Here is a 57287-nt window from a genome sequence, read left to right as displayed (position 1 = left end):
GCGCCTGCAGCACGTCCTGCTGCGAATCGAGAACGTCGAGGGTCGTGCGCTGGCCGACTTTGCGCTCTTCAATGACGCCATCCAGTGCCAGCTTGGCGGCAGAGATCTGCGCCTTGTTGGCGGAAATACGCGCGATCGCTGCTTCGAGCTGTGCGTAGGCCGAAACAATCGTTTCCTGAATCGATGCTCGCGCCGAATCAACCAGAATGCGCTGCTGCCCCAGGCGTTCCTTCGCCTGCCGGATCTGGCCGTATTCGAGGCCGCCCTGATAGATCGGGACTTCGAGGCGAGCAGTGATGCTCGATGTGTTGCTGTCGATGCCATCACCGACATTGCCAGTGGTGCGGCCGACCTGTCCCTGAAGCGTCACGCCGGGCAGCATCGTGCCCTCAGCCGACTTCACCTGGTAACCGGCCGAATCAACCGAGTACTGCGCTGCCAGAATGGTCGGGTGGTCGCGCAGGCCGCTTGCGACCGCCTGGTCGAGCGAGCGCGGCAGGCTCTTCGATGCGGGAGACGCCTGCTTGATGTTCTTCGGCAAGTCGCCGACGATCCGCACATAGGTCGCTTCGCTCTGCTTCAGCTGCGCAACAGCGACGATAAGCTGCGACTGCGCGTTGGCGAGCGAGGCCTCTGCCAGGCTCACGTCCGTACGGGTGCCCTCACCCACATCAAGCCGCGCCTTCGCGGCGTTCACCTGTTCCTGAAGGAACGCGATGTTCTGCTTGCGGATCGACACGAGCTGCTGATCGCGGGCGATATTGGAATAGATGGTCGCCGCCGAAAGCAGGATCTGCATCTCGTTGGCGAGCAGCGATTCGCGGGTGGCAAACACATTCGATTCGGCCGCGCGAACATTGTTCAGCGTCTGAAAGCCATCAAAGACCATCTGCGTTATGGAGATGCCGACCTGCCCCTGGTGAACGTCCTGAGTTCCGGAACTCTCCCTGTCGATGGTCGAAAGCGTCCCGCTGGCGAAACCAGCCACCTGGGGGCGAAAGCCGGACTTGGCGATCGGTACGCTCTCGTCGGTGGCGCGCAGCCCCGCCCGCGCAGCGTTCAGATCCGGATTGTTTGCGTAGGCTTTGGCCATTGCGCCGAAGATCGTCTCGGCCAGTACTGCGTGCGGGGCAAGCAGCACACTCGTCGAGACGGCGGCCCACAGGGCCGCTTTGCGGACAATCGACACCATTACTTCTCTCTCCGATCGGGGGCGGCAAAGCCTGCCCTCATTTCCCGCAGCGCTGTCCTCGTTACAAAACGGCGCTGCCTAGACACGGCGATGAGCGCTCACACCGCCCACTGGTGAGCAAATCACTACCACTGCACTCTTTGAAACCCGGATTCCAAATTCCGACAACTGCGCAGCCCTACTCTGCGCAGGCATTTCAAAAAGAAACAAGTACCGCGTTGCGAATTGGCAACATTGTTATTTTAGCAGTACATTCAAATGTTGATATCCCTCAATAAGCGGGACCTCAAAAAACAAATTCCTGCTCGCGGCGGAAGCCGGGAAGCGGCTTCACCGCAGTGTTGAAGTCGGCACGCTCGGAGGTTTTTCCGTGCTCGTGCACATAGAGTTTAGCGCGCGAAGCGTTGCCAAATCCTTCGACCACCACGAGTCGGCCGCCATCACGCAACTGCTCGAACAGAGCCGCAGGCAACACTTCCACCGCACCGTGAACGAAGATGACATCGTAAGGCGCTTCGGCAGCGTAGCCCTTCTCGAGTTCGCCGGTGACGACGGCGATATTGTCATAGCCGAGACGTGCCAGCGTTTCGGTCGCGGTGGCGGCAAGACCCTGATCGCTTTCGAGCGCGACGACGGAACCAGCAATCAGGGAAAGCAGTGCCGAGGCATAGCCGGTACCGCAACCGATCTCGAGCACGACGTCGGACTTGGCGATCTCGGCGAGCTGCAGAAGCTTGGCAAGCGGCGACGGCTCCATCAGGAAGCGCGGCCCTCCGCCGTTGGCGGCGTCAAGCGCGATGTCGGTGTCGATATACGCGAGCTCCTTCATCTTCGCGGGCACGAACTCCTCGCGCGGCACGGTGAGGAAGGCGGACAAGACCGAGTGAGACGTCACATCCGTGGTCCGGATCTGGTTGTCCACCATCTTGGTGCGCGCTGCTTCGAAATTCATGCTGGTGCCCTCGTATCCGGATAGGCGCGGCGCCGCTTTTCGGAGAAGCCCGCGCGATCGTCTTGTGGCTCTCAACGGAAAGCCTTTGACGTAAGCTCTTAAATCGCCGCCCCGCGGGATTCAAGCGACAGCGGCAAATTGCGCCGGAAAAACGGGGAAGAAGAGCCCTGATCGATCATGGCGGCGACGCGCGGACATGGGCGCGACGCATTGCTGGCACGTGGACCGCGGGCAAACTCAGCGCCCGGGTGCGCCTTCCAGGCCCACGAGGGCGATCTTGGTGTAGCCGGCGTTCTGGATGAGGTTCATGACCGTCATCAGCTCGCCGTAGTCCACGGCCTTGTCGGCCCGGAGCAGGACACGCGTCTCGGTGTTGCCCTCCGTCAGGCGCTTCAGCTCGTCGGCGAAGGTCTCACGCGCCGTTTCCTCGTTGCCGATGGCCAGCGCCAGATCGGCCTTCAAGGTCACGAAGACCGGCTTGTCGTCGCGCGGCGCTGGCTTTGCCGCCGATTGAGGCAGATCCACCTTCATATCCACCGTGGCAAGCGGCGCCGCCACCATGAAGATGATCAGCAGCACGAGCATGACGTCGATGAAGGGCGTGACGTTGATTTCGCTGTTCTCGTCCAGATCGCCGCCGTCCTGGCTTACTTTTCCGGCCATGGGTCACCCGATCCGTGCGATGGTCGTTTCGGCATGGACGAAGCCTTCCTGCCGGCGGGGCTGCGCCTTGCGGACCATGCGGTGGTCGAGGTCGCGGCTGACGAGCCGTTCAACGGCGGCCGCAGCATCGGCAAGGATCACCTTGTAGCCACCCACTGCACGTGCGAAATAGTTGTAGATCACCACCGCTGGAATTGCCGCAACAAGGCCGATAGCAGTGGCGAGCAGCGCTTCGGCAATGCCGGGTGCGACGATCGCGAGATTGGTCGTCTGCGCCTTGCTGATGCCGATGAAGGAATTCATGATCCCCCAAACCGTGCCGAAGAGGCCGACGAACGGTCCGACCGAGCCGATCGAGGCCAGAATACCGGTGCCGCTCGTCATGCGCTTGCCGGCGCGAACCTCGATGCGGGTCAGCAGCGAAGAGACGCGTTCCTTGATACCGCTCGCAGGCGCATGGTCGACAACCGCTTCCGAACGCACCATCTCGTCGATCGCCGCAGCCACCATCTCAGGTGCTGGGCCCGACTTCCCGTCGAATGCAGTATTGACATCAGCCAGACCGTTAGCGGCTGACAGGAGACGCACCGCCCGCTTGAGGCGCGCCTTGGCGCTGAAAAGCTCGAGTGCCTTGACCAGGAAGATCGCCCAGGTGGCAATGGACGCCACTGCCAGGCCGACCATAACGCTTTTGACGACAAGGTCCGCCGCCATGAACATACCGATCGGCGACAGATCGTGCGGCAGCACCGGGTTCGCCGCACCTTCGGTCGCAACGGCAGTGCCCTCGACAGCAAGGGGGGCAGTCTCCGGCGACGCGGCTTGTGGTGCGGGCTGCACCTGAGTGATCGGCGTCGCCTGGTTTACCGGTGCGCTGCCGGTTGCCGTCTGGCCCTCTACGACCGGCGTCGGCGTGGGAGATTGTGCGACAGTGCCCTGAGTGCCGTTCGTAGCCGGGGCTGACGATGCCCCTTCACTCGCTGACTGAGCGAACGCAACCACGGGCATAGCAGCCGATGACAGACCCAGCATTGCGGCTGCCAGCAGATTGATCGTCGATCGGGCTCGGTTCGGCATCTTGTTCCTCACGTACTGGTCCGTTTCGTCATTTCAGAGCGAAGGGATTGCCGCCACCCGTCACATCCCTTGCGTGCTTTCGGGCTCTTTACGCAAAGGGGAGCGGAATGACAAGGATTTGTGGAGTTTATCAATCAAGAATAATTTCGCAACCCGCCCGCTCAGGGCGCGACCGGTGACTGCGGTCAGAAATCTGGCGAAACGTCCATGAAAGAACCGGTCCGCCAGTCATACGCGCGGTGCCGTTCCCATGGGCGGGCAAGGGCCGTGAATGCCGTTCGAAACTGCATTGCGGGCGGCGCGTGCTCCGTATCCGACTGCGCTCGAATTTCGATTGCGCCCGTGCGACGCAGCGTCTGCGCATTCACAATACGGGCGCGGTTGGTCGGGCACGCCGCGCCATCGACCCGCGCCGCAGTCACTACAAGATCCGCCTGGTCGCACAAGGCCGGAAAGAGCCGCGGGTTCTCGATGGCAAGGATCGTCCAGCCGTAGCCGTTGCGCGCCGCACACCATTGCTTTTCCCGGCAGATGAAGACACCCGCAGCATTCGCCTCGATCGCCGACGACAGATCCGCGCGGATCGCGGCCTGTTTTTCCTGGTCGAGCGGCGGAGCGCCCTTCCCGGCCGGCTCCGTAGCCGGGTAAGGATCGGCAGCTGCCGGCGGCGGAAGCATCGCTGGCTTGAGGTGGTTTTCCACCGCGAGGGCCCGTTGCCATTGCGAAAACACGAAATCCGACGGGCGCATCCTGTTGGTTGCTATCGCGCCGTTCGCAACGAGGCCGACGAGGCGACCATCCTCGGCAATCACGACATCGGGCAGACGATCGTGCTCGACTGCGAGGCTGACGAGACCGACGCTGATCAATACCGCTCCCGACAGGGCCAGCCAGCTCCGCAACACACAGACGAGAACACCGCCTGCGGCAATCAGCGCAAAGCCGAAATGCCCGATGCGACCCGTGACGATCTCACCGTCGAGAGAGGTTACGAAGCGGGCGATGTCGAGCATCCGGTCGAGGCCCCATGCCATCGCCATCAATGGATAGTGTTCAAGTCCCAGTGGCATCAGAAGCATGGCGAACAGGCCGAACGGCATGATCACAATGCTGATCACCGGCATCGTGAGAACATTGGCAAGCAGGCCATAGGCCGGCAACCGGTGAAAATAGGCGATCGAATAGACCGATGTCGCCAAACCGCCGATGAGAGAGGTGATGACAACACCGGCGATCACGCCGGTGACCGGGCCCCTTCCCTTGCCCTGCCTCGCCGCCGTCGGTACCTCCGTCTCCCGTCGCTCGCGCCAGCGCGCATAGCCGGCAACGAGCGCAAGGGTCGCAGCGAACGACATCTGGAAACCCGGCCCAGCAACCGCAGACGGCGTTGTGGCGACGATGACGATCGCCGCGAGGGCAACGTTGCGCAGGCTGATCGACATACGATCGAAAAACACCGCCACGAGCATGATGGAAATCATGATCCAGGCGCGCAATGCCGACACCGCTCCCCCGGAGATGAGAATGTAGAGGCAAACCATCAGCAGTGCGCCGGTAGCCGCAACCTTCTTGATCGGCACACGATGCGCTAGGCCAGGGATCATGCTGAGAACGGTGCGGGCGCCAATCAGAAAGGTCCCGGCGGCAAGCGCCATGTTGAGGCCGGAGATCGCCAGCACATGCGCAAGCCCGGCTTGCCGCAACACCTCGACCGTCTCACGGCTGATTGCCCGCTCTTCCGCGGTCACCAGCGCTGCCGCAAGCGCTCCCGTGTCGCCGCCGATCGATGCACGGATGCGCTCTCCGACGGCCTCCCGCATCGCGGCGATGCTGGTCGCCAGGGATGAACCAAAGGAAGAGGCCGCTTCCGATTCTCCGGTCGCAGGCGCTTTTCCGCCCGTGGGCGAACCGTAGAAAAACCCGACTGCACCGATACCCCGGAAGTAGCTGTCAAACGCGAAGTCGTTCAAACCCCGCAATGCCGGACCGGAGGGCGGAGACAGCCGCGCCCTGCCCTCGATGGTCGCACCTATCGGCAGCGGATCTTCCCGGCCCCGCGCCACCAGCGTGACTTTCGTCGGTTGACGGCGCAGGCGCGGCCTGGTCGTCTCGTGGATCTCGACCCCGTAGCGCCACTGGCCCCGGTCGTCCTGCTCACGCGAAAACACCACACCCCGCACGTTCGTCGTCACCGGTGCGTCGAGGACGATCGTATCGATCCGCGCCGTCTCGGCCGCGACCAGCACCATTCCCGCCACAAACAGTGTCGCCCCAATCAGCGGCACCCGCAGCCGTGCAAATTTTCCGACGCATGCCACCGCCGCCATGCCGAAAACGCAAAGCAGCAGTGCAAGTTTGACAATTCCGACGTCAAAAGGGAGCGACAGCCAGGTGAGGACGCCTGAGACCAGCAGCACCGGTATCAACACAAAACCGTGACCGAATGCGCGTTCTTCCTCGATTGCGGAGGCGACCGACGCCTTGACCGCGCGCGGACCGAGACGCGCCGAGAGCGTCGACATGCCGCGGCGCACCTGTGTCGAAAGCAAGCCGCGCGGCGATTGGGAGCAAAGACTGTAACGGCAGTGGCGGCATCGGAACCGGACAACATGAAGCTGCCGCGCTCAGCGTCCTGCGACGCCTGCCGCCTTTCAGTATCGCTCATTGCGCCAGCGCTCTTTCCCCGGAATACCCGGCCGATCATGCAACCAAAGGCACATAACCGCAACCGACGCGCTATCTGCTGAAAAAAGCGGCAAACCTATATAGAATGGTACCGCACCATCATCCGACGAGATTATTGATCTCCTTGGACTTATTGCCGTAACATGCCATTGTTGCGTCGCCATATGCACATTTTCGCATCGCACAATTTGCCTTTCGTACAGCTTGGCAGTCGAAAATAAATCATATAGCAAATTCGCAACGTTCATTGTCGTGGCATGTCTCTATGTCACGTTGCCATAAGACGGAGGGTCCGATGACTGAAAAAACCGCGGTTGTAACACTCGATGGAAAGTCTGCGGATCTTCCGGTGCGATCGGGGTCCATCGGCCCTGACGTCGTGGACATCGGCTCGCTCTACAAGCAGACGAAAATGTTCACCTACGACCCGGGCTTCACGTCAACGGCGTCGTGCGAATCCAAGATCACCTATATCGACGGCGACGAAGGCGTGCTCCTGCACCGCGGCTACCCGATCGAGCAGCTTGCAGAACATGGCGACTTCCTCGAGGTCTGCTACCTGCTGCTCTACGGCGAACTGCCGACGAAGGCACAGAAGGCCGACTTCGATTATCGGGTCACGCACCACACCATGGTGCATGAGCAGATGTCGCGCTTCTTTACCGGCTTCCGCCGCGACGCGCATCCGATGGCCGTCATGTGCGGCTGCGTCGGCGCACTTTCGGCCTTCTACCACGACTCGACCGACATCACCGATCCGCATCAGCGCATGGTTGCCTCGCTGCGCATGATCGCCAAGATGCCGACGATCGCGGCAATGGCCTACAAGTACCACATCGGCCAGCCCTTCGTTTACCCGAAGAACGACCTGGACTACGCCTCGAACTTCCTGCGCATGTGCTTCGCCGTTCCGTGCGAGGAATATGTCGTCAACCCGGTTCTGTCGCGCGCCATGGACCGTATCTTCATCCTGCACGCCGACCACGAGCAGAACGCGTCGACCTCGACGGTCCGTCTGGCCGGCTCGTCGGGCGCAAACCCGTTCGCCTGCATTGCTGCCGGTATCGCCTGCCTCTGGGGCCCGGCCCACGGGGGCGCCAACGAAGCGGCGCTCAACATGCTCGCTGAAATCGGCACGGCCGACCGCATTCCGGAGTTCATTGCGCGCGCCAAGGACAAGAACGATCCGTTCCGCCTCATGGGCTTCGGCCACCGCGTCTACAAGAACTACGATCCGCGCGCCAAGATCATGCAGAAGACCACGCATGAAGTGCTGGCGGAACTCGGCCACAAGGACGATCCGCTGCTCGAAGTCGCGATGGAACTCGAGCGCATCGCGCTGACCGACGAGTACTTCATCGAGAAGAAGCTCTACCCGAACATCGACTTCTACTCCGGCATCACGCTGAAGGCGCTGGGCTTCCCCACCACCATGTTCACCGTGCTCTTCGCGCTCGCCCGCACCGTCGGCTGGATCGCGCAGTGGAACGAGATGATCGAAGATCCGGAACAGCGCATCGGTCGTCCGCGCCAGCTCTATGTCGGCGCCCCGCAGCGCGACTACGTGCCGGTCTCCAAGCGCTGATCGGTATCAGCCAAGAAAAACGAAGCCCGGTCATCGCTGACCGGGCTTTTATTTTGTAGGTCCGGGAACATCGGTTCGAACCCCGTCCACCATCGGGCTGGCCGCAAGCAATGCCGGTCCCAAACCGGCTCCGCCGGCGGGATCCTTGCGCACATTTTCGACGACGTCGACGCATCGAGAGAGCATCGCGCTCGCTCAATGAACTTGAAGCTCACCTGTTATTCCTCTTGAGATAGCCAAGAACAATCTCGGCTGCCTTCTCACCAGGCGGATGAGTTGTCGCCATGCGCTGTTGCACCAGTGCATAGCCATCCAGCATCGAGGCGCGTTGCGCCGTTGCACCGGAAAGCCGCTCCATCCAACGCGTCAAGGCACCAGGGCGGATGGACTCGCTGAAGTATTCCGGCACGATGGGGAAGTCTGCGATCAAATTCGGCAGCGCGCCGCTCCAGATGCGGATGCGCTTGTGCAAGAGCTTCACCAGGAAATCGGGATCGTAGGTTGAAACGACGGGAACGCCGGCAAGCGCCAGTTCCAGGAGAACCGTTCCCGAGGCAGCGATCGCCGCATCGGCCCGATCGAAAGCGGCCCACTTTTCCGCCGTCCCTACGGTGATCTCCGGCTGGATGGGCCAGGATGCCGTGATTTCGCGCACCAGCTTTTCCTGCCGCGAAACGGTCGGCAACAGGAAGCGAATGCCGGGATGTCGGCCGGCAAGCTCCTCAACCACCCGGCCGAAGGTCGGCAACAGACGGCCGACCTCACTCGAACGGGAGCCCGGCAGAAGGAGGCACGTCGCGACCCGCCCATCGATGGCGCCGACAAGGCGCTGCTGGCGGTTTGCCCGAACCGCGAGCACATTCGCATCGCTTGCGAGGCGGTGGCCGACATAGGTCGTCGGCGGGCCCTGCAGCTTCTCCATCGCCTGCGGTTCGAACGGCAACACGGCCAAGACGTGATCAACATAGCCACGCATGCGCGGCGCGCGTTCCGGCTTCCAGGCCCAGACGCTCGGGCAGACATAGTTGATGACAGGCACATCCGGCAGCGCCGCTCGGACCTTCCGTGCCACGCGGTGGGTAAAGTCCGGGCTGTCGATGATCAGCAACGCGTCGGGACGCGCGGCGATGATCGCCTTTGCCGTCTGGCGAATGCGCATAATGAGCTTCGGCAATCGTGCCAGGACCTGGGTGAAGCCCATGATCGATAGTTCGGAATAGTCGAAGAGCGATCGAAGGCCCTCCGCCTCCAGCGCCTCGCCGCCGACACCGACGAGCTCTATCGTGCTGGTGCTTTGCGTTCGAAGCGCCCGGACGAGATCGGCGCCCAGGAGATCGCCGGAAACCTCGCCTGCAATGACTGCAAGCTTGTAGCTGGATGCGCTCATCGCTCGGCTCCCTTGGCCGATCGTTCGACACCGGCGACAAACAGACCAGCGCGATTGGCGACATCAATCACGTTGCCGCGCTCCAGGACCAGAGCCCTGCCTGCTTCGACCGCAATGCCGGCGAGACCGGCCTTTTCTGCAAGTGCAACGGTCGACGGTCCGATCGACGGGAGGTCGGCGCGCAAATCTTGCCCGGGCTTGCAAAGCTTGACGAGGACCCCTCGCCGGCGCGAAGAGACACGGCCCTCGGCCTTCAAGGCGACGACACGCTCCAGCATAGAATCGGTACCCTCAGCGCCCTCCAGCGCCACGACGCGCCCACCGACGGCCACAGCACCCTGCCCCACATCGAGCGCGCCGAGCGCGTTGGCGGCAGCGATGCCCGCCTCGATGTCGCGGCGATCGTCGGCATCAGGTGTAACCGCCCCGATCGGCCCCGGTTCTGCCAGGAGATTGGGCACCACTTCATGAACGCCGATGACATGGGCGCCGCTTGCTTCGATCAGTGCCATCGCCATGCGCAGGACGGCGTCGTCTCCACCGGACACCAGCGTCTTCAAGACGGCCGGGATCTTTGCCAGCGTTCTCAGCGTCGGGCGAATGTCACGCCATTCCGGCCGGCGGCGAACCCAACCCGACAGGACGACCCGATCGATCCCCTCTTCCTTGAAGGTTCGGCTGATATTGGCGAAGTCGCCGATCCCCAGCACGGAATGATCGAAGCCGACCCAATCGGCTTCTTCCGCCTCTCGCGACAATGCGATGATGAATGGATCTTCGCCGCGCGCGCGCACAGCTTCGGCTACGTGGTGCGGTAGCGCGCCACCGCCGGCGATGATTGCGAGCCGACCGCCGGTCGCTGCGTGGCTCGCAGCAGCCGACATCACGCTCACGCCTTGCCGCGAGACGGCGACGATAGTGCCCGGTCGCTCTCGGCCGCGATGAAATCGAGGATTTCGACGACCGGTGCGCAGTCGGCATATTCTTCGCGAATGGCCGCAGCATTGGCGCGGATCGACTCCGGGCCTTCAAAGATCTGCTTGTAGGCGCGGCGAACGACGTGGATCGTCGCGCGGTCGATCCCGGCCCTCGTCATACCTACGACGTTCAGCCCGCTCAGTATGCCCGGATTGCCGTTGAGCATACCGTAGGGAATGACGTCGTAGCTGACGGCGGAGAGGCCCCCGACAAACGCCTGACGGCCGACACGGGTAAACTGATGCACGGCGCAGCCGCCGCCAAGAATGGCGCGGTCTTCGACCGTGACATGGCCCGCCAACATCACGTTGTTCGACAGGATGATATGGTTGCCGAGCCGGCAATCATGCGCCACGTGCGAATAGGCCAGGAAGAGATTGTTGTCGCCAATGACCGTCTGTCCGCCATGTTCGACGGTGCCCGTATTCATCGTCACGCCTTCGCGGATCGTGCAATTCGCACCGATCAACAGTTCCGTATCGACGGCGCTATGATGAACGCTCTGCGAATCGGCGCCGATCACCGCCTGCGGGAAAATTTTGGTTCCCGTGCCGATCGTCGTACGGCCGGTGACCACGACATGACTGTGAAGCTCGACATCGTCGCCAAGAACGACTTTCGGCCCCACGTGGCAAAAAGGGCCGATCTTGACGTTCTCGCCGATCGCAGCGCCGTCTTCGATAATCGAGGACGGGTGGATCTTCGCTGTTGCTGCAATCATGTTCAGGCGTCTTCCTTGCTGACGATCATCGCGCCGATATCAGCTTCTGCGACCAGTTGCCCGTCAACTTTTGCGTCACAGTGAAATTTCCAGATATTGCCGCGTTGCTTCTGCTTCACGACATGGAATTCGACGCGATCGCCGGGAACGACCGGCTTGCGGAAGCGCGCATTGTCGATGGTCATGAAATAGACGAGGTTCGTTCCGCTACCCACCTTGCGGGCACAGATCGCACCGGCCGTCTGGGCCATGCCCTCGACAAGCAAAACGCCAGGCATGATCGGCTGTTCGGGGAAGTGACCGGTGAAATGCGGTTCGTTCGCCGAGACGTTCTTGATGCCGATCGCCGAATTGTCGCCGTCGATCTCGATGATCCGATCGACGAGCAGAAATGGGTAGCGATGCGGGAGCAGTTTCAGAATTTCCTGAATGTCCGCCGTACCGAGAACCGTTGCTGCCTCACTCATTCGCGCCGCCCTTCTTCTTTTTCTGTCTGTCGCTTGCCCGCATCGCCATCTCCGCGACATCGCGCAGGAAATCGCGCATCGGGCGCGCCGGAATACCGCCATAACGTTCGCCGGCGGGAACATCGCTCGCCACGCCGCTCATCGCGGCGATCTGTACGCCATCACCGACCGTGATGTGGCCGTTGACGCCACTGCCACCGCCGATCATCACGCCGTCGCCGATCTTTGTGCTGCCTGCAATGCCCACTTGGGCGACGATGCCACAATAACGGCCAATGCGCACGTTGTGGCCGACCTGGACGAGATTGTCGATCTTCGTCCCCTCGCCGATCACCGTGTCATCCATCGTGCCGCGGTCGATCGTCGTGTTGGCGCCGATCTCGACATGATCCTGAATGATCACGCGCCCGACCTGAACGATCTTGATCATTCCGCCTTTCGGCCCGGGCGCATAACCAAAACCATCCTGCCCGATACGGGCGCCGGGATGGATGATCACGCTGTTGCCGACGAGAGCACAGAGCACGCTTGCGCCAGAGGCAATCGTACAGTCACGGCCGATGCGCACGCCCGGCCCGATGACGGCGCCGGCAGCGATGCGGGTGCCGCGGCCGATTTCGGCGCCAGCCCCGACGACCGCCGTCGGCTCGACCTCGACATCGTCTTCCAGACGCGCGGTCGGATCCACGAAAGCACCCGGTGCCACGCCCTTGAGGCTGGTGTTGCGCGCAGGACGCATCGCCGCCTCGTGCAGCAAGGTGCCGGCAAGGGCGAAGGCCGTATGCGGGCGAGCCGCCAGCAGGACTGGGATATGGGCAGGCACAAGGCTGAAGATCGTCTTGTCGCAGATGATCGCGGATGCCTGACAGGTATCAAGCTCGGCTCGGCTCTTGCGAGACAACATGTAGCAGACGTCGCCGGGCTTGGCCCGATAGACTGGCGCTACAGAATGAATGGTGCAGTCGGCGACCGCACCATTGCTCAACTCCGCCCCAATTTGATTCGCCAGGTCACCCAGACGAATCCCTTTATGGGGCGGAAAAAACCAGTTCTGTTCCATGGACACTCCAGAACGATCTTTTTCCGGCAGTTCTGGACTGCTTTTTATCAGAACGACGAGGAAATACCGAACTTCAGGTTCTGTACCCGGTCGAAGTCTTCCTTGGCAACCGGCCAAGCATAGTCAACACGCAGCGGACCGAACGGCGAAGCCCAGATCAGGCCGATACCGACCGATGCACGCAGCGACGCGTCGTTGCCCTGCACCGTTTCAGAGGGAAGGGTCGCGACCTTGTTGCTGTAGAGCGTACCGGCATCGGCGAAGACCGCACCGCGGAAGCCGCTGTCACGCGGGATGCCCGGAAGCGGGAACGACGCTTCGGCCGAAGCCGTAAAGTAGGTCGTGCCGCCGAGCGCATCGCCCGTCGCCTGATCGCGCGGACCGATACCGTTGCGCTCGAAGCCACGAATATCGTTGGAGCCGAGCTGGAATTGGTCGAAGACCTGCAGATCGCTGCCGGTTTCGAAGACATGACCGGCGCTACCAGCAAGCGACGCGATGATATCCGCCTCGTCGTTGACCGTGTAGTACCACTTGGCCTTACCAGTCATCTTGTAGAAGTCGGAGTCGCCACCAAGACCTGCAAACTCGTGCGTGAAGGTCGCCAGGATGCCGTCATGCGGCAGCTGGGGATCGTCGAGTGTGTTGTAGGTGATCGACTGCGATACCGACGAACGGACCCAGTTTCCACCCTCAACTGCACGAACGTAGGGCGACGACAGCTTCGCGACGTTACCGCTATAGTCGAACTGCGTGAAGTTGTAGCGCAGCGTGGTCGACAGATTTTCGGTGATCGGCGCCGTTACGCGCAGGCTGAAGCCCTGATCTTCGTAGCTGTAGTCCTCGTCGTCGAAGTCGTTCTCGTTCTTGAAGACGTCAAAGCCGGCAGCCAGACGATAGCCAAGGAAGTACGGCTCGGTGAACGAAACGTTGTAGGTCCGGCTCTCGTCACCGCGACCGGCGGCGACGCGGATGTACTGACCACGACCAAGGAAGTTCTTTTCTTCGATCGACGCTTCGACGAGGAAGCCGCCGCCGCTACCCGCAGAGTAACCAGCACCGATACCGAACGAACCGGTCGACTGATCCTGCACGTCGACAATCACGACGACGCGGTCGGCAGCGCTGCCCGGCGCGGTCGAGATGTTGACGGTCGAGAAGTAGCCGAGTGCCTCCAGCCGACGCTTGGCGCGGGCAACCATTTCCTGGTTGAAGGCGTCGCCTTCACCCATGTCGAATTCGCGACGGATAACGTAGTCACGTGTACGGGTGTTGCCGCGGATCTCGATGCGCTCGACGTAAGCACGCTCGCCCTGATCGACGAGGTAGTCGACGGCGATCGTGTGATTGGCGAGGTCGCGGTTGCCGCGCGGCGTGACGCGCGCAAAAGGATATCCGGCCGAAGCGACACGCTGCGAAATCTCGCTCATCGTCGCCTGAACGTCCTTGGCCTTGTAGACCGAGCCCTCGCGGCTGAGGATAAGCCCCTTCAGCTCTTCGGCATTGACGCCCTCGACGGTCGATTCGACATTGACGGCGCCGAAATCATAACGCGGACCTTCTTCGACGGTGATCGTCACCGTGTACTCGTTCGTCGCTTCATTGAGCGCCGCGTCCGAGGAAACGACCTGGAAGTCCGCGTAGCCGCGGTTGAAATAAAACTGGCGCAGCAGCTCTTCGTCGGCGCGAAGCTTGTCCGGATTGTAGACATCCTTGCGTGTGATGAACGAGAAGATGCCCGATTCCTTCGTCGCGATGATCGATTGAAGACGACCGTCGCTATAGGCTTCGTTGCCGACGAAATTGATCTGGGAGATCTTGGTGCGCTCACCTTCATTGATCACGAAGGCAAGGTTGACGCGTCCCTCGGCAACCGGAACAACCTGCGTCGTCACCGTGATGTCGCTGCGACCGATGGCAGCGTAGGCGTCCTTGATGGACTGGATATCCGTTTCGACCGTCGCTTCGCTGTACGGGCCGAGCGGCTGCGTGCGCACGACGCCCTGCAGCTTGTCGTCCTTGATCTTGCGGTTGCCGTTGAAGACGACCTGATTGACCAGCTGATTCTCGCTCACGCTGACGACCAGCGTACCGCCGGCGACATTGATGCTGACGTCGGAGAAGTAGCCCGTGGAGTACAGGCGCTTCACGGAAGCGTCGATATCCGCGTTGCTGAAGGCCTTGCCGGGAACGATCGTGATGTTCGCACGGACCGTCTCAGCGCTGACGCGCGTTGCCCCGCGTACTTCGACACGATTGATGACCGCAGCTTCTGCGACGGACGTGCCTGCGAGCAACCCAACACCAGCGCCAGAAACAACAATGCTTGTTGACAGCGCAGCCGCCGACACCGCGTTCAAAAACCTTGAACCAGCTTTCATGTTCAAATCTTACCTTTTCCAAACGTCGCGCGGCAGTTTCGTGCCGACTCCGGTCACGGTTGCCGTTTTAACCGCTTTTCCCATACAAGCAAGCCAGCTCGTTAATTTCTGTTTACTTCAATTCGAACCGTGGCTTAACGGCCACTACAGCCTCGAGTTATCGTAAACAAAACCTTTCTTCGCAAGCCGTTGAAAACCAATCGTTCACAGTATCCGCCGAATTCCCCTCGCCGTTTCCCCGACCGAACGCTAGCCGAAGAACATCGATATGTCGTTCCAGGTGGCAAAGACCATGAGCATCAGCACCATGGCAAAGCCGATCCGATAGGCGACATCCTGCGCGGCGGGACCGACAGGCTTCCCGCGCAACGCCTCAACCGCATAGAACATCAGATGGCCGCCATCAAGCACCGGTACGGGCATGAGGTTAAGCAATCCTATGGAAACTGACAGGATCGCGGCGATATTCAGCAAGAATGGAATGCCGAGCGTCGCCATCTGCCCGGAAACCTTGGCGACGCGGATCGGGCCACCGATCTGGTCCGCCTTCATCCGCCCGGTCAGCACATTGCCGAGGTAGTCGAAGGTGCCCGTAATGACGTGCCAGCTTTGCAGGACGCCCTGCCCTACGGCCTCGATCGGGCCATAGGTGACGGTGCGGAAGTTGCCGGCTTCCTGATCGGTCAGGATACCGATGACGCCGATCTCCATCTTGTTGCCGAACTGGTCGGTGAGCTCCGTCCGCTGGGGCACCATCGGCAAATCGAGTGTCGCGCCGTTGCGTTCGATTCGGATGGTGATCTTCAGCTCGGGGCGCACGCTGACGTAGCGACGAACGTCGTCGAAGGTCGTCACCGGCGAGCCGTCGATCGAGATCAGGCGGTCGCCCGGAACAACGCCTGCCTGTGCGGCTGCGCTATTTTCGTTCACACGTGCAACCACGGGATCTGCGACCTGGCGTCCGTAGACGGAGAACAGAACGGCGAAGATGGCAATCGCGAGGATGAAGTTGGCGATCGGCCCTGCGGCAACCGTCGCTGCCCGCTTCCAGAGCCTGGCGCCGAGGAAGGTCTTGCCGCGCTCTTCCGGCGCGATTGCCTCCAGACGCTTGTAGTCCGGCACGCTCGCCGCGTCCTCGTCACCGTAGAACTTGACATAGCCACCAAGCGGGATCACCGACAGTTTCCAACGTGTTCCGTGCCGATCGGTCCAACCGAAAAGTTCGGGACCGAAACCGATCGAGAAGGCGAGGATACGGATTCCCGACCAGCGGCCTACGAGATAGTGCCCCATCTCGTGCACGAAGACCAAAAGGGTCAGCACGAGAAGGAAGGGAATGATGTAGCCGGTCAGAAGCTGAAAGGCATCAAGCAGATATGTCATGAACGTTCCTCAAGTCCCTGCGGTCGGCATCAAGGGCCAAGCAGGACCGAACCGAAGGCGATCTGGCGCCCATCGCTGACGAAATACTGAACCATGACCAGAATCAACGCCGCCACGCAGGCGAATATCAAACCGTCGACCCGATCCATGACTCCGCCGTGCCCTGGAATGAGACGGCTCGAATCCTTCACGCCAAAGCGCCGCTTGATGAAGGACTCGAACAAATCCCCAACCTGGCTGGCAACCGAGAGCACCAGGGCGATGATCGGGATCCGAAGATCTTGCAGCGAAAAATAAGCCATAAAGACGGCGACGCCAGCAAGAATGCCACAAATCGTGCCACCGATGGCGCCGGACCAGGTCTTGCCGGGCGATATGCGCGGCGCAAGCTTGGGGCCCCCGATCGCACGGCCGGTGAAATAGGCGAAAATGTCGGTTGCCCAGACCACCGCGAAGACGAACAGCGTTGCGATCAGGCCGAGATCGTCGGCGCCACGAAGTGCTGCGAGCGATATGCCGGTGAGGCCCGCATAGGCGATGCCGCCCGGCAGCCACCAGCTTGTCTTTTGAGTAAGGACCCAAAGCAATGCCGCTCCGAGGCCGAACGCCAGGAAAGGAAGGCTGTAGCCAATGTAACCGGTGACAACGAGGCCTGCGATCACGACTATGGAGAGCCAACCGAAGGCGTTGCCCTGGAAATCACGCTCGACAAGGCCGGTGATCGTCGACCATTCGTAGTAGACGAGAAGCGCGATCAGGACCGAAAGTAGCTGGAAAGCGAGTCCGCCAAACCAAGTCGCAGCGAGAGCGACCGCTGCGAGCACCACTCCCGAAGCGATGCGAAGCTTGAGTTCAGTTTGCATCAGGAACCAACCGCCCGCGTCGGCTCGACCAGTCCGCCGAAACGGCGCTCCCGGCATGCATACTTCTCCAGCGCCGACAGGAAAATCTCACGCGTGAAATCCGGCCACAGTTCGGGAACGAAGATCAGTTCGGAATAGGCGCCCTGCCAGAGCAGGAAATTCGACAGTCGCTCTTCGCCGCTCGTGCGGATGATCAGGTCCGGATCGGGTATGTCGGCGGTGTCCAGCGAGGCTGCAATGCGTTCCTGATTGATGTCCTCGGGGCGCAAACGCCCTTCGGCGACGTCCACTGCGAGGCGACGCATCGCCCGGGTCAACTCGTCACGCGCCCCGTAGTTGAAGGCGATGACCAGGGTAACTCCCGTGTTCGCCCGCGTCGTTTCCTCGGCCTCTATCAATAGCGGCAGGATGTCGCCACGCAGGTTCGAGCGGTCGCCAATGACACGGATGCGGACATTCTCGCGGTGCAGATCGGCGAGATCCCGGCGGATGAAGGTCTTGAGCAACCCCATGAGGTCGCTCACCTCCGACTCCGGCCGGCTCCAATTTTCCGAAGAAAATGCAAAAAGCGTGAGATAGCGGATACCCACCTGGGCCGCCGTCTTGACGGCATCGCGAACGGTCTCGACGCCTTTGCGATGCCCCATGGTACGCGGTAGCCCACGTGCATTCGCCCAACGCCCGTTGCCATCCATGATGATGGCAACATGTTCCGGAACGGTCGTGGAGATGAGGTTTTGCATAAGGCGTCCGCGAAAGGAGACTCAGATCACGAGCAGATCAGACCTGCATGATTTCCTTTTCCTTCTCGGCGAGCAAGCGGTCGATCTCGGAAATCGTTTCATCGGTCATCTTTTGCACGCGCTCGGACTGAGAACGGCTGATATCCTGACCGATGTCGCCATCCTTTTCGGCTTTTTTCAGGTCATCCATGCCGTCGCGGCGCACGTGGCGCACGGCAACCTTGGCTTTTTCAGCGTAATCGTGGGCCACCTTGACCAACGACTTGCGGCGCTCTTCGTTGAGCTCGGGCAGCGGAATGCGCAGGTTCTGGCCGTCGATGATCGGGTTCAGGCCGAGGTTCGATTCGCGAATGCCACGATCGACGGCGCCAACCATCTGCTTGTCCCAGACCGAAACGGACAGCATGCGCGGCTCCGGAACGGTGATGTTGGCGACCTGGTTGAGGGGCACGCGCGAGCCGTAGGCTTCAACGGTCACCGGATCGAGAACGTTCGCCGACGCCCGGCCGGTACGAAGCGATGCGATATCGCTCTTGAATGCGGAAATGGCGCCATCCATGCGACGCTTCAGTTCCTTCAGTTCAACACCTTCACTCATGGTCAAAACTCCCGTTCTAACATTCGCCGGCCGCAGGGGGCCGCTTTGCAGCTCTTTAGTTGTCTGTGACGATGGTCGCGCGACCGCCGCCGGTCAAGATTTCCGCGAAGCCACCCTTTTCGTGGATCGAAAAGACAACGATCGGAATGGTATTTTCGCGTGCAAGCGCAACGGCGGCAACATCCATGACGGCCAGGCCCCTTTCAAGCACCTCGCTGTGGGTCAGGCGGTCGAAACGGGTCGCGGTCGGATCCTTCTTCGGATCGGCAGAATAGATACCATCGACCTGCGTGCCCTTGAAAATGGCCTGCGCACCCATTTCCGCCGCGCGGAGCGCTGCGGCCGAGTCCGTCGTAAAGAAGGGGTTGCCGGTGCCACCGGCGAAGATCACGACGCGGCCAAGCGAGAGATGATGAAGCGTTGCGCGCTGCGAGAAGCTTTCGCAGATTTCCGGCATCGCAATTGCCGAAAGCACGACCGTGTCGATGTCGAGCTTGCGCAGCGAGGTTGCGAGCGCCAGCGCGTTGATGACCGTTGCCAGCATGCCCATGTGGTCGCCGGTCACCCGGTCTCCGCCCTTGGAGGCCACCGCGACACCGCGGAAGATGTTGCCGCCGCCGACGACGACACCGACTTCGACGCCCATCGCGCGTGCTTCGGCGATGTCGGCGGCAATGCGGTCGGCGACCGCCACGTCGATACCGAAGCCCTGGCTACCCATCAGGGCTTCACCGGAGGCTTTAAGGAGAACACGCTTGTAGATTGGTTCGGCGGGCATCATCGCTCCTGATCAGATCGGTGCGCGTGCGCACGACGACGGCGCACAGCGCATAAGGACATATTGCGCTACCCGGTTTCAACCGCTGCGGAGTGATTTCCGGCGGGTCCGGCGCATTGACGAAGCCCGATACACGAAGGGCACCGCGTTGTCACGCGATGCCCCGAGGTTTTCCCAATATGGGTGAAGAAATCAGCCCTTGGCGACGGCTGCAACTTCTGCGGCGAAGTCGGACTCTTCCTTCTCGACGCCTTCGCCGAGCAGCAGGCGAGCCATGCCGGTGACTTCGATCGGTGCGCCAGCGAGCTTTTCAGCGTCCTTGACGGCCTGGCCGACGGTGATTTCCGGGTTCATGACGAAGGCCTGCGACAGCAGTGCGACTTCTTCGAAGAACTTGCGCATACGGCCTTCAACCATCTTCTCGATGATGTTGTCCGGCTTGCCCGAAGCGCGCGACTGTTCGATGAAGACGTTGCGTTCGCGCTCAGCAACAGCGGCGTCGACTTCTTCAGCGCGGATCGCCAGCGGGTTGGTCGCAGCGATGTGCATGGCAACCTGACGGCCGACCGAGAACAGCACTTCCTTGTCGCCGATCGACTTCAGCGCGACGAGAACGCCGAGCTTGCCGATGCCGTCGCCAGCAGCGTTGTGGATGTAGGTGGCGACAACGCCATCTTCGACCTGCAGCAGAGCTGCGCGACGCAGCGTCATGTTTTCGCCGATCGTGGCAATCGCGTCCTTGATCGTCTCGTCGACCGACTTGCCGGTCGCCGGGTAGGTTGCAGCCGCGATCGCATCGACGGAGCCGTCGGTGGTGAGCGCTACGTTGGCAACGCCGCGGACGAGTTCCTGGAAGGCTTCGTTGCGGGCAACGAAGTCGGTTTCGGAGTTGATTTCGACGACGACGGCCTTGACGCCGCCGCTGACGATGCCGACGAGGCCTTCAGCAGCCGTACGACCCGACTTCTTGTCGGCCTTCGCGATACCCTTGGCGCGCAGCCAGTCGATCGCTGCTTCCATGTCGCCGTTGGTTTCAGCAAGTGCCTTCTTGCAATCCATCATGCCTGCGCCGCTCTTTTCGCGCAGTTCCTTCACCATTGCTGCAGTCACAGTCATCTTTTTTGCCTCTTTGTCTGTTTGGCGGGGGTTGCCCGCGCGTGGCGCGATGCCAGGAGGTTTGGCAGGGAATGGCTTTTCAATGTGACACCATGATGAACGCGTCATCGTGGCCGCTGCCCGGATCCAACGACCCGAACGGATCGCGCCATCCCCGGCTGAAAAGAACAAGGCCGTTCAGACTTTCATCACAAACGGCCTTGTCCCGACATTTCATTGGGGGCGGCAGGGTTGGCTGCCGCCTGGGGCCGATCAGGCGTCGGAGGCCTCGTCGAGCGCCGGCTCGACCGGAACTTCGGCAGAGGCGCCGAGGTCACGGCCAGATGCGCCCTGCTGGCGCGCAATGCCGTCGATGGCTGCGCGGGCGATCAGGTCGCAGTAGAGAGCGATGGCGCGCGAAGCGTCGTCGTTGCCCGGGATCGGATAGTCGATCTGGTCCGGATCGCAGTTCGAGTCGATCACGGCAACAACCGGGATGCCGAGGCGCTTGGCTTCGTCGATCGCGATCGATTCCTTGTTGGTGTCGATGATGAACATCAGGTCCGGGGTGCCGCCCATATCGCGGATACCGCCGAGTGCACGGTTCAGCTTTTCGCGTTCGCGCTCGAGGTTCAGGCGTTCCTTCTTGGTGAAGCCAGAAGCTTCCGAAGAAAGGATTTCGTCGAGCTTGCGCAGGCGCTGGATGGAGTTCGAAATCGTCTTCCAGTTCGTCATCATGCCGCCGAGCCAGCGAGCGTTGACGTAGTACTGGGCCGAACGCTTGGCTGCGTCAGCGATGATTTCCGAAGCCTGGCGCTTGGTGCCGACGAACAGAACGCGGCCGCCGTTGGCAACGGTGTCGCTGACGATCTGCAGGGCGCGCGACAGCATCGGTACGGTCTGAGCGAGGTCGATGATGTGGACGTTGTTACGATCGCCGAAAATGTACGGCTTCATCTTCGGGTTCCAGCGGTGCGTCTGGTGACCGAAGTGAACGCCAGCTTCCAGAAGCTGACGCATGCTAAAATCAGGCAATGCCATGCCTTTTTCTCCTTTTCCGGTTGAACCTCCGCGAAGCGTCGAGCATGGTCTTTCGAACAGCCCACCGGCGGAACGATCCGGATTTCTCCCGGAACATCCCTTGCTTCACGTGTGGAATGGCAGCCCCTTAACCGCAACTGCCCGAGAAATCAAGACGCGAGTGCCGATTTTCGTCGCGATCGGCTATTTGCAGTCCTCGGATTTGAAGACTTCGAGATCGGCAAGCTTACCGCTGAGGACAAAATCGCCGTAGTCCATCGTCAGGTCCCGGGTGATTCCGTTTTCGTAGAGCTTGAACGACATGCGGTAGATTGGCAGCGCATCGCCGCTCTTGTCGTCGTTGAAATAGGAGATCGTCACCGGCCAATAGGCTTCGCTGCCGAACTTGCCAGCCTTGCCGGCATCCGGCTCATCAGCGGTGGGCTTGCGCGATTTACCGACAAAGGTCGAGGTGATCAGCGTCTTGTCGCCCGAATCGGAGCCGTCGAAGATGCGCGCCTCGAACAAGCCTTCCCCCTTCTTCGCCCGCGAGATCACTTCCATCATATGGGCGGTCGGGAAACGGCTGGCCGCAAGTTCCACTTCGCGCTTGTCGGGCGCGGTCAGCTCCACCTTGACACCGCTCTTTTCCTCATGCGCCGTTCCGCGCACTTCCTTGTCCAGCTTCTCGTCGGTGAAAGAGCGCGTCAAGAAGCGGAAATTACCCGTCTTCAGATCCTCATAGGTGGTCGTCTGCTGATCCGTGAGGCGAACTTCCTCGCCGGTGTCGACCTGGGTGACGAAGCGGAAGCTGACCGTATAGCCCTCGCAGGACGAACCATTGAATTCATAGACCATGCGACCATACATTCCGGCAATGCCCGAACGATCCGACGCATCCTTGAGCTCAAGATCATAGACGGCGCGATGCGGCACGAGGACATTCGCACTCGCCGCCGTAGCACCTGACGCCGTCACGACGGCGAAACAAACGCTGCCCAGAGTGACGAGACCGAAGCCTTTATGAAACATCCGTTTCCTCCTATTGGACTCGCCGGCAATGCTATAAACAAGCGTTCGGCAGAAGCGAGGCGGTGTTTGCAGGAAAATGCCGGCGCCCGCCGCGATCCGGCCTGAATGCAGGATTTTAACACAAAAGACAACAATGGAGCTTTCCATGTCCGCAGAGATCGAAACGCGCCTCAAGGACCTCGGCGTCACCCTTCCCCAGGCTGCGACCCCGGTCGCGAACTATGTGCCGTACGTGATCAGCGGCTCGATGCTCTACATCTCCGGACAGCTTCCGATGGAAGACGGCAAGGTCGCCGTGACAGGCATTGTCGGCAAGGATGTCGACGTCGCCCGCGCGCAACGCGCCGCCGAACTCTGCTCGATCAACATCCTCGCACAGGCAAAATCCGCGCTCGGCGGCGACCTCGGACGCATCCGTCGTCTGGTGAAGATCAACGGCTTCGTCGCCTCGACGCCGGAATTTGTCGAGCAGCACCTCGTCATCAACGGCGCCTCCAATCTGCTCGCCACCGTGCTCGGTGAAGCGGGCAAACACGCCCGCGCCGCCGTCGGCATGGCTTCCCTGCCCTTCAATGCCGCCGTCGAGATCGACGCCGTCATCGAGATCGCCTGATTAGGGTGCCCACCATGGCTGATATTTCCTGGCTGAAGGCTCAACCGATCGCCCATCGCGGCTATCACGACATGAACAGAGACGTGTGGGAGAACACGCTCTCGGCTTTCTCCCGTGCCGTCGATGCCGGTTTCGCCATCGAGTGCGACCTGCAATACACCGCCGACAGCATCCCGGTCGTCTTCCATGATGACGACACCCAGCGTCTCTGCGGCATCAAGGGCGACGTGCGCGCGCGAACCGCCGGCGAGCTCGGCCTGATGGCGATCGGCGGAACGAAGGACAAGGTGCCGACGCTGACGCAGATGCTGCGCCTGGTCGCAGGCAAAGTACCGCTGGTCATCGAACTCAAGGGCCGCAAGGGCGACGACGAGGGCTTTGCCGCCGCTGTGCTGGAGACGCTCGAAGGCTACAAGGGACACGTCGCCCTGATGAGCTTCGATCACTGGCTGCTCAAGGACCTGAAGGCGCTCGATGCGCCCTACCCGCTCGGCCTCACTGCGGAAGGCGCCAATCCCGAGACGTTCTTCGTGCACGAGGAAGCCATGCAGCTCGGCCTCGACTTCATCTCCTACCATTACGGCCACCTGCCGAACTCGTTCATCACCAAGGAGCGGACGCTCGGCAAGACGATCATCACCTGGACCGTGCGCGACCGCCAGGCAGAGACCTACACCTTCGCTCACGCGGATCAGATGACCTTCGAGGGCTTCGACCCGCGGGAGGCCCTGGTTTCCTGATCTGATGTCAGACGCCGTCACCATCCGCATAGCCCAATCCTTCGCCGATGTGCCGGCAGCACGCTGGAATGTGCTTTCCGGTGCATCGAAGGTGCATCCCGGCGGCGTCTACAATCCCTTCCTCTCGCATGCCTATCTTTCGGCTCTTGAGGAATCCGGATCCGCAACTGCGAAAACAGGCTGGCTCGGCCAACACCTGCTTCTCGAAGGATCGGACGGCCATCTGCGCGGCGGTCTAGTCTGCTACTTGAAGAACCACAGCCAGGGCGAATATGTCTTCGACCATGGCTGGGCCGACGCTTTCGAGCGGGCCGGCGGGCGCTATTATCCGAAACTGCAAAGCTCCATTCCCTTCACGCCGGCCACCGGACCGAGACTGCTTACGGCGCCGGGTGAAAACCAGGGCGCAGTTCAGGATGCGCTTGCCGCAGGCATGAAGGAGCTCGCACGCAGACACGATGTCTCGTCGGCGCATGTCACCTTCGTGCCGGAAGCCGAAATGCCGGCGCTCGAGCGCGCCGGGTTCCTGCACCGCACCGACCAGCAGTTCCATTTCACCAACGAAGGCTACGGATCGCACGCCGATTTCCTGGAGACCTTGGCCTCGCGCAAGCGTAAGGCGCTCAAGAAGGAACGCAGGGCCGCGGTCGAAAACGGCATCTCGATCGACTGGCTGACCGGCAGCGACCTGACGGAAGCGATCTGGGACCAGTTCTTTGCCTTCTACATGGACACCGGCGGTCGCAAGTGGGGTCGTCCCTATCTGACGCGCGCCTTCTATTCGCTGATCGGCGAGCGCATGGCCGACGATATCCTGCTGGTGATGGCGCGCCGCAACGGCCGCTACATCGCCGGCGCGATCAACTTCATCGGCGGCGACGCGCTCTACGGCCGTCACTGGGGCTGCATCGAGGACCATCCGTTCCTGCATTTCGAGGTCTGCTATCACCAGGCGATCGATTTCGCGATCGCCAAGGGACTGAAGAGGGTCGAGGCCGGTGCCCAGGGTGAACACAAGCTCGCGCGCGGCTACATGCCCGTCACCACCCACTCCGCGCATTTCTTCATGCATTCAGGGCTCGCCCGCGCTGTCGCTGATTATCTCCAGCGCGAGCGTAGAGACGTGGAGGAAACGGGCGAAATTCTTGCAGAACACGGGCCTTTCCGCAAAGGTGAGCGGCAAGACGACTGAACGGCTTTCGGCCAAGGTCGGCCCGCGACAATTCACGAGGAAGAACAATGAGCTACGACGACAACAACATCTTCGCCAAGATCCTGCGCGGCGAAATTCCCTCGCACCGCGTCTACGAGGATGACGCGACGATCGCGTTCATGGATGTGATGCCGCAGGCCGAAGGCCACTTGCTCGTCGTACCGAAGGCACCCTCGCGCAACTTGCTCGATGCCGATGCAGCGACGCTGCCGGCGCTCATCGCTACCGTGCAGAAACTGGCGGTCGCGGCGAAAGAGGCCTTCGAGGCCGATGGCGTGACGGTCATGCAGTTCAACGAGACACCGGCCGGCCAATCGGTCTTCCACCTGCACTTCCATGTCATTCCGCGACGGGCCGGCGTGCCGCTGAAGCCGCATTCCGGTACGATCGAAGACGGCGCCGTGCTCGCGGCCAATGCCGAAAAGGTTCGGCAAGCGCTGTAGTCTCGCCTGCACTCGATAACCGACACTCCATGAACGGATTGAGCCGGCGCCCCGTCGGCTCTCGGCTCAGGCTTCGCCTAAAAACCCAGCCACCAGAGCCCCAATGCGAGCGCCGCGATGGCTGTCGCTATTCCGATCGCCGGCTTTCGTCCGAACAGAAAGAAAGCGACCGCCCCAAGTCCGACGGCCCCCACGCGCAGCCAGAGCGGGGATTGTTCGAGCACGCCTGTCGGATAAAGGATGAGCTTCGCGATGACCGCGGCGACCAGAGCGGTCGCGACCGCCCTCACCCAGTTCAGTGCCTCGGAATCGTCCCGCAGCTTGTTGCCGGCAACGACGCCGAGCCAGCGCCAGATGTCGGTCGCGAGCCAGCCGGCAATCGCGATGAAGGCATAGGCCCACCAACCATCCTGCCACGTCATACGCCCACCTCCTTGCGCTGGCGCCAGAGGCGCTCGACCAGCCAGGCGAGCGTGCCGCCGACTAGACCGGCGAGCAGGATGTCGAATTCCGGAAACAGCCAATAGAACAGCGGCCCGCCGACAAGTCCGAAGAGCAGCGCCACGTAGACGACGGGGTGGCGTGCCGAATGCCAGATCGACGCGAGGAAATAGACAGGTGTCAGGAAGAACAGGCAGCCCGCAACGATCGGCGGGAAGTCCGCGACGAAATGGTAGACGACGGCAACCAGCAGCATGTTCGCCGCAACGAGCGTGATGCCGAAGCCGGCAAAGAAGGCGACCCGCCGTTCACGCGGCACCTGCGGCACCTTCTCCATTGCGAACACCCAGGCGGTGATCGCGACGAAGTGCGAAAGGAAGAGCAGCAGCCAGGTCGGCGTTCGCGATGTGCGCAGTTCCGGGACGAGCGCCGCAACCATCGGCATCAGCCGGACGGAAGACAGCGAAACCGCGAGGAAAGCGGCCGCCAAGTTCGCGCCGCTCATCATCGAACTGACAAGAATGACCTTGGCCGGGAGCGCCCAGACCATGCCGACCATGAAGACGACCTGCTGCACTGGGATTCCAGCTTGCGCCGTCAGCGAACAGAAGCCGACGAAGGACAGCATCAGGATGAAGGCCGGCAGGCTGAAGATGCCGCGCATACCTCTCCCGAACCAGGCGAGCGATGATTGCTCGTCTTCTTCCCTATCCATTGGCAATTCCGGATTGTCTTTGATTTTCGATCACAATGATCTTGGGTCGAATCGACCCAAGATCATTGTGATCGAATATAAGTTATTGGAGCGGGATGCGGGCGAAAAACCGCGCACACTTTTCCTCATCCCGCTCTCAAGAAAACGGTGCCGGATGGTTTGCATCCGGCACCGTCGAACATTTCTTGCGAGGGCCTATTTCTTGCGTGGCACCTTCGGCACCGTGCGGCCCTTTCTCGGAGCCGCGTCGCCGGCCCCGGCTTCGCCATCGGACGATGCCTTGGCGGCTGCCTTCTTCGGCTTGGACTTCGGTGCGGGCTCGGCACCCACTTCTTCCTTGTCCTCGGCCTTCTTCTGCTTTGCCGCCTTCATCGCCGGGCGGGAAACCTCGGCCTTCGGCTTGATCGGCGTCGTTTCCGGAACCGCATCGAGCAGCAAGCCCTTGGTGCCATCGGCCTTGGTACCGATCGTCACCTTGACGACGCCGCCCTTCTTCAGCTTGCCGAAGAGGATCTCATCGGCGAGCGGCTTCTTGATGTTTTCCTGGATGACGCGGGCGAGCGGCCGGGCACCCATCTTCTCGTCATAGCCCTTCTCGGCGAGCCAGGCGATTGCCTCCGGCGCGAGGTCGAAGGTGACGTTGCGCTCGGCGAGCTGCGTTTCCAGCTGCATGACGAACTTCTGTACGACCTGGTGGATGACCGGGGTCGGCAGCGAAGCGAAGGGAATGACCGCGTCCAGACGGTTGCGGAATTCCGGCGTGAACAGGCGGTTCAGCGCCTCTTCGTCTTCACCCGTACGCTTGGAAGAACCGAAGCCGATGGCGGCCCGGGCCATTTCCGATGCGCCGGCATTGGTGGTCATGATCAGGATGACGTTGCGGAAGTCGATCTTCTTGCCGTTGTGATCCGTCAGCGAGCCATGATCCATGACCTGCAACAGGATGTTGAACAGGTCCGGATGCGCCTTCTCGATCTCGTCGAGCAGCAGCACGCAATGCGGATGCTGGTCGACGCCATCGGTCAACAGGCCGCCCTGGTCGAAGCCGACATAGCCGGGAGGTGCACCGAGCAGACGCGAAACCGTGTGCCGCTCCATGTATTCCGACATGTCGAAGCGCAGAAGCTCGACGCCGAGCGACGTCGCAAGCTGCTTGGCGACTTCCGTCTTGCCGACGCCGGTCGGGCCGGAGAAGACATAGCAGCCGATCGGCTTGTTCGGTTCCCGCAGGCCGGCACGCGCCAGCTTGATCGAAGACGCGAGCGCTTCGATCGCCAGGTCCTGGCCATAGACGACCGAGCGCAGTTCCTTTTCGAGGTTGGCGAGAACGGCCTCATCATCCTTCGAAACGGTCTTGGGCGGGATGCGCGCCATCGTCGCGATCGTCGCCTCGATCTCCTTTTCGGTGATCAGCTTGCGGCGCTTGCTTGCCGGCAGCAGCATCTGCGCAGCACCGGATTCGTCGATCACGTCGATCGCCTTGTCAGGCAGCTTGCGGTCGTTGATGTAACGGGCGGAAAGTTCAACCGCGGCCTTGATCGCCTCGTTCGAGTATTTCAGGTGGTGATATTCCTCGAAGTAAGGCTTCAGACCCTTCATGATCTCGATCGCGTCGGCGATCGTCGGCTCGTTCACGTCGATCTTCTGGAAGCGGCGAACCAGCGCCCGGTCCTTCTCGAAGAACTGGCGGTATTCCTTGTAGGTGGTCGAACCGATGCAGCGGATCGCGCCGGAGGAGAGCGCCGGCTTCAGGAGATTGGACGCATCCATGGCGCCACCGGAGGTGGCCCCAGCGCCGATGACGGTGTGGATCTCGTCAATGAAGAGCACGGCACCCGGATAGTCCTCAAGCTCCTTGACGACCTGCTTCAGGCGCTCTTCGAAATCGCCGCGATAGCGCGTGCCGGCGAGCAAGGTGCCCATATCCAGCGAGAAGATCGTCGCATCCTGTAGCGCTTCCGGTACCTTCTTTTCAATGATGCGCTTGGCAAGGCCTTCGGCGATCGCCGTCTTGCCGACGCCGGGGTCGCCGACATAGAGCGGATTGTTCTTCGAGCGGCGGCACAGCACCTGGATGGTGCGGTTCACCTCGGCGTGACGCCCGATCAACGGGTCGATCTTGCCGGACTTCGCCTTTTCATTGAGGTTGACGCAATAGGCCGTAAGCGCGTCCTGCTGCTTCTTGGCGCCAGTTTCCTCGGTGTCGCGCGAAGGCTTCTGCTCGGATTCGTGATCGTCGGCGCCGCGCACCGGCCGGGATTCGGAGGTGCCGGGCCGCTTGCCGATGCCGTGTGAAATGAAGTTGACGGCGTCGTAACGCGTCATCTCCTGCTCCTGCAGGAAATAGGCGGCATGGCTTTCGCGCTCGGCGAAGATGGCAACCAGCACGTTGGCGCCGGTGACTTCTTCACGGCCGGACGATTGGACATGGATGACCGCGCGCTGGATGACACGCTGGAAACCCGCCGTCGGCTTGGAATCTTCGTCGTAGCCGGTCACGAGATTGGAAAGCTCGTTGTCGACATAATCCGTCACGGTCTTGCGCAGCGTCTCGAGATTGACGTTGCAGGCGCCCATCACGGCCGCCGCGTCGGCATCATCGATCAATGCCAGAAGCAGATGCTCGAGCGTGGCGTATTCATGGTGGCGCTCGTTGGCAAAAGTCAGTGCCTGGTGTAGCGCCTTTTCGAGACTGGGCGAAAATGTTGGCACGTTAGTTCCTCATTTCTTTTCCATGACGCATTGCAACGGATGCTGATGCTGCCGGGCAAAATCCATCACCTGCGTCACCTTGGTTTCGGCGACCTCATAGGTGAAGACGCCGCACTCTCCCACGCCATGATTGTGGACATGAAGCATGATGCGGGTCGCCTCTTCCGGGTTCTTCTGAAAGAAGCGCTCCAGGATATGGATGACAAATTCCATCGGCGTGTAATCGTCATTCAAAAGCAGAACACGATACAAACTCGGCTTTTTGGTCTTCGGCTTGGTACGCGTGATGACGGACGTGCTGCGGTTGTTGCCGTTTCCCTCGTCATCGCTACCTTGCTGCATCCGGACCGGCATGGCGATCATTCTTGTCAGTTCCTTGTACAGCAGCGACCCCACTGAACTTGGCCGCAGCGTGCTTGCCCTTTATCTAATGGTTCGTTTTCAGATTTTAAGACCGAACCAACGCACTGCAATCATAATCGCACGACCGCGCGTAAGATTGATCAACTTTCTTCGGGCTGCGCACAGCTAATGCGAGAAACAAAAAGGCCGGTCGCAAGCGCTGCGACCGGCCTTTTTTGGAAAGTGGTTCTTTGCCTGACGATCAGGCGGCGGCAGCGGCGGCCTTGACTGCTGCCGTTGCCTTGGCAACCGGCGCTTCGTAGGGCTTGTAAGCGTCCTTGGCGAGATCAGCGTACATTTCGCCGATCTTCGTTGCCTCGGCGACGAAGCCTTCGTAGCTCGCCTTGATGAAATTGGTCTGCAGTTCGAAAACAGCTTCGACACTCTTGGTGCTCGACAGCTTCTCGACGTGCGCAACGCCATCTTCAAAGGACTTCTTGGAGTAGTCCGCAGCTTCAGTCGCGATAGCCTGGAGACCCTTGGTCCAAGCGGAATAGCTCTTTACAGCCACGTCAATGGCTTCTTTGCTCTTCTTGTTTGCATCGTCGAAGTTGAACATCGGGTGTCTCCTTAGTGACGGCCTGATCTGGAGGCTTCAGTTTATGTGCACTGCACAAAAAGTCAAGACGAGTGTGCGACGCAATAAAATACAACGGATGCAACAACTTGATGAAGAAATGCGCTCCCGCGAAAAAAAATTCTTACGATCGCGGTGAAGAACCAAGATGAGCGACGCGAGCAATTGCTCAGCGCGATGCATAAATCCCCATTAAAACAATAAACCCCGAAAATCTCAGGGGATTTTCGGGGTTTATTGTTTTCGGACGTCCTCGTCAGACTTAGAGGTCGATGTCGAGGATTGCCATGGAGAAATTGTAGGAAAGCTCGCCATCTTCCTCATCGCGGAAAACGACACCGAGGAACTCGTCACCGAGATAGACTTCAGCGGACTCGTCCTTCTTCGGGCGCGCCTTGACGACCATCTGCTGATTGAAGGTGCGCTTGAAATAGGCTTCAAGCTTGCGGATTTCTTCGGGCTTCAAAACACGTCTCCGTAGCCGTTTATCTGTGCGGCGCTTCTCGCACGCTGCATCGCCGGGTGTAAACCCCTCGAAAGAGGCTTACGCACCGGTTCCCGTATGTTCAGATATCGAAGCTGCTCAGGATCTGGTCCATCTGACGCGATGGCTCGGAGCAACCGGCCTCGCCCACCACCTTCGCCGGCACGCCTGCGACCGTCGTTTTCGGCGGCACCGGCTTCAACACGACCGAGCCGGCGGCGATGCGCGAGCAATGGCCGATATGGATATTGCCAAGGATCTTGGCGCCGGCGCCGATCAGGACGCCATCAGCGATCTTCGGATGACGGTCGCTGCCCTCCTTGCCCGTGCCACCGAGCGTCACGCCGTGCAGGATAGAGACGTTGTCTCCGATCACCGCCGTCTCGCCGACGACAAGGCCGGTGGCGTGATCAAGGAAGATGCCGCGCCCGATGCGGGCGGCCGGATTGATGTCCGTCTGGAAGACGCTCGACGCTCGGCTCTGCAGATAGAACGCGAAATCCTTGCGGCCGCGCTTCAGCAGCCAATGGGCCAGGCGGTGCGTCTGGATGGCATGGAAGCCCTTGAAGTAGAGTACCGGCTCGATGAAACGGGTGCAGGCGGGATCGCGGTCATAAACGGCCTGGATGTCGACACGCAGAATGGTGCCCCATTCCGGCCAATCCTCCAGCATCTCCGAGAAGGTCTGTCGCAAGAGGTTTGCCTGAAGATCGGGATGATCGAGCCTTTCGCAGATGCGATAGATCACGCTTTCTTCGAGCGAGTGCTGATTGACCACCGTCGAATAGAGGAAGGCCGCAAGCATCGGGTCCTGCTCGGCTGCCACGCGGGCTTCCTCACGCAGGCTGTTCCAGATCGGGTCCATCACCTTCAAAGCTTCCGTCTGGCGAAGTTCGGTCTTGGCGACCATCGTCGCTCTCCTTCCTGTCCGTCCTACAGTCACTATAGGGGAAATCCGGTATGACTTAAATGGCTCGGCCTCAGTTCCACCCTCGGTCGAGCAGCTCAGAAGCGGGCAAGCTTGCGGTGCTTCCCGCGTTCCGTCTTGTTCGGCAGTCTAGGCGCGCGCCACTTCCTCGAGGAATTCGAGCACGGCCTTCTTGAAAACCCGGTCACCCACGGCGAGCATATGATCCCTGCCCGGAATATCAAGCGCACGCGCGTTGGGCATCAACTCCGCCAGCTCCTGCGGTGAGCCGGCAATGTCGTCCTTGGTCCCGACACCGATCAGGGTCGGCACGTCGATGCGCCCCATGTCCTCAGCCGTCAGCAGATCGCGAGACGTCGAGATGCAGGCCGCAAGCGCCTGCCTGTCGCTTTTGGTCTGGTCGGCAAAGGCGCGGAACATGCGGCCGCGTGCATGGGTCACGACATCCAGAGACGGCGCCGACAAGGCATCGGCAATCGGGTCCCAATCCCCTACCCCCGTCACCATGCCGATGCCGAGCCCGCCAAAGACCAGCGAACGGACGCGGTGGGGATGGGCGAGTGCCATGAAGGCCGAGATGCGTGCGCCCATCGAGTAGCCCATCACATGTGCTTCGGCGATGCCGAGATGACCCAAAAGCGCTACGGCGTCGCCCGCCATCTGCTGCGGATGATAAAGCGCTGGATCGTAGGGTTTACTGCTCTTGCCATGCCCGCGGTTGTCGAGCGCGATCACACGGTAGCCGGCATCGCCCAGCGTCTTCAGCCACCCCGGGAAAACCCAGTTGACGTTGGCGCTCGAGGCAAACCCATGAATGAGGAGAATGGGCGCGCCGGCTGGATCACCTTCGTCAAAGAAGGCGATCTCCAGGCCTTCATGGGTAAAGCGGGAAAACGGCGGCGGATTGAGATCCATCTTTATCATCCTGGGAGGTATCGATCCGGCGCAACCTAGTTCGTCGCTCTGGCGAGTGAAACCCCGCCCCGGCAAAAACCACAGCTGCGGCGTGTTTGCCGCTACACTTTTGCAGCAAAGCTCACTATGGTGCCGCCAACTTTAGAGACTTGCATTCATCGGAGCATGACATGGCCGGCCACAGCATCCCGCACTTCCAGAACGACGGCGGACATCAGGCAATCGAAATCGGCGTCAAGGAATTCATGTGCACCGGCGCGTCCATTCCGTACGATCACCCGCACATCTTCATCGATATGGGCGACGACAACGAGAAGGTCTGCTCCTACTGCTCCACGCTCTATCGCTACAATCCGAAGCTGAAGGCGACGGAAACCAACCCGCCCGGCTGCCTCTTCGCCCACAAAGCCGCCTGATAAGCCACGATGTCGCGCCCTGTCGCGATCATCGGCGCCGGTATCGGCGGACTCACGGCCGCCTTGTGCCTCGCCCGCCGAGGCTTCGAAGTCGACATCATCGAACGGGCAACGGCGCTGACCGAGGTCGGCGCCGGCCTGCAATTGTCGCCGAACGCCTCACGCATCCTCATAGAGCTCGGCCTGCTTGCGGAACTCGAAGCCTACTGGACCGAGCCCGAGCGCATCGGCCTGGTTGACGGCGTATCCTTAAACCCTCTTGCCAGCGTATCGGCCGGCGCTTTCGCGCGTCGCCGCTGGCACGCGCCGTATGCCGTCATGCACCGCGCGAGCCTGCAGAAAGTCCTGCTTGCCGCCGTGGAGGCAGAACCGCGCTGCCGCCTGCAACTCGGCTGCCATATCGACAACCCTGATGAGCAGACCATCATAACACTGACGGGGCGCCGCCCGGACATCATCGTCGGCGCCGACGGCATCTGGTCGCGGTTGCGCAACGGCGTCCCCGGGGCCGGTCGTGTACGGTTTTCAGGCAACGTCGCCTGGCGCATGACGCTCGCCCGCGACACGGCCGCCGGCCTTCTCAAGCCGAACCAGGTCACGGCGTTCCTCGGCCCTCGCGCCCATCTCGTCGCCTACCCGTTGCGGGAAGTCGACGGTTTCAATCTCGTCGCGATCATCGAGGGAAAGGAGACCGACGCCGTCTGGGTCGGCAAGGATTCGGACAAGCGCCGCCAGGACTGCCTGAATGCTTTCTCCGGCTGGAACGCGGGCATCCGCTCGCTGCTCGAGAAGGCTGCCGCCCCCACCTACTGGCCATTGTGCACAGTCGACGACGGGGCCTGGCAAGACGGGCGAAAGACCGTACTGATCGGCGATGCGGCCCATGCGATGACGCCCTTCGCCGCGCAGGGCGCGGCCATGGCGATTGAGGACGCCTTCGAGCTTTCCGACTGCCTGGCCACCGGCATCGATATCCCGAAGGCGCTGGCTGCATTCGAAGCGAGGCGTCGACCACGCATCGCGCGGGTCCGGCGCCGCGCGGCGTTCAATCATTTTGCCTACCACGCCCGTGGGCCGCTGCGCCTCGGCCGCGACATCGTCCTGAAACTCAAGGGACCGGATGCGCTCGCTGCCGACCTTGATTGGCTCTACGGCTACGGCGCCCAGCGCTGACTGCGGACAGGCGAGTGGGCAACACGCAGATTCCATAGTCGGTGGTGACGAGGCGCCGCGAATGAATGCGGCGCCTCAAGCCGTCAAACGGCGTTGGCCGCGGCCAATCCCGCTTCGATGTCGCGGCGGATATCCGGCACATCCTCAAGCCCGATCTGCAGGCGGATGACCGGACCTTCTGTCGGCGCCAGCGCCACCTTGCGGTCCGACAGGCTGACATGGAGTGCCAAGCTCTCGAAGCCGCCCCAGGAATAGCCGAGCCCGAACAGTTTCAGCGCGTCGAGGAAGGCGTGCGCCTTGGCCTTGAACCGATCGGCGCTTTCCGCTTTTAGGACGAAGGAGAAGATGCCGCTTGCGCCGGCGAAATCGCGTTTCCAGAGTTCGTGTCCCGGGAAGCTCGGCAGTGCCGGATGCAGGACACGGGCGACCTCATCCCGCCCTTCCAGCCACTGGGCCAGGGCAAGTGCGCTCTCCTGGTGCCGCTCGAGGCGAATGCCCATCGTCCTCAGGCCACGCAGGATCTGGTAGCTGTCGTCGGGCGAAACGCAGACACCGAGGGTCACCATCGCCTCGGTCAAGGCCGGCCAGTGGGCGGCGTTCGCCGACACCGTACCCAGGAGAACATCCGAATGACCGGACGGATACTTGGTGGACGCATGGATCGACACATCGACGCCGTGATCGAGCGGCCTGAAGTAAACCGGCGTCGCCCAGGTGTTGTCCATGGTGACGACGCAGCCGTGGCGACGGGCAACGTCGGCGATGGCGCGAATGTCCTGCATTTCGAACGTATTCGAACCCGGCGCTTCGGTATGCACCAGGCGCGTGTTCGGTCGGATCAGGTTTTCGATTCCGGCACCGATCATCGGATCGTAGTATTCGACGGTGACGCCAAGACGCTTCAGCATGGTGTCGCAGAAGTGGCGCGTCGGGAAATAAACCGAATCGACGATCAGCGCGTGATCGCCCGCCGAGAGATAGGTAAGGAACGGCACCGTTACGGCAGCCAGGCCCGAGGGTACAAGAATCGTCCCGGCGGAACCTTCAAGTTCGTTGATCGCGTCGCAAAGCGCATCCGTGGTCGGCGTTCCGCGCGTCCCGTAGGTGTACTTCTGCGCGCGCGTTTCCATCGCCTTCGCATTCGGAAACAACACGGTGGACGCATGTACCACGGGCGGGTTGACGAAGCCGAAATAGTCGGAGGGATTGTTGCCGCTATGAGCGAGACGGGTGTTGATGCCCGCCTTGCCATTCACATTGCCGCTGTCTGCCATTGCATGTTCCGCATCTGATTTCGAAAGAGAAACTCTTCGAATGAGCCACAACCGCGGTCAAGTGGCAAAAATCATGGAGCGTCGTTTTGGCCGTCATCGGCCGGTATTTGGCGATTTTTCGCCCAGGGCCCGCCCATTGCCCCCAAAAACTGCCTAACTTTCTGGCTTGTTTCGGGTTTTTCACATGCAAAACCAGAAAATCGGCGGCCTCTCTTGACCCTCATGGAATTTGAGCATGAGATAGCCTGTACTCGCGCCAGGAGGGTGGCGGAGGCTGCACGCGCCAGGAGAGGCGCTGGTGCAGACGGGAACTAACGACAACAGAAAAAGGTTCTAAAAATGGCAAAAAGAATTCTGACAGCTCTCGTTGGCGCCGCTGTCATGGGGATTGGCACACAGGCGGCTTCGGGCGCTACCCTTGATGACGTGAAGGCCAAGGGCTTTGTCCAGTGCGGCGTGAACACCGGTCTCGCCGGCTTCGCGGCACCGGATGCCTCGGGCAACTGGAGCGGTTTCGACGTCGACTACTGCAAGGCAATCGCCGCCGCGATCTTCGCGGATGCCAGCAAGGTGAAGTTCACGCCCACTTCGGCCAAGGAACGCTTCCCGGCGCTGCAGTCCGGCGAGGTCGATGTCCTCGCGCGTAACACCACCTGGACGATCAACCGCGACACCGCGCTCGGCTTCAACTTCCGCCCGGTCAACTACTATGACGGCCAGGGCTTCATGGTTCGCAAGAGCCTGAACGTCAAGTCGGCTCTCGAGCTTTCGGGCGCAGCCGTCTGCGTGCAGACCGGTACCACCACCGAACTCAACCTTGCCGACTACTTCAAGTCCAACAACCTGCAGTACAATCCGGTCGTCTTCGAAAAGCTCGAAGAAGTGAACGCCGCCTATGACGCCGGTCGTTGCGACGTCTACACCACCGACCAGTCGGGCCTCTATTCGCTGCGTCTGACGCTGTCGAAGCCCGACGATCACATGATCCTGCCGGAAATCATCTCGAAGGAACCCCTCGGCCCGGCCGTGCGCCAGGGTGACGACCAGTGGTTCGATATCGTCAGCTGGGTTCATTATGCGCTGATCCAGGCCGAAGATTTCGGCATCACCCAGGCCAACGTCGAAGAAATGAAGAAGTCCGCCAACCCGGACGTTCAGCGCTTCCTCGGCGTCGAAGCTGACAGCAAGATCGGCACCGACCTTGGCCTGACCAACGAATGGGCCGTGAACATCATCAAGGCCGTCGGCAACTACGGCGAAGTCTTTGACCGTAACATCGGCGCTGGCAGCCCGCTCAAGATCGAGCGCGGCCTCAACGCCCTGTGGAACAAGGGCGGCATCCAGTACGCCCCGCCGGTCCGCTAAGCGATTAGCCAAGACTGGGGAAGCGGGTCACCGCTTCCCCATCCAACGATAAAAACACCCAAAGGGTGACAAAGGGGAAAGAGGCATTGCATGGCGATTGGCGTCACAACTACGCCTGAAAAAAGCAAACCGTCGGGGTCGATCATCTACGACCCGCAAGTGCGCGGGATCTTCTATCAGGTACTCACCCTCGTCGTTCTCGCGGCCTTCGTCTATTGGATCGCCGACAATACGATCGAGAACCTCAAACGAGCGAATATTGCTTCCGGTTACGGCTTCCTGAATGGGCGCGCCGGTTTCGACGTTGGACAGTCGCTGATCGCCTTTACCAGCGATTCGACCTATCAGCGCGCGCTTGTCGTTGGTCTGCTCAACACGCTGCTGGTCGCTGTCTGCGGTATTTTCACCGCCACCATCATCGGCTTTGCGGTCGGCATCGGACGGCTGTCGCACAACTGGCTAATTGCCAAGCTGTCGCTCGCCTATGTCGAGATCTTCCGCAACATCCCGCCGCTGCTCGTCATCTTCTTCTGGTACAGCGGCGTTCTGGCGATCCTGCCGCAGCCACGTGAATCTGCGGCACTGCCGCTCAACATGTTCCTCAACAACCGCGGTCTCGCCTTTCCCAAACCGATCTTTGAAGACGGCTCGATGTACACGGTTCTTGCCTTCTTCATCGCGATCGTCGCCAGCTTCTTCGTGGCGCGGTATGCGCGCAAGAAGCAGGAAGCCACCGGACAGCGCTTCCCGGTTCTTTGGACGGCTCTCGGCCTGATCATCGGCTTGCCACTCTTGACGTTCCTCGCCACGGGATCGCCGATCACCTTCGACGTTCCCGTTGCCGGCAAGTTCAACCTCACCGGCGGCTCGGTCATCGGGCCGGAATTCTTGTCGCTGTTCCTGGCGCTCTCGTTCTATACCGCGGCCTTCATCGCCGAGATCGTGCGCGCCGGTATTCGCGGTGTTTCCAAGGGGCAGACGGAGGCCGCGCACGCGCTCGGCATTCGCCCGGGTCTGACGACGCGCCTCGTGGTTGTTCCGCAGGCGCTGAGGATCATCATTCCGCCGCTCACCAGCCAGTATCTGAACCTGACCAAGAACTCCTCGCTCGCCGTCGCCATCGGCTACGCCGATCTCGTGGCCGTCGGCGGCACGATCCTCAACCAGACGGGGCAGTCGATCGAGATCGTTACGATCTGGATCGTCGTATACCTGTCGCTGAGCCTCGCGACGTCGCTGTTCATGAACTGGTTCAATGCCCGAATGGCCCTGGTGGAGAGATAAGACCATGACCACACCCCAGGCAACTTTCGTCCGCGCCTCGATGATCGAGGCTTCCGCACCGCCGATCGCAGAAGGCGGCGTCGTCCACTGGCTGCGCGAGAACCTTTTCGCCACGCCGAAGGATACGGTGCTTACCATCATCGGCGCACTTGCGCTCGCGTGGTTCCTGCCGCCGGCAATCCAATGGCTGTTCCTTGACGCCGCCTGGACCGGTGGAGGCCGTGGCGTCTGCGCCACGGTTGCACAGGGCGGTAGCCAGCCGGAAGGCTGGAGCGGCGCGTGCTGGGCCTTCGTCAACGCGAAGCTCGACCAGTTCGTCTACGGCCGCTATCCGCTCGATGAACGCTGGAGACCGACGCTGGTCGGCATCCTCTTCATTCTTTTCCTCGTGCCGATGGCGATACCGAAGGTCCCTTACAAGGGCATCAACGCCATCCTGCTTTTCGCCGTTCTGCCGCTCATCTCCTTGATCCTGCTTCCGGGCGGTTGGTTTGGGCTGACTTTCGTCGAGACGCCGCTTTGGGGCGGCCTGATGGTGACGCTCATTCTCTCTTTCGTCGGCATCGCCGTGTCATTGCCGCTCGGCATCCTGCTAGCACTTGGCCGGCGATCACACATGCCCGTGATCAAGATGCTCTGCACCGCTTTCATCGAGCTGGTGCGCGGCATTCCGCTGATCACCGTGCTGTTCATGGCGAGCGTCATGCTGCCCCTGTTCCTGCCGCAGGGCGTCACCTTCGACAAATTCCTGCGCGCACTGATCGGCGTGTCGTTCTTTGCCTCGGCCTACATGGCCGAAGTGGTGCGCGGCGGTCTGCAGGCCATTCCGAAGGGGCAGTATGAAGGCGCAGATTCGCTCGGCCTCAGCTTCTGGCAGAAGATGAACCTCATCGTGCTGCCGCAGGCGCTGAAGCTTGTGATTCCCGGCATCGTCAACACCTTCATCGGTCTCTTCAAGGATACGTCGCTGGTGTCGATTATCGGCATGTTCGACCTGCTCGGCATCGTTCGCTTCAACTTCACCGACGCCAACTGGGCCTCTTCGGTCACGCCGATCTCGGGCCTTATTTTCGCTGGCTTCATATTCTGGCTTTTCTGCTTCAGTATGTCGCGCTATTCAGGCTTCATGGAACGCGTTCTCGACACGGCCCATAAACGATAAAATGAGGGGAGGATCGCATGGCAAACGCAGCCACTGCTTCCAAAATGACTGTTTCCGCAACGGATGTCGCGGTTGAAATCACTGGAATGAACAAGTGGTACGGGGACTTCCACGTCCTTCGTGACATCAACCTGAAGGTTATGAAAGGCGAGCGCATCGTCATTGCCGGCCCGTCGGGCTCCGGCAAGTCGACGATGATCCGCTGCATCAATCGCCTCGAAGAGCACCAGAAGGGCAAGATCGTCGTTGACGGCATCGAGCTGACCAACGACCTCAAGAAGATCGACGAAGTGCGCCGCGAAGTCGGCATGGTGTTCCAGCACTTCAACCTCTTCCCGCACCTGACGATCCTCGAAAACTGCACGCTTGCGCCGATCTGGGTGCGCAAGATGCCGAAGAAGCAGGCGGAAGAAATCGCGATGCACTTCCTGAAGCGCGTCAAGATTCCCGAACAGGCGAACAAATATCCGGGCCAGCTCTCTGGCGGTCAGCAGCAGCGCGTGGCGATCGCCCGCTCGCTGTGCATGAATCCGAAGATAATGCTGTTCGACGAGCCGACTTCGGCGCTCGACCCGGAAATGATCAAGGAAGTGCTCGACACGATGGTCGGCCTCGCCGAGGAAGGCATGACCATGCTCTGCGTGACCCACGAAATGGGCTTTGCCCGCCAGGTCGCCAACCGCGTGATTTTCATGGACCAGGGCCAGATCGTCGAGCAGAACTCGCCGGCCGAGTTCTTCGACAATCCGCAGCACGAGCGCACCAAGCTCTTCCTCAGCCAGATCCTGCACTAGGATCGGCAGACGCCTTCACAAGGAAGCCCGTCTCATCGAGGCGGGCTTTTTCTATTCGGATTGCTCGGTCCTATTCAACGCGATAGCGCAAAGTGCCGACGGACCAGTGAATACCGCGGCGGTCGAGGTCGCCAGTCCAGGTCTTCTGCAATCGTGCAACGACTTCGCTTAAGGTTTCCCGCGCGTCCAGCTCGATCTTCAACCCGCGCGCTTTCGGAGCGACGTCAGCCAGATCGATGGCATCGCTGACCACGAGTGCAACGAAGGCACTCTCGCCCTCGCCTGACGCTTCGAAATCGAAGCCATAATAGTCGTCAGGTAATGTCAGAGGCACGTCTGGCGCAAGCGCCGTGATCTTCTGCGCGAACTCGTTCGGGAAGAGCTGCGTCGCCTTGCCCTGGCTGTTCACGTCGAAGAGCAGCAGGTCGCCGCCGGTCCGGCTGGTGACTGTCAGCTTAAAAACGTCGCCGGCCTTCATGGTCGTGGGTCGGTCTATGACGAGTTTCACTTCGCCGGTCTCGGTCTTGCCGAGGATGTCACCGACCGCGTTGACCGCATCGGAGTCCTGATAGGTCGTCGGCGTCCCACTTGGAGCGCTGGATTGCTGGTAAGTCCCCTGCCCGTTGCCACCCGCACCGAGCTTTTCGGGTGCGCTTGCACTCTCGCCAAGCGTCTGCGCCTTGCTTTCCAATTGCGGGTCGAGATTGCCGCATTTTTCCTGCGAGGAGCAGTAAGCGGTCGACTGCACCTTTACGAATTCGAGCAGTTCGGCATTGCTCGTCAAGCCGTTGCCGTTGGCGTCCGCCGCATTGCCGGTCTGGCCAGCGACGAAAGCCGCGGTGAACACGCCGTGCCGATCTTCGACGGGAAGCCGCACATCGTCCCAGGCCACCTGGTATGGAGCGGCCGCGCTCCAGGCGGTCACGCCCGATTCCACCAGCTTCGGCTTATCGACGACGGCAAGATCGATCCTGAGGCCGCGGGTCAATGCCTGCTCAACCGGCTTGGCATGCGGGCGCGGCAGGAAACGAGCGCCCTCGATGCCCGACGAGACGTCGGCGGAAAGCGAACGAGAGATCGTGCCTGAATGGCAGGCATCAATCACCATCGTCACCGCCCGCCCCTGCAGCCGTTCCAGGATCCGGTCGATCTCATCGTCGAGGATCGCGCCTTGCCAGTCCGTTTCACCGGAGACGATATCGACGGGCGCCAGCGCCTCGTCCAGTCCATCCTGCTCGTCGCCATCTGCATCCGTCACCTGAAGGCCGTGACCGGAAAAGTAGATGTAGACGCGATCGCCGGGTCCGGTTGCTTCGACCAGCCACGTGTTCATGGCCGAGAGTATCCCTGATCGCGTCGCCTGCTCCTCCTTCAAAATGCGGATCGAGGACGGGTCGAAACCAAGTTTTCCCGTCAGCAGGCCCTGCATTGCCACGAGATCGTTCTTCGGACCTTTGAGTGCGAATTTTGGCGACAGGCTCGGGTAGCTGCCGACACCGATGAGCAAGGCCCGGTCGCCGGCCACGGCCGGAGCCGCAAGCAAGGCGAGCCATGCCACCACAGAAAGCGCCGCGGTACACCACGACTTGCCACGCGCGCTCATTGGCCCCGGTCCCTCGTGTAAAGCGGTTGGATGGCGATGGTGCTTTCGCTGCCTTCCAACCGTGTTTCAAGGAGGCGCAGAAGCGCTGCGGCATCGAGCTTCGAGTTGGAGAAGGCCGCCGCAATGGCGTCGATCGGCGCATTCGTCGAGATGGCGACCAGGTGATCGGCGCCGAAGGGTTTCACCACCTCCAGGCCCTGAAGCTGAAACGCGTGGCTGCCGGTACCGGCAATCTGCGCATCGAGAAGCTGTGCTTCGCCGGTATTCGCCAGATTGAAAACCAGCATGTTGGCGTAGTCGCCCTGCGCCGCCTTGAAATTCAGCCTGTCGCCTGCCGCGTAGATGTCTTTCAACGGCGTGAGCGAAACGCTGCCGGGGCTCTGCGTCGCCAGGACCTTCAGGAAATCGAGCAGGATAAACTTGTCGACGGCGCCCTGGAGCAGGTCCGACGCGATATGTTCTCCGGCGACATCGCCGTTCGGCGTGTAGAACACCCCGGTGGCAGCATCCCAGCGGTAGGGCACACCATTGCCGCCGAGATTGTTGAGCGGCGGCGCCGTACCGGTGACGCTGAGCGCCAGTTTCCCCGTCCAGCCCATTTCACGCGGCGACTTCAATTTCGCTCCGGCGTCGCCTGTCGCGCCCGCGCCGATGGTCGCGCTTCGCGGCAGGGACAGGACAATCTCCTTGTCGGAGCGCGGCACTTGCGGCGTGAAGTTCGGCATCTGCAGCGCTTCCGACTGAAGTTTGACGTTGGAGAAGACATAGTCCTCGAGCTCGATGCGCGAGATCCGGCCATCGCCGTCGCGATCCGCAGCCCCCTCTATGGCGCGGGCAAAGCTCCAGCTCAGGGCCCCGCGCGGCTCTCCACCGATCACCACTTCCGGCGTCGGCTGGCTTTCGAGCGACGCGGCCAGGATCGTCACGCGAGACAGTTCCGCTTCCTTCACCTTCGCACCCTTGAGCGCCTCTTCGGACGGCGGCGGCACCTTCGCACGCACGATCGGCGCAAGCCGCGTTTTACCGGAAATGGAACGGTTCATGCCGCCGGAAAAGCAACTGTCGGAAAGGAACAGAACCTGAATACCTTTGGCCTCCGCTTCCGCGAACCAGGCGTTCAGCTCGTTGTCGACAATGATCTCCTTGCTGGTTTCTTCCTCGCGGCTCCTGTCGAAGCCGGGCAGTTCCAGGAACTCGTCCAGACCGTCTTCTTCGCTGCCCGCAATCAACTCCGGCATCTGCGCGCCGTGCCCGGCATAGGTGAAGACGATCGTATCGCCGCGGGCTGCACCGGCGACCAGTTCGGTCCAGGCGGAGCGGATGGCGTCCTTCGTCGCCTGCTCATTGATGAACTGCCGTATCGTGTCGACCTTGGCCGCCTTTAGCGCCTGCGCGACATCGCGTGCATCCTTCACTGCGCCGTCGAGGCTCACTTCATGCGGATAGGCATCCACCCCGACGACCAGCGCCGACGTCGCCGCGAGGACGGGGGGCACGGGCAGGACGAACAGCACCGTCGAAAGCAGGATTCTGTGCAACACAACTAGTTCCCCACGTCCACTTCCACCCGCCGGTCGAGCTGGTGCAGCATCGCCTCGTCGTAGGCGCTCGGGTCATCCGGCTTGAACGGCTCTTCCTCGCCCTTGCCGACGGCTGTCCAGGTACCCGGATATCCGGCATCCACAAGGTAATGCGCCAAGGCCTCGGCGCGGGCGATCGACAATGCCTTGTTCGCCTCGGTCGTGCCAACCGGATCGGTATGACCAATCAGCGTGATTGCCGGCGGTTTCGCCGACTTCAGGCATTCGAAAAGATCCTTTGCCGACTGCAATCCCTCGGGCGTGAACTCGGCAGTTCCGAAGACGTAGCGCACCGGGGTGGCCTTCTTCTTGATCGAGACGCCGCGATAGGAGAACTTGCAGGCGCCGCGCGCGGCGAGCTTGACGGGCTTGGTTGCCGCAAGCCGCATCTCCGAGGCCAGCCTGTCCAGCCGCAGGATGTAGTCCTTGTCCGGGGCCATCCAATCGGGCGTCAGTTCTTCGTTCGCGGTATCCTCGATCGCCTGTTGATAATAGGTCGCCGCCGCCTCATAGTCCCGGCGCTCCCGGCTGATGTCGCCGAGCGCATCGAGGATCTGCCACGGGCCGCCGGCGTCTCTGCTCGCTGTCGTCAGATCGCCTTCGAAGCTTTCGAGCTTGGCGCCCTGCCCCACGGCAGCCGCGACACGGTTGAAGGTTACCAGCGCCACGACGCGACGCGTCAGCGCGATCTCGGTTGGCGAGCATCCCGCCGCTCTCTCCGGAGCAGCGGCAGCGCGTGCGGCGGCCTCAGCGCCGCTGTTCAGCGCTTCGGACGCCTGGCGAAGACCATCGCAGGCCATCGCGGGCGCGGCGACTGGCAGCACCATTGCCGACGCGAGAATAAGAGACCGGATCACCTTTGCCATTGTTCGCTCGTCAGTTCCTGATCTCGAAGGTCACCATCTGAACACTGCTGGCCCCAGCATCGCCCTGGGCCTGTTTGGCCAGGTTGATTGCCAGCCCCCTTGTCGGTGGCAACCTCGACCTCGCGACGTAGTCCCGCGCCTTCTCCACGGTGAGCCTCTGATCGCCAAGCCCGCCGACACGGCAGAAGGCCAACATCGACTCGGATGGCGCGGGGGTGTCGAACGTCAGCGTGCCCGTCCCCGGCTGCGGGATAAGGCGCCGTTCGCCCGGCTGCAGGGTGATGTTGCCGATCATCACATCCGGGACGACCTCGACATTGCCATTCTCCTCGACATAGAGGATCTGCAGCTCGCAGGCTTGGTTGGCGCTAAGCTCGAAAGAAAGCTGATCGCCGACTTTCGCCGTCGTCGACTTCACGTTGAGCGCGAGCGCGAGCTTGTTGCCAGCCGCCGCATCCTCCTTGCGATAGGCAGGCACGGCAGCCACGATCGATTGCGGCTTGGCGTCCACCGGTTGCTCGGAACCGGCAACGACGATCGCTGCGGTATCCAGCGGACGACGCTGCAGCAACGGCTCCAGCAGCAAGGCATATTGCTGCTCGACCTCGTTGCGCGGGATCGTTCCGCCTGCTTCAAGCGTCGTCACCCAATCGAGCCCCAGGCGCAAAACATCCGTATTCGTCACGCGCTTGATCGCATCGGAGAATTGCTTCGGCGTCATGTCGAACTCGGCCGCCAAACCGTCAAAATCGAGCTCGTCTTCGTATTTGTCCGCGAAGTAGGTGATGATCTCTGCATCGCCTGGCGCGTGCTTGCTCTGGAGACCGCCATCCGGCGTCGGCTCGGTGACACCCAGCGCCTTCAGCGCATTGACGAAACGCTCGCGGTCGTTCCGATAGGCCTCGTCCAATTCCTCCTGCTTCACATACATGGCGAGCAGCACGTCCTGCTGGTCCTTGCTGAACAGCGTCGACGTCTCGATATGTTCACGCAACTGATCGCGCTTCGACAGAATGCCGTCGGCGTGGCAATCGACGCAGGATCGTGCATTGATGATCTCGACGCCCTTGCCGATCGGCCGCTTGCGGAACGATACGATCGTCGTCGGTCCGACATCGAGTTGCTTGCCCGCCGCATTCGAAAGGTAATAGCCCTGCAGTCCGTTCGGAAGCGAGAAGATCATCTCACCACCGTCGTGCTCAAAAGGCAGCAGCCCCGCGTCGAGGGGAGCGAGTTCCTTCGGCCCGTGCGGGAAGCGCTTCAGCACCTGCTTGCCCAGGTCGCCACCGAAGTCATAGGATTTCCAGTAGTAACCACCAAAGGGCATGTCGTGCCGTTCCAGCATGCGATTGTGGTCGGACACTCCGGATGAGCCGTCGGCGAAACCGGCGCGCAGGACGTTGCACTGGCGAATGTTGTCGGCCACGTCGATCTTGAAGCGCTTTTCGAGTTCGCTGATCTCGGTCGGTAGCCGCATCAGCCGGTTGTAGATCTCCGGCCGGGCGCCATTGCTCATGAACCAGTCGATCCTCATGATCGGCAATTGCGTCGCCGTCTCCTTGGAAAGTGCGGCCAGCGACGCATCGCTCTCAGGGTCGACACCGTAGAAATAGCGCTTGATCAGGAAGTCGTAGTCCGCGGTTTCCCATTGCAGCTCGCGCAAATCGACACGCACGAGCAACCCGTTGGTGCCATCGACTTCGGTCGGCAGGACCAGTTTCGGACCGTAGGAGAGTGAATTCAGCAGTTTCTTGAAGCCGCCGGCGAGCACGTCCATGCGCTTCATGAAGGTCTCGTCGTCCTCGCAGCCCATCATGCCGTTATATTGGTCGCGGTAGGAGAAATAGCGCATGAACGGACGGTCGAGTTCGTTGACCTTGTCGATGTCCTTCAGCGCCGCCTCGACGAACTGGCCATAGCTCTGCATCGGGCGGGAACGGTCGGGCTTGGCCGCCGCCGTTTGCGGCAGGCTCTTCTCACTGAGAGAATTGATCCAGTCCTCCAGCACCTTGATCTCTTCGGCCGAGGGCCGCTTGCCGAGGGGCATGCGGCCGCTAACGACGGTCGTATAGAGGCGTGACTTCGCCGCGTCGCCCGGCGCCACGAAATTGGCATCCGCGCCGATCGAAGCGAGGTCGCCGGCGGGGTAGCTCCCCTGCGAACTTTCGCCCGGCCCGTGGCAGTTGCGGCAGTATTTGCCGATGAAGGCATCCGCCTGCTGTGCCAGAGCCGCATTGTCGCCACCGAGCGCTTCCGCTGCCGTGTTTTCTTTGCAGACGGCGGTCACAGATTGCGCCACCGGCGCCGGCGCCTTCACCTCGCGGTCGGAGAGGAAGGCGTAGATCGCCCGGCGGTCTTCCTCCGTCAGAACGCTCAGGCCCTTGGCGATGCGCCGCATCACGGGATCGCTGACCGGCGCGCCCGAGAGTTTCTTGCCTTCGTCGATCAGGCCCCTGGTGAACACATCGGGCGAAGCAAGCCCCGCCATCTTCGCCTTGCTGATATCCGGGGCGACCGCACCCGTCAGATCCTTTTCACCCTGGTAGGCGCGCTCCAGATCGAGCCCGTAGGTGGTGGTGCGCGGGGTGTGACAATCACCGCAGCCGCCGACGTTCTCGACAAGGTAGCGGCCGCGCTCGGCTTGCGTCTCCTCCCGCGGCTGATAGCCCGGCACCGTGAAGTGACTGCGCTTCCACAGCGTGATCGTCGTCTGACGACTGAAGGGGAAGGCGATCTCGTGTTCCTTCGAGGCGGCGTCAGACCGCGGCAGTGTCTCGATATAGGCCTTGATATCGAGCGCATCCTCCGGCTTCATCCCGCCATAGGATGTATAGGGCATGACCGGATAGAGATTGTTGCCCTCCCGGTCGAGACCGACCAGCACCGCGTTCAGAAACTGGGCGTTGGTCCAGCCGCCGATGCCGTTGGCGTGGGGCGAAATGTTCGGCGCATAGAATGTGCCGATCGCCGTGTTCATCTCCATGCCGCCGGAAAGCAATTCGGTATTGTCGCCGGATCCGTGGCAGGCGCCGCAGCCCGCGGCATTGAACACGTATTTGCCATTGTCGACATTGGCCTTGTAGGTCGAAAACGCGTCGTCGGCGAAGGCGTCGCGCGCTTCGGCAAGGGCGGGACAGAGCAAGACGGCGGCGGCCAACGCCGCCAACGAGAATGCCAGTGGTCCCCGGCCGAGGCCGGCTCTTGGCGAAGCACTCTCTCCTTTTGCCTGCAGACCGCGCATGAAAGCCTCTCCCTAAAACAATAGAATCGCTACTGAAATCTGCTGTCTATCGAAACTGAAATTGCTCGAATTCGACCCGACGCGGCCTCTTGCCAAGATCTTTCAAGCCCTTGACGATTGCTTCCCTCAGTGGCGGCGGACCGCAGAACCAAAGGTCGGCCTCCGCCGGATCGATCGCGCTTCCGGTCGCCAGCTTGGCAGCGTCCAAGCGCCCGTCCACGGAAGAATCGTGCAGGACAAAACTGAAGTTTCCGAGCTTCTGCGCCTGCCCCTCGAAGGTCTCCAGGCCGATCGCTTCTCGCCTGTCGCGCACGCAGTAGACCATGTGAATCTCCTGCCCTTCATCGCCCTTCAAGTGCCGGGCCATTGCCAGAAACGGCGTGACGCCGATGCCGCCGGCGAGCCAGATCTGCTTCTTGCCGCCGCGGCGATGGTTGAAGCGACCATAGCCGCCTTCGAGCTTCAGCCGATCACCGACCGCGACACCATCGCGCAGCGCCTGCGTGTAGTCGCCGAGCGGCTTGATCGCGAAGCGGACGATACCGTCAGCCTCGATGCCGGCGATCGTAAACGGATGCGGCTCGCGCAGGCCCGGCTTCATGACACGCAGGAATCCGAACTGGCCCGGCTTCGCTCGCATGGGCCGTCCGACCGGTCGCGCCGTGATCATCGTCGCTCCGTCATGCTTCGCCACCTCGAAAACTTCGTAGCCGCGGGTTCTGAGCCACGGCAGAAGCTGGGTGTAGGCATAGCTCAGGATGCCGAGCGCGGCGAAGGCATTGAGATAAACCGCCAGAAGTGCCGTGCCGTCATAGGGACGTTTGATGAACATCTGATGGAAGGCGACGAGAACGAAGAGCAGGCCGATCAGACGGTGCGTGTAGCGCCAGAGATGGTAGGGAATCTCGATCTTCGTCCTCGGGATGATTTTGACAATGCTAAGAACAAGTAGGATGACAAAACCATAGAACGCGTATTTTCCCGCAGAAGCAGCCAGCTGGTTCAAACCGCTCGTCAGTGCCAGGCCCTTGAAGTCCGGTTTCAGGAAATAATGGATGAGGATAAGGCACAGCACCGAGATGCCGATCCTCCGGTGGAAGTGGTAGACGCGATCGAGCCCACCGAACAAGGCTTCGACGAAAGGCGGGCGGGTCGCCATGAACTGGGCGATCGCCATGCCGACGAAGGCAGCGGACGACGCCATCAGCGAGAATGTCGTCAATGCATTGGTGTGGCTGACCGCCGGTACGGCCAGCAGCCCTGCGAGCACCATCAGCGACCAGACCAGAAACGCGCCCACTTGCATCTTGCGCCCCTCAACGCCGACGTCAGACGGTTGTTGCCAAGGGGAAGACTGACAAGCCCCTTACCATTCGTCAACATCAATCCCCTTGGAAACGGCCTATGAGCTTCCTTTATTCATGCCTTTGAAATTTGTGATATTTGAGCGACCGCTTAATTATATTTCTCAAGGCTCGCATCAGCTTGAGGGGCGATACAGAGATGCGACGATCGCCTTGCTTGCCTCCTTCTGAAAAATTGTGCAAGCTCCTGATATATCAGAAGCAAAGGAACGGCATGTCACTGCAATCCCATGCTCACCTCGCCTACCTCGCGCTCGAACGCCTCATTGTTACACTGAAGCTCGAGCCCGGCGCGCTGGTCACCGAGAGGCAATTGATCGAGCTCGCGGGGCTTGGCCGAACGCCGGTTCGCGAGGCGATCCAGAAGCTTGCCTGGCAGGGCCTGATGGATGTGCGACCACGCGTCGGCCTGCAGATCACCACGATCCGTCCCGACGATCAGGTCCATGTCATGCAGGCCCGGCAGAAGCTGGAGCCGCTTGCGGCCGCTCTGGTAGCGACACACGCGAGCGCCGATGACAGAAGTGCGATGAAAGCCTGCGGCGCGGAGATGGCCGCCTGCCTCGACTCAGGCGACATGGAGGGGTTCCTCGTGGCCGATAAGACCTTCGACGAACTGATGGAGGAGGCCTGTCCCAACCGCTTCCTGACTGCGGCGCTGGCGCCTTTGCAGACGCATGCGCGCCGGATCTGGTTTGCATCGTCCTCACCGGAGAAGATGGTGGGATCCGTCCGCCGCCATGTCATCGTGATCGATGCGATCGAGAGGGCTGACGCTCCAGGTGCGTCTGCAGCCATGACGGAGTTGATGAACTATCTCTCAGACGCCTGAAGATGCTTGAATGAACTCGAAGAAATCATCGCAAATACTTGCTTTCACAGTGATTTCTTCGCTTCAAATCCTTCAAACCACGCAGTTGGCATCATGCTTCCGGTCTTCAGGCGTCGTACATGCCAAGCGAAAGCCTCCTCAAGGATGTGAGGCGTCTGGCCACCGCGGGTCGCGACCGCACGTTCGAAGTAGTCTAGGAGCAATTCGCGGTAGGCCGGGTGGCAACAGTTGCTGATAACGACGGGCGCACGCTCCCGTGGCGCCAGCCCGCGCAGATCGGCAAGTCCGTGCTCGGTCACAAGAATATCGACGTCATGCTCCGTGTGGTCGACATGGGACACCATCGGCACGACGGACGAGATGGCGCCGCCCTTGGCAACCGACTTGGCGACGAAGATGGACAGGAAGGCGTTGCGGGCGAAATCGCCAGAGCCGCCAATGCCGTTCATCATGTCGGTGCCGCCGACATGGGTCGAATTGACGTTGCCGTAGACATCGAATTCGAGCGCCGTGTTGATGCCGATGACACCCAGGCGGCGAATGATCTCCGGATGGTTGCTCACCTCCTGCGGCCTGAGGACCAGCTTGTCCTTGTACGCGCCGATGTTGCGGAACACCCGATCGGCCCAAGCGCTGCTCAGCGTCATCGACGATGCCGAGGCGAAACTCAGCTTACCTGCCTCGAAGAGCTCGAACGTGCTGTCCTGAAGCACCTCGCTGTACATGCGCAGATCATGGAACGGACTGTCGACGAGACCGCTCAGCACTGAATTGGCAATGACGCCGATGCCGGCCTGCAGCGGATTGAGCGTCATGTCGAGGCGGCCTTTGCGCACCTCTTCCTGCAGGAAGCCGATCAGGTGGCCGGCAATCGCCATGGTCTCGGCATCCGGCGGCGATATGCGCGCAGCGCTGTCCTCTTTCTCGGTGATAACGATGGCGACGATCTTTTCGGGATCGACCGGGATATAGCGCGAACCTGCGCGGCTGTCGCAAGCAACGACCGGGATCGGCGTGCGGCTCGGGCGCTTCGCTGGAATGTAGATGTCGTGCAGGCCTTCGAGCTCGGGGCTATGGCTGAGATTGAGCTCGACGATCACCTTCTTCGCCAGGATCGCGAAGCTTGCGGAGTTGCCGACCGATGTCGACGGCACGATGCCGCCATCCTCGGTAATCGCCACCGCCTCGACCACCGCATAGTCGATCGGGCTGATCTGTCCGGAGCGCAACTGCTCGACGGTTTCCGAGAGATGCTGGTCGATGAACATCACCTCGCCACGGTTGATCGCGGCCCTCAAAACGGGATCGGACTGAAACGGCAGGCGCCGGGCAAGGACACCGGCTTCCGTCAGCGTCCTGTCGATGTCGTGACCGAGCGAAGCGCCGGTCAGCAGCGTGATGCGAAACTTCTCGCGCGCCGCACGTTCGGCCATCGCGAGCGGAACCGCCTTGGCATCGCCCGCCTTGGTGAAGCCGCTCATGCCGATCGTCATGCCATCTTTGATGAGCGCGGCCCCCTCTTCCGCCGTGGCGATGCGATCACGCAGTGGCCTGCAGCGAATCCTGGTCTCAAGGCTTGTTCGAATATCGCCGCTCATCGGGCACTCCCTGCAGAGCCCGCGGGGCTCACATCAGGACGGCGCGGGCTTGGTTCTGGTGCGCTAAATCTGCATGGCTGCACGCACACGTTATGAAGTTTTACGGAGGCACGATAGCCCTTGGCGAAGCTGCGCGACACGCAGAATGGACAGGGCCGAGCTACCGCAAATGCATAGCTCCACCACGCATCGCCACAAACGACGAAGGGCGCACCCAAGGCGCGCCCTTCAAACGATAAGACTGCACAAAAAAGGATCAGCCGACGAAGGCCCGCTCGATCACGAATTCGGCCGGCTTGTTGTTGGCGCCTTCGGTCAAGCCCGCAGCTTCGAGGATTTCCTTGGTGTCCTTCAGCATCGCCGTCGAGCCGCAAATCATGCCGCGATCGATCGCCGGATCAAGCGGCGGCAGGCCGAGATCGGAGAAGAACTTGCCGTTGACCATCAGGTCAGTGACGCGGCCCTTGAACGGATAGTCCTCGCGCGTGACTGTCGCATAGTGGCGCAGCTTGTCGCCGACGATCTCGTTCAGGAACTCGTGGTTGCGGATCTCCTCGACGAGGTCGAAGCCGTATTTCAGCTCGGCTACGTCGCGGCAGGTATGGGTGAGGATCACTTCCTCGAATTTCTCATAGGTTTCCGGATCACGGATCAGGCTTGCGAAAGGCGCAATGCCGGTGCCGGTCGAGAACATGTAGAGCCTTCGGCCGGGAACCAGCGCATCGAGCACCAGCGTGCCGGTCGGCTTCTTGCGCATCAGCACCTTATCGCCGGGCTTGATCCCCTGCAGATGCGAGGTCAGCGGGCCATCCGGCACCTTGATCGAGAAGAACTCCAGCTCTTCGTCCCAGGCAGGGCTGGCGATCGAATAGGCGCGATAGACCGGCTTGTCGCCCACCATCAGGCCGATCATCGCGAATTCGCCCGAGCGGAAGCGGAATTCGGCAGGGCGGGTCATGCGGAAGCGGAAGAGCCGATCCGTATAGTGCTCAACGCTCGTCACCGTCTCGACGTAAACGCCTGCCGGTGCCTGGATCGCGAAATCTTCCGTTTTTGCCGGAGCATTCATCTGGCTAAAGTCCTGTAATGATGACCCTGTTTATCAACAATGATCGGATATTCCAAGCCACGCGCAATGGGAAGGAAATCCCTTCCAAATATAGTCGCTTTCGGGGATTTCCGCGTGCTTCACACTGTCGCGGCTGATCGAGACTTAAGAAACCCGCCGCCAGCTATAGGATTTCGCGTCGGCGGAAGGCTTTGCCGTCGGCTGGTAGTGCACGGCGATGCCCGGCAGGCGTCCCTCTGCTAGGCGCTTAAGAGCCGTCGCATTGCTGACCGCAAAGCTGTCGACACCACAGCGCAGCATCAGCGGAATCTGGTCGATCAACACGTCGCCAACCGCTCTCACCTCACCGCCGAAGCCGAGCCGCGAACGCAGCAGCGACGCATGGCTGAAGGCGCGGCCGTCGTTGAAGGCCGGGAACGCCACCGCCACCAGGGCGATGCGATCGAGATGCGGCGCGAGCTTCGTCACGTCGTCCGCCGGTGCTATCACCACGCCGAGGCCGGTTTCGTCGCTCGTCTCCACCTTGGCGAGGAATGCGTCGAGGCCGACGATCGCCTTCTCGTTCGAGCCTGCCTTTGTTTCCTCGGTCTCGATGATCCAGGGATCATCGCCCACGAAGCCGGTTTCCTTCCAGATTTTCGTCATGTTCGTTCCTTGCGCTTCAGGCAGCTTCCTGCGCACTGCCGTAGAGCGCGTCCTTGAAGGGTTGCGGGCCGACGCGGCGATAGGCTTCGAGGAAGGTCTCTTGCCTGTCGCGGCGCAGTCCCAGATAGGTGTCGACGATCGTCTCCACCGCGTCGGTCACCTTCTCCGGCTCAAAGCCGCGGCCGATGATCTCGCCGATGGACGTGTTCTCGTCGCCGGAGCCGCCGAGCGTGATCTGATAAAGTTCCGCACCCTTTTTCTCGACGCCGAGCAGGCCGATATGGCCGACATGGTGATGACCGCAGGCGTTGATGCAGCCGGAGATCTTGATCTTCAGCTCGCCGATCTCGGCCTGGCGCTCGGGCGAACCGAAGCGGGTCGAAATCTCCTGGGCCACCGGAATGGAGCGCGCATTGGCGAGGGCGCAATAGTCCAGCCCGGGACAGGCAATGATGTCCGTGATCAGGCCGGCATTGGCGGTGGCGAGCCCTGCGGCGACCAGCGCACGGTAGACCGGCTCAAGATCGGCCAGCGCCACATGCGGCAGGATGAGGTTCTGCTCATGGCTGACGCGGATTTCGTCGAAGGCATACTCCTCTGCGATATCGGCAACGGCATCCATCTGCGCGTCGCTGGCGTCACCCGGAATGCCGCCGATCGGCTTCAGCGAGATCGTCACCATGCCGTAGTCCGGGTGCTTGTGCGGCTGCACGTTCTGCTGCACCCAGCGGGCAAAGTCCGTATCGGTTTTCTTCCAGCGTGCAAGGCTTTCCCAGCCCTCGGCGCGGTTTTCGAGGGTGGGCGGCGCGAAATAGGTGGAGATCGCCTGAATGTCGGTTTCCGGCAACTTGAGCTCGGTGTCCTTCAACGCCGCGAACTCGACTTCGACCTGGCGCGACAGTTCCTCGGCACCGGTTTCGTGCACGAGGATCTTGATGCGCGCCTTGTACTTGTTATCGCGACGGCCATGCAGGTTGTACACGCGCATGATCGCCGTCGTATAGGACAGCAGGTCCTCTTCCGGCAGGAAGTCGCGGATCTTCTTGGCGATCATCGGCGTGCGGCCCTGGCCACCGCCGACATAGACGGCAAAGCCGATGCGGCCGTTCTCGTCCTTCTTCAGGTGGAGGCCGATATCGTGGACCTGGATCGCGGCGCGGTCGCGCTCGGCACCGGTCACGGCAATCTTGAACTTGCGCGGCAGGAACGAAAACTCCGGATGCACGCTCGACCATTGTCTGAGGATCTCGGCGTAAGGCCTTGGATCGGCAACTTCATCGGCAGCCGCACCCGCGAAGTGATCGGCGGTAACATTGCGGATGCAATTGCCGGAGGTCTGAAGCGCGTGCATCTCGACGCTTGCCAGTTCCTGCAGGATATCCGGCGTGTCCGACAGGCGCGGCCAGTTGTACTGGATGTTCTGGCGCGTGGTGAAGTGGCCGTAGCCGCGGTCATACTTGCGCGCGATATGGGCAAGCATGCGCATCTGGCGGCTCGACAGCGTGCCATAGGGAATGGCGACGCGCAGCATATAGGCATGAAGCTGCAGGTAGACACCGTTCATCAGGCGCAACGGCTTGAAGGCATCTTCGGCGAGCTCGCCGCTCAAGCGGCGCTCAACCTGGTCGCGAAACTGCTCGACGCGGGAGGAAACGAAGGAATGATCGAATTCATCGTAACGGTACATCGGTTATCGGTTCCTCAGGCAGCGTGTTTCGGGCCGGCCAGGCCGTTGTAGCCGGCAGCATAGGGGATCGACGGGCCTTCGGCGCGGATACGCTCGCGCATGCGCAGGGGCCGAAGCGTGCCGTTGACCTCTTCGACATCGACGACGTTGGCGTCGACGACCTTGTTATCCTCAAAAGCCTGTTTGCCCGTGGCTTCGAGCGCCGTCACGGCCTCGGCATGGCGGGCGATGAAGGCATCCTGCAGCGATTCGACCCAGTTGCCTGCGGCATCCAGCCAGACGGAAATGCCGTCCGAAAGTCGATTTGCCGTCAAAACCTTGCTCACCATGACCTCTTCCTCAGTTCAAAATCTGTTCGTTACGCCCCAGGGCGACTTCAACGATTCTCTTGGCATCGCGTGCCTTGCCGACGACCAGCGGCTCGGACCGCTCGAAGTTGGCGCCGGCGACGGCATCGCCGATGATGACCATCACGGGACCCGAAAGCTCAGTCCGGTTTTCCAGGTCCGGAAGGTCCTTGAGCGTGCCATGCAGCAGGCGGCGATCCGCGCGGCTGGCATTCTCGATGACTGCGACCGTGGTTTCCGCAGGCAGACCCGCCTGCATCAGACGCCCGGCGACGGAGGCAGCGACCGTGCGGCCCATATAGACAGCGATCGTCGCGCCAGAAACGGCAAGCCGCGCCCAATCGGGTAGGACCTCGCCAGTCAGATCGTGACCTGTCGTGAAGACCAGCGACGATGCGACACCCCGAAGCGTCAGCGGCAGTTCGAAATCAGCGGCAGCGGCAAAGGCGGACGTGATGCCCGGAACAATATCATAGCTGATACCGGCTTCGCGCAGGGCCGCCATCTCCTCACCGGCGCGGCCATAGACCAGGGGATCCCCGGATTTCAGCCGAACCACGCGCTTGCCTTCGGCGGCGAGCGTCACGAGCAATTGATTGATCTCACCTTGAGACTTCATGTGGCAGCCCTTGCGCTTGCCGACCGAGAGACGCTCGGCATCGCGGCGGCCCATGTCGACGATCGCCTGCGGCACCAGCGCATCATAGACGATCGCGTCGGCTTCCATCATCACGCGCTGAGCGCGCAGCGTCAGCAGGTCTTCGGCACCCGGACCGGCGCCAACGAGCCAGACGTGGCCCGGAGCCTTCTCGGGCGCATCGAGCAGACGTGACGCCTCACGGCGGGCAGCCGCCAGATCGCCACCGGCGACCTTATCGGCGACCGGGCCCTGAAAGAACCGGCGCCAGAAGAGCCGACGCGCCACGCCACGCGGCACCAGGCGATCAACCGCCTCGCGGTAGCTTGCCGCGAGCGAGGCGACGACTCCGAGCGACGGCGAAAGAAGCTGGTCAATCTGGGCGCGGATCATCTGCGCGAGCACAGGGCCCGCACCTTCCGTACCGATGGCAACGGCGACCGGCGCGCGGTTGACGAGAGCGGGGGTGAAGAAATCGCAATAGTCGGGCTGGTCGACGGCGTTGGCCGGGATCTTGCGCTCGCGCGCGGAAGTGACAATACGGCGATCCTCCGCGCCGTCGCCGGTTGCAGCGAAAACGAGGATGGCGCCGTCAAGCTGCTCGGCTGCGAAGGCAGCCCGAACATGTTCAACGCCGCGGTCGCGCAGATACTGTGCAAAATCCGCTTCAGGCTCATCGGCAAAGACGACGAGAGACGCTTCCGTGTTCAAGAGCAGCCGCACTTTGGCAAGGGCCTCGTCGCCATTGCCGAACACCGCCACGCGCTTCTGCGCAACGCGAAAGAATGCTGGGAAAACGGCGAGCTGCTGCGTCATGGTCTGGCAAACGGTTCCTTCTACAGGCTGCGCCGAATATCCCGCATGGGGCACGACATTTGAAGGAACAGAAATTTCATTGCCTTTCCGGGCACGTATTGTTTTGCTCGGCGGTGCATCATTTTGAGCAAATATCTCCGAGGTCACCAAAACGCCTGCCCTTCCGCAGCCATTGCGCCGCGGGGGCAACCTCCGTTAAATGCGGTCACTGACCCGCCGGAGATGCAAGACATGACCCATTCGGACCTCGCCGAACGGCTTTTGACCGTAATCGAGCAAGATATCCTGCCGCTCACCGAAAAGGGTGTCGCCGCCGGAAACAAGGTGTTCGGCGCCGCGATTCTGCGCAAATCCGATCTGTCGCTGGTGCTGGCCGAAACCAACAACGAGACGGAAAATCCGCTCTGGCATGGCGAGGTCCACACGCTGAAGCGCTTCTACGAGATGGCGGATAAGCCCGATACCCGCGACCTCATCTTTCTGTCGACGCACGAGCCCTGCTCCATGTGCCTTTCGGCCATCACCTGGGCCGGCTTCGACAATTTCTATTACTTCTTCAGCCACGAAGATTCGCGCGACAGCTTCGCGATCCCGCATGACCTCAAGATCCTGAAGGAAGTCTTCCGGCTGGAGCCGGGCGGCTATGCGCAGGACAATGCCTTCTGGCATTCGGCCTCGATCGCCGCGCTCG

Annotated in this window: 52 protein-coding genes (2 of these 52 only partly in view); 13 read left to right on the top strand and 39 right to left on the bottom strand. The window is 61.4% G+C overall.

Annotation, left to right across the window (positions count from 1 at the left end):
- The 5 genes from ACN9MO_RS06630 to ACN9MO_RS06610 all read right to left on the bottom strand — a co-directional run.
- On the bottom strand, positions 1-1192 hold the 5' portion of the coding sequence (locus ACN9MO_RS06630; RefSeq protein WP_057255789.1) for a TolC family outer membrane protein. The gene continues 179 nt to the left of window position 1, outside the view; only the first 1192 of its 1371 coding nucleotides appear in the window; it begins with the start codon at positions 1190-1192; its stop codon lies beyond the left edge, outside the window.
- Between the two features lie 286 nt (positions 1193-1478).
- Complete coding sequence (locus ACN9MO_RS06625; protein ID WP_057255786.1) at positions 1479-2144, bottom strand: protein-L-isoaspartate O-methyltransferase family protein; 666 nt, start codon at positions 2142-2144, stop codon at positions 1479-1481.
- Positions 2145-2381: 237 nt separating this feature from the next.
- The gene (gene exbD, locus ACN9MO_RS06620) at positions 2382-2807 is read right to left on the bottom strand and encodes a TonB system transport protein ExbD (protein ID WP_057255784.1); all 426 of its coding nucleotides are present in this window, start codon (positions 2805-2807) and stop codon (positions 2382-2384) included.
- Between the two features lie 3 nt (positions 2808-2810).
- Positions 2811-3884 carry a tonB-system energizer ExbB gene (gene exbB / locus ACN9MO_RS06615; protein WP_058320609.1) on the bottom strand — a complete coding sequence of 358 codons (1074 nt, stop codon included), beginning with the start codon at positions 3882-3884 and terminating at the stop codon, positions 2811-2813.
- 185 nt (positions 3885-4069) lie between these two features.
- Positions 4070-6406 (bottom strand): ComEC/Rec2 family competence protein, encoded by a 2337-nt coding sequence (locus ACN9MO_RS06610; RefSeq protein ID WP_113131801.1) that lies wholly within the window; start codon positions 6404-6406, stop codon positions 4070-4072.
- Positions 6407-6864: 458 nt separating this feature from the next.
- Here ACN9MO_RS06610 and gltA point away from each other — a divergent pair, with 458 nt between their 5' ends.
- Entirely contained in the window at positions 6865-8154 is a 1290-nt protein-coding gene (gltA, locus tag ACN9MO_RS06605; protein WP_057255779.1) for a citrate synthase, read from the top strand.
- Positions 8155-8365: 211 nt separating this feature from the next.
- Here gltA and lpxB read toward each other — a convergent pair whose 3' ends face one another.
- The 14 genes from lpxB to ACN9MO_RS06535 all read right to left on the bottom strand — a co-directional run bounded on the left by lpxB (position 8366) and on the right by ACN9MO_RS06535 (position 22660).
- On the bottom strand, positions 8366-9541 hold the full coding sequence (lpxB, locus tag ACN9MO_RS06600; protein WP_425986940.1) for a lipid-A-disaccharide synthase: 1176 nt from the start codon (positions 9539-9541) through the stop codon (positions 8366-8368).
- Positions 9538-10425, bottom strand: coding sequence for an LpxI family protein (locus tag ACN9MO_RS06595; protein WP_057255775.1), 888 nt, complete (start codon positions 10423-10425; stop codon positions 9538-9540). The genes lpxB and ACN9MO_RS06595 overlap by 4 nt, the downstream gene beginning before the upstream one ends.
- Before the next feature lie 5 nt (positions 10426-10430).
- Positions 10431-11240, bottom strand: a complete 810-nt coding sequence (gene lpxA / locus ACN9MO_RS06590) for an acyl-ACP--UDP-N-acetylglucosamine O-acyltransferase (protein ID WP_093232411.1) — start codon at positions 11238-11240, stop codon at positions 10431-10433.
- Between the two features lie 2 nt (positions 11241-11242).
- A complete protein-coding gene (fabZ, locus tag ACN9MO_RS06585; RefSeq protein ID WP_057255771.1) occupies positions 11243-11707 on the bottom strand; it encodes a 3-hydroxyacyl-ACP dehydratase FabZ in 465 nt (154 codons plus the stop codon).
- Positions 11700-12767 (bottom strand): UDP-3-O-(3-hydroxymyristoyl)glucosamine N-acyltransferase, encoded by a 1068-nt coding sequence (gene lpxD, locus ACN9MO_RS06580; RefSeq protein WP_057255769.1) that lies wholly within the window; start codon positions 12765-12767, stop codon positions 11700-11702. Before lpxD ends, fabZ begins: the two co-directional genes overlap by 8 nt.
- A 47-nt stretch (positions 12768-12814) precedes the next feature.
- Entirely contained in the window at positions 12815-15148 is a 2334-nt protein-coding gene (bamA, locus tag ACN9MO_RS06575; protein ID WP_058326632.1) for an outer membrane protein assembly factor BamA, read from the bottom strand.
- A 249-nt stretch (positions 15149-15397) separates the two neighbouring features.
- The gene (gene rseP / locus ACN9MO_RS06570) at positions 15398-16531 is read right to left on the bottom strand and encodes an RIP metalloprotease RseP (RefSeq protein ID WP_110878339.1); all 1134 of its coding nucleotides are present in this window, start codon (positions 16529-16531) and stop codon (positions 15398-15400) included.
- A gap of 29 nt (positions 16532-16560) precedes the next feature.
- Positions 16561-17394: a phosphatidate cytidylyltransferase gene (locus ACN9MO_RS06565; protein WP_058326633.1), complete on the bottom strand. Its 834-nt coding sequence runs from the start codon at positions 17392-17394 to the stop codon at positions 16561-16563.
- Positions 17394-18137 (bottom strand): isoprenyl transferase, encoded by a 744-nt coding sequence (locus ACN9MO_RS06560; RefSeq protein ID WP_057255761.1) that lies wholly within the window; start codon positions 18135-18137, stop codon positions 17394-17396. Before ACN9MO_RS06560 ends, ACN9MO_RS06565 begins: the two co-directional genes overlap by 1 nt.
- A gap of 37 nt (positions 18138-18174) precedes the next feature.
- The gene (gene frr / locus ACN9MO_RS06555) at positions 18175-18735 is read right to left on the bottom strand and encodes a ribosome recycling factor (protein ID WP_057255760.1); all 561 of its coding nucleotides are present in this window, start codon (positions 18733-18735) and stop codon (positions 18175-18177) included.
- Positions 18736-18790: 55 nt separating this feature from the next.
- Positions 18791-19513: a UMP kinase gene (pyrH, locus tag ACN9MO_RS06550; RefSeq protein ID WP_057256069.1), complete on the bottom strand. Its 723-nt coding sequence runs from the start codon at positions 19511-19513 to the stop codon at positions 18791-18793.
- A 192-nt stretch (positions 19514-19705) separates the two neighbouring features.
- Positions 19706-20629 (bottom strand): translation elongation factor Ts, encoded by a 924-nt coding sequence (gene tsf, locus ACN9MO_RS06545; RefSeq protein ID WP_057255757.1) that lies wholly within the window; start codon positions 20627-20629, stop codon positions 19706-19708.
- 252 nt (positions 20630-20881) lie between these two features.
- Positions 20882-21649 carry a 30S ribosomal protein S2 gene (rpsB, locus tag ACN9MO_RS06540; protein ID WP_057255755.1) on the bottom strand — a complete coding sequence of 256 codons (768 nt, stop codon included), beginning with the start codon at positions 21647-21649 and terminating at the stop codon, positions 20882-20884.
- A gap of 183 nt (positions 21650-21832) precedes the next feature.
- Positions 21833-22660, bottom strand: coding sequence for a cell envelope integrity EipB family protein (locus tag ACN9MO_RS06535; RefSeq protein WP_057255753.1), 828 nt, complete (start codon positions 22658-22660; stop codon positions 21833-21835).
- A 145-nt stretch (positions 22661-22805) separates the two neighbouring features.
- Between ACN9MO_RS06535 and ACN9MO_RS06530 the strand changes: the two genes are divergently transcribed.
- The 4 genes from ACN9MO_RS06530 to ACN9MO_RS06515 are packed head-to-tail and all read left to right on the top strand — an operon-like array spanning position 22806 to position 25669.
- Positions 22806-23273 carry a RidA family protein gene (locus ACN9MO_RS06530; RefSeq protein WP_057256068.1) on the top strand — a complete coding sequence of 156 codons (468 nt, stop codon included), beginning with the start codon at positions 22806-22808 and terminating at the stop codon, positions 23271-23273.
- Positions 23274-23287: 14 nt separating this feature from the next.
- Positions 23288-24013 (top strand): glycerophosphodiester phosphodiesterase, encoded by a 726-nt coding sequence (locus ACN9MO_RS06525; RefSeq protein WP_057255752.1) that lies wholly within the window; start codon positions 23288-23290, stop codon positions 24011-24013.
- A gap of 4 nt (positions 24014-24017) precedes the next feature.
- Positions 24018-25205, top strand: a complete 1188-nt coding sequence (locus tag ACN9MO_RS06520) for a GNAT family N-acetyltransferase (RefSeq protein WP_057255750.1) — start codon at positions 24018-24020, stop codon at positions 25203-25205.
- Positions 25206-25252: 47 nt separating this feature from the next.
- Positions 25253-25669, top strand: coding sequence for an HIT family protein (locus ACN9MO_RS06515; RefSeq protein WP_057255748.1), 417 nt, complete (start codon positions 25253-25255; stop codon positions 25667-25669).
- 77 nt (positions 25670-25746) lie between these two features.
- On the opposite strand, the gene ACN9MO_RS06510 is transcribed toward ACN9MO_RS06515, so the two are convergent.
- The 8 genes from ACN9MO_RS06510 to ACN9MO_RS06475 form a co-directional block, all read right to left on the bottom strand.
- A complete protein-coding gene (locus ACN9MO_RS06510; protein WP_057255746.1) occupies positions 25747-26091 on the bottom strand; it encodes an AzlD domain-containing protein in 345 nt (114 codons plus the stop codon).
- Positions 26088-26825, bottom strand: a complete 738-nt coding sequence (locus ACN9MO_RS06505; protein WP_112995902.1) for an AzlC family ABC transporter permease — start codon at positions 26823-26825, stop codon at positions 26088-26090. Before ACN9MO_RS06505 ends, ACN9MO_RS06510 begins: the two co-directional genes overlap by 4 nt.
- Before the next feature lie 195 nt (positions 26826-27020).
- Positions 27021-29537 (bottom strand): ATP-dependent Clp protease ATP-binding subunit ClpA, encoded by a 2517-nt coding sequence (gene clpA, locus ACN9MO_RS06500; RefSeq protein WP_110878336.1) that lies wholly within the window; start codon positions 29535-29537, stop codon positions 27021-27023.
- Between the two features lie 9 nt (positions 29538-29546).
- On the bottom strand, positions 29547-29900 hold the full coding sequence (gene clpS, locus ACN9MO_RS06495; protein ID WP_043622145.1) for an ATP-dependent Clp protease adapter ClpS: 354 nt from the start codon (positions 29898-29900) through the stop codon (positions 29547-29549).
- 241 nt (positions 29901-30141) lie between these two features.
- Complete coding sequence (locus ACN9MO_RS06490; RefSeq protein ID WP_057255742.1) at positions 30142-30498, bottom strand: phasin family protein; 357 nt, start codon at positions 30496-30498, stop codon at positions 30142-30144.
- A 280-nt stretch (positions 30499-30778) separates the two neighbouring features.
- Complete coding sequence (locus ACN9MO_RS06485; protein WP_034796738.1) at positions 30779-30982, bottom strand: DUF3126 family protein; 204 nt, start codon at positions 30980-30982, stop codon at positions 30779-30781.
- Positions 30983-31082: 100 nt separating this feature from the next.
- Positions 31083-31910 (bottom strand): serine O-acetyltransferase, encoded by an 828-nt coding sequence (gene cysE / locus ACN9MO_RS06480; protein WP_057255740.1) that lies wholly within the window; start codon positions 31908-31910, stop codon positions 31083-31085.
- A gap of 147 nt (positions 31911-32057) precedes the next feature.
- Positions 32058-32843 carry an alpha/beta fold hydrolase gene (locus ACN9MO_RS06475; protein ID WP_057255738.1) on the bottom strand — a complete coding sequence of 262 codons (786 nt, stop codon included), beginning with the start codon at positions 32841-32843 and terminating at the stop codon, positions 32058-32060.
- Between the two features lie 170 nt (positions 32844-33013).
- Here ACN9MO_RS06475 and ACN9MO_RS06470 point away from each other — a divergent pair, with 170 nt between their 5' ends.
- Positions 33014-33259, top strand: a complete 246-nt coding sequence (locus tag ACN9MO_RS06470) for a zinc-finger domain-containing protein (RefSeq protein WP_057255736.1) — start codon at positions 33014-33016, stop codon at positions 33257-33259.
- Positions 33260-33268: 9 nt separating this feature from the next.
- On the top strand, positions 33269-34432 hold the full coding sequence (locus ACN9MO_RS06465; RefSeq protein WP_112995903.1) for an FAD-dependent monooxygenase: 1164 nt from the start codon (positions 33269-33271) through the stop codon (positions 34430-34432).
- An 83-nt stretch (positions 34433-34515) separates the two neighbouring features.
- On the opposite strand, the gene ACN9MO_RS06460 is transcribed toward ACN9MO_RS06465, so the two are convergent.
- Positions 34516-35706 (bottom strand): cystathionine beta-lyase, encoded by a 1191-nt coding sequence (locus ACN9MO_RS06460; protein ID WP_058326639.1) that lies wholly within the window; start codon positions 35704-35706, stop codon positions 34516-34518.
- A gap of 339 nt (positions 35707-36045) precedes the next feature.
- Here ACN9MO_RS06460 and ACN9MO_RS06455 point away from each other — a divergent pair, with 339 nt between their 5' ends.
- The 4 genes from ACN9MO_RS06455 (at position 36046) to ACN9MO_RS06440 (ending at position 40311) form a co-directional block, all read left to right on the top strand.
- Positions 36046-37071 (top strand): amino acid ABC transporter substrate-binding protein, encoded by a 1026-nt coding sequence (locus tag ACN9MO_RS06455; protein WP_057255724.1) that lies wholly within the window; start codon positions 36046-36048, stop codon positions 37069-37071.
- A 90-nt stretch (positions 37072-37161) separates the two neighbouring features.
- On the top strand, positions 37162-38355 hold the full coding sequence (locus ACN9MO_RS06450; protein ID WP_057255722.1) for an amino acid ABC transporter permease: 1194 nt from the start codon (positions 37162-37164) through the stop codon (positions 38353-38355).
- Positions 38356-38359: 4 nt separating this feature from the next.
- Positions 38360-39517: an amino acid ABC transporter permease gene (locus ACN9MO_RS06445; protein ID WP_058326640.1), complete on the top strand. Its 1158-nt coding sequence runs from the start codon at positions 38360-38362 to the stop codon at positions 39515-39517.
- A gap of 17 nt (positions 39518-39534) precedes the next feature.
- The gene (locus tag ACN9MO_RS06440; protein ID WP_057255718.1) at positions 39535-40311 is read left to right on the top strand and encodes an amino acid ABC transporter ATP-binding protein; all 777 of its coding nucleotides are present in this window, start codon (positions 39535-39537) and stop codon (positions 40309-40311) included.
- Between the two features lie 70 nt (positions 40312-40381).
- Here the strand turns inward: ACN9MO_RS06440 and ACN9MO_RS06435 are convergent, their stop codons facing one another.
- From ACN9MO_RS06435 to ACN9MO_RS06415, 5 genes are read right to left on the bottom strand one after another with little or no spacing between them, the layout of a single operon-like run.
- Positions 40382-41914 carry a caspase family protein gene (locus ACN9MO_RS06435; RefSeq protein ID WP_112995904.1) on the bottom strand — a complete coding sequence of 511 codons (1533 nt, stop codon included), beginning with the start codon at positions 41912-41914 and terminating at the stop codon, positions 40382-40384.
- Positions 41911-43455: a caspase family protein gene (locus ACN9MO_RS06430; RefSeq protein ID WP_112995905.1), complete on the bottom strand. Its 1545-nt coding sequence runs from the start codon at positions 43453-43455 to the stop codon at positions 41911-41913. The genes ACN9MO_RS06435 and ACN9MO_RS06430 overlap by 4 nt, the downstream gene beginning before the upstream one ends.
- 2 nt (positions 43456-43457) lie before the next feature.
- Positions 43458-44360: an OmpA family protein gene (locus ACN9MO_RS06425; protein WP_112995906.1), complete on the bottom strand. Its 903-nt coding sequence runs from the start codon at positions 44358-44360 to the stop codon at positions 43458-43460.
- A 10-nt stretch (positions 44361-44370) separates the two neighbouring features.
- Entirely contained in the window at positions 44371-47601 is a 3231-nt protein-coding gene (locus ACN9MO_RS06420) for a c-type cytochrome (RefSeq protein ID WP_113131800.1), read from the bottom strand.
- 46 nt (positions 47602-47647) lie between these two features.
- A complete protein-coding gene (locus tag ACN9MO_RS06415; protein ID WP_113131799.1) occupies positions 47648-48907 on the bottom strand; it encodes a ferric reductase-like transmembrane domain-containing protein in 1260 nt (419 codons plus the stop codon).
- Positions 48908-49179: 272 nt separating this feature from the next.
- On the opposite strand from ACN9MO_RS06415, the gene ACN9MO_RS06410 reads away from it, so the two are divergent.
- Positions 49180-49797, top strand: a complete 618-nt coding sequence (locus tag ACN9MO_RS06410) for a GntR family transcriptional regulator (protein ID WP_058326669.1) — start codon at positions 49180-49182, stop codon at positions 49795-49797.
- Between the two features lie 44 nt (positions 49798-49841).
- Here the strand turns inward: ACN9MO_RS06410 and ACN9MO_RS06405 are convergent, their stop codons facing one another.
- The 6 genes from ACN9MO_RS06405 to cysG form a co-directional block, all read right to left on the bottom strand.
- Positions 49842-51395, bottom strand: a complete 1554-nt coding sequence (locus ACN9MO_RS06405; protein ID WP_113131798.1) for an acetyl-CoA hydrolase/transferase family protein — start codon at positions 51393-51395, stop codon at positions 49842-49844.
- Positions 51396-51651: 256 nt separating this feature from the next.
- Positions 51652-52464 carry a ferredoxin--NADP reductase gene (locus ACN9MO_RS06400; protein WP_057255702.1) on the bottom strand — a complete coding sequence of 271 codons (813 nt, stop codon included), beginning with the start codon at positions 52462-52464 and terminating at the stop codon, positions 51652-51654.
- A gap of 144 nt (positions 52465-52608) precedes the next feature.
- Positions 52609-53109 (bottom strand): DUF934 domain-containing protein, encoded by a 501-nt coding sequence (locus ACN9MO_RS06395; RefSeq protein ID WP_057255700.1) that lies wholly within the window; start codon positions 53107-53109, stop codon positions 52609-52611.
- 16 nt (positions 53110-53125) lie between these two features.
- Positions 53126-54796 (bottom strand): nitrite/sulfite reductase, encoded by a 1671-nt coding sequence (locus ACN9MO_RS06390; protein WP_112995910.1) that lies wholly within the window; start codon positions 54794-54796, stop codon positions 53126-53128.
- Between the two features lie 14 nt (positions 54797-54810).
- Positions 54811-55125, bottom strand: a complete 315-nt coding sequence (locus tag ACN9MO_RS06385; RefSeq protein ID WP_058326649.1) for a DUF2849 domain-containing protein — start codon at positions 55123-55125, stop codon at positions 54811-54813.
- A 10-nt stretch (positions 55126-55135) separates the two neighbouring features.
- The gene (gene cysG, locus ACN9MO_RS06380; protein WP_113131797.1) at positions 55136-56596 is read right to left on the bottom strand and encodes a siroheme synthase CysG; all 1461 of its coding nucleotides are present in this window, start codon (positions 56594-56596) and stop codon (positions 55136-55138) included.
- A 231-nt stretch (positions 56597-56827) separates the two neighbouring features.
- Between cysG and ACN9MO_RS06375 the strand changes: the two genes are divergently transcribed.
- Positions 56828-57287 carry the 5' portion of a nucleoside deaminase gene (locus ACN9MO_RS06375; RefSeq protein WP_112995912.1) on the top strand. It continues 128 nt past the right edge of the window, so the window shows 460 of its 588 coding nt (coding positions 1-460); the start codon lies at positions 56828-56830; the stop codon falls past the right edge of the window.

Source organism: Ensifer sp. R-19 (assembly GCF_049905105.1).
Lineage (GTDB): Bacteria > Pseudomonadota > Alphaproteobacteria > Rhizobiales > Rhizobiaceae > Ensifer.
The sequence above is the reverse complement of the archived record's forward strand: the minus strand, read 5'-3'. Positions and strand labels throughout refer to the sequence as shown.

Bases quoted from the DNA above. Each gene is read 5' to 3' on its own strand.
- cysG (WP_113131797.1), bottom strand. From the start codon at position 56,596: ATGACGCAGCAGCTCGCCGTTTTCCCAGCATTCTTTCGCGTTGCGCAG.
- lpxD (WP_057255769.1), bottom strand. From the start codon at position 12,767: ATGGAACAGAACTGGTTTTTTCCGCCCCATAAAGGGATTCGTCTGGGT.
- cysE (WP_057255740.1), bottom strand. From the start codon at position 31,910: ATGGTCGCCAAGACCGAACTTCGCCAGACGGAAGCTTTGAAGGTGATG.
- ACN9MO_RS06515 (WP_057255748.1), top strand. From the start codon at position 25,253: ATGAGCTACGACGACAACAACATCTTCGCCAAGATCCTGCGCGGCGAA.
- ACN9MO_RS06465 (WP_112995903.1), top strand. From the start codon at position 33,269: ATGTCGCGCCCTGTCGCGATCATCGGCGCCGGTATCGGCGGACTCACG.
- exbB (WP_058320609.1), bottom strand. From the start codon at position 3,884: ATGCCGAACCGAGCCCGATCGACGATCAATCTGCTGGCAGCCGCAATG.
- ACN9MO_RS06535 (WP_057255753.1), bottom strand. From the start codon at position 22,660: ATGTTTCATAAAGGCTTCGGTCTCGTCACTCTGGGCAGCGTTTGTTTC.
- exbD (WP_057255784.1), bottom strand. From the start codon at position 2,807: ATGGCCGGAAAAGTAAGCCAGGACGGCGGCGATCTGGACGAGAACAGC.
- gltA (WP_057255779.1), top strand. From the start codon at position 6,865: ATGACTGAAAAAACCGCGGTTGTAACACTCGATGGAAAGTCTGCGGAT.
- ACN9MO_RS06450 (WP_057255722.1), top strand. From the start codon at position 37,162: ATGGCGATTGGCGTCACAACTACGCCTGAAAAAAGCAAACCGTCGGGG.
- ACN9MO_RS06405 (WP_113131798.1), bottom strand. From the start codon at position 51,395: ATGAGCGGCGATATTCGAACAAGCCTTGAGACCAGGATTCGCTGCAGG.
- ACN9MO_RS06395 (WP_057255700.1), bottom strand. From the start codon at position 53,109: ATGACGAAAATCTGGAAGGAAACCGGCTTCGTGGGCGATGATCCCTGG.
- ACN9MO_RS06435 (WP_112995904.1), bottom strand. From the start codon at position 41,914: ATGAGCGCGCGTGGCAAGTCGTGGTGTACCGCGGCGCTTTCTGTGGTG.
- ACN9MO_RS06415 (WP_113131799.1), bottom strand. From the start codon at position 48,907: ATGCAAGTGGGCGCGTTTCTGGTCTGGTCGCTGATGGTGCTCGCAGGG.
- lpxB (WP_425986940.1), bottom strand. From the start codon at position 9,541: ATGAGCGCATCCAGCTACAAGCTTGCAGTCATTGCAGGCGAGGTTTCC.
- fabZ (WP_057255771.1), bottom strand. From the start codon at position 11,707: ATGAGTGAGGCAGCAACGGTTCTCGGTACGGCGGACATTCAGGAAATT.
- ACN9MO_RS06420 (WP_113131800.1), bottom strand. From the start codon at position 47,601: ATGCGCGGTCTGCAGGCAAAAGGAGAGAGTGCTTCGCCAAGAGCCGGC.
- rseP (WP_110878339.1), bottom strand. From the start codon at position 16,531: ATGACATATCTGCTTGATGCCTTTCAGCTTCTGACCGGCTACATCATT.
- ACN9MO_RS06390 (WP_112995910.1), bottom strand. From the start codon at position 54,796: ATGTACCGTTACGATGAATTCGATCATTCCTTCGTTTCCTCCCGCGTC.
- ACN9MO_RS06410 (WP_058326669.1), top strand. From the start codon at position 49,180: ATGTCACTGCAATCCCATGCTCACCTCGCCTACCTCGCGCTCGAACGC.
- ACN9MO_RS06475 (WP_057255738.1), bottom strand. From the start codon at position 32,843: ATGGATCTCAATCCGCCGCCGTTTTCCCGCTTTACCCATGAAGGCCTG.
- lpxA (WP_093232411.1), bottom strand. From the start codon at position 11,240: ATGATTGCAGCAACAGCGAAGATCCACCCGTCCTCGATTATCGAAGAC.
- ACN9MO_RS06425 (WP_112995906.1), bottom strand. From the start codon at position 44,360: ATGGCAAAGGTGATCCGGTCTCTTATTCTCGCGTCGGCAATGGTGCTG.
- clpS (WP_043622145.1), bottom strand. From the start codon at position 29,900: ATGATCGCCATGCCGGTCCGGATGCAGCAAGGTAGCGATGACGAGGGA.
- ACN9MO_RS06400 (WP_057255702.1), bottom strand. From the start codon at position 52,464: ATGAATGCTCCGGCAAAAACGGAAGATTTCGCGATCCAGGCACCGGCA.
- tsf (WP_057255757.1), bottom strand. From the start codon at position 20,629: ATGACTGTGACTGCAGCAATGGTGAAGGAACTGCGCGAAAAGAGCGGC.
- rpsB (WP_057255755.1), bottom strand. From the start codon at position 21,649: ATGGCATTGCCTGATTTTAGCATGCGTCAGCTTCTGGAAGCTGGCGTT.
- ACN9MO_RS06470 (WP_057255736.1), top strand. From the start codon at position 33,014: ATGGCCGGCCACAGCATCCCGCACTTCCAGAACGACGGCGGACATCAG.
- ACN9MO_RS06440 (WP_057255718.1), top strand. From the start codon at position 39,535: ATGGCAAACGCAGCCACTGCTTCCAAAATGACTGTTTCCGCAACGGAT.
- ACN9MO_RS06530 (WP_057256068.1), top strand. From the start codon at position 22,806: ATGTCCGCAGAGATCGAAACGCGCCTCAAGGACCTCGGCGTCACCCTT.
- ACN9MO_RS06525 (WP_057255752.1), top strand. From the start codon at position 23,288: ATGGCTGATATTTCCTGGCTGAAGGCTCAACCGATCGCCCATCGCGGC.
- frr (WP_057255760.1), bottom strand. From the start codon at position 18,735: ATGAGTGAAGGTGTTGAACTGAAGGAACTGAAGCGTCGCATGGATGGC.
- ACN9MO_RS06385 (WP_058326649.1), bottom strand. From the start codon at position 55,125: ATGGTGAGCAAGGTTTTGACGGCAAATCGACTTTCGGACGGCATTTCC.
- ACN9MO_RS06565 (WP_058326633.1), bottom strand. From the start codon at position 17,394: ATGCAAACTGAACTCAAGCTTCGCATCGCTTCGGGAGTGGTGCTCGCA.
- ACN9MO_RS06510 (WP_057255746.1), bottom strand. From the start codon at position 26,091: ATGACGTGGCAGGATGGTTGGTGGGCCTATGCCTTCATCGCGATTGCC.
- ACN9MO_RS06595 (WP_057255775.1), bottom strand. From the start codon at position 10,425: ATGTCGGCTGCTGCGAGCCACGCAGCGACCGGCGGTCGGCTCGCAATC.
- ACN9MO_RS06610 (WP_113131801.1), bottom strand. From the start codon at position 6,406: ATGTCGACGCTCTCGGCGCGTCTCGGTCCGCGCGCGGTCAAGGCGTCG.
- ACN9MO_RS06625 (WP_057255786.1), bottom strand. From the start codon at position 2,144: ATGAATTTCGAAGCAGCGCGCACCAAGATGGTGGACAACCAGATCCGG.
- ACN9MO_RS06445 (WP_058326640.1), top strand. From the start codon at position 38,360: ATGACCACACCCCAGGCAACTTTCGTCCGCGCCTCGATGATCGAGGCT.
- ACN9MO_RS06520 (WP_057255750.1), top strand. From the start codon at position 24,018: ATGTCAGACGCCGTCACCATCCGCATAGCCCAATCCTTCGCCGATGTG.
- ACN9MO_RS06560 (WP_057255761.1), bottom strand. From the start codon at position 18,137: ATGCAAAACCTCATCTCCACGACCGTTCCGGAACATGTTGCCATCATC.
- ACN9MO_RS06505 (WP_112995902.1), bottom strand. From the start codon at position 26,825: ATGGATAGGGAAGAAGACGAGCAATCATCGCTCGCCTGGTTCGGGAGA.
- ACN9MO_RS06455 (WP_057255724.1), top strand. From the start codon at position 36,046: ATGGCAAAAAGAATTCTGACAGCTCTCGTTGGCGCCGCTGTCATGGGG.
- pyrH (WP_057256069.1), bottom strand. From the start codon at position 19,513: ATGCCCGCCGAACCAATCTACAAGCGTGTTCTCCTTAAAGCCTCCGGT.
- ACN9MO_RS06490 (WP_057255742.1), bottom strand. From the start codon at position 30,498: ATGTTCAACTTCGACGATGCAAACAAGAAGAGCAAAGAAGCCATTGAC.
- ACN9MO_RS06460 (WP_058326639.1), bottom strand. From the start codon at position 35,706: ATGGCAGACAGCGGCAATGTGAATGGCAAGGCGGGCATCAACACCCGT.
- bamA (WP_058326632.1), bottom strand. From the start codon at position 15,148: ATGAAAGCTGGTTCAAGGTTTTTGAACGCGGTGTCGGCGGCTGCGCTG.